General features: G+C 32.1%; 37 protein-coding genes, 8 tRNA genes, 2 rRNA genes and 5 pseudogenes (2 of these 52 running past the window's edge). 47 read left to right on the forward strand and 5 right to left on the reverse strand.

Going from position 1 to position 57,671, the window contains the following annotated elements:
* The 30 genes and pseudogenes from MPTP_RS01285 to MPTP_RS01430 all read left to right on the forward strand — a co-directional run.
* Window positions 1–2,057, forward strand: a 23S ribosomal RNA gene (locus MPTP_RS01285) (it extends 848 nt beyond the left edge of the window).
* 76 nt (window positions 2,058–2,133) lie between these two features.
* A 5S ribosomal RNA gene (gene rrf, locus MPTP_RS01290) occupies window positions 2,134–2,249 on the forward strand.
* Between the two features lie 8 nt (window positions 2,250–2,257).
* Window positions 2,258–2,330, forward strand: a tRNA-Val gene (locus MPTP_RS01295).
* Window positions 2,331–2,342: 12 nt separating this feature from the next.
* Window positions 2,343–2,415: transfer RNA gene (locus tag MPTP_RS01300), tRNA-Lys, on the forward strand.
* Between the two features lie 12 nt (window positions 2,416–2,427).
* A tRNA-Leu gene (locus tag MPTP_RS01305) sits at window positions 2,428–2,509 on the forward strand.
* Window positions 2,510–2,518: 9 nt separating this feature from the next.
* Window positions 2,519–2,591, forward strand: a tRNA-Thr gene (locus MPTP_RS01310).
* A 9-nt stretch (window positions 2,592–2,600) separates the two neighbouring features.
* A tRNA-Gly gene (locus tag MPTP_RS01315) sits at window positions 2,601–2,672 on the forward strand.
* A gap of 20 nt (window positions 2,673–2,692) precedes the next feature.
* Window positions 2,693–2,778 (forward strand) — tRNA-Leu (locus tag MPTP_RS01320).
* Window positions 2,779–2,783: 5 nt separating this feature from the next.
* Window positions 2,784–2,857, forward strand: a tRNA-Arg gene (locus MPTP_RS01325).
* Window positions 2,858–2,896: 39 nt separating this feature from the next.
* Window positions 2,897–2,970, forward strand: a tRNA-Pro gene (locus MPTP_RS01330).
* A 120-nt stretch (window positions 2,971–3,090) separates the two neighbouring features.
* A complete protein-coding gene (locus MPTP_RS01335; RefSeq protein ID WP_013773211.1) occupies window positions 3,091–3,558 on the forward strand; it encodes a CtsR family transcriptional regulator in 468 nt (155 codons plus the stop codon).
* A gap of 4 nt (window positions 3,559–3,562) precedes the next feature.
* Complete coding sequence (locus MPTP_RS01340) at window positions 3,563–6,052, forward strand: ATP-dependent Clp protease ATP-binding subunit (RefSeq protein ID WP_013773212.1); 2,490 nt, start codon at window positions 3,563–3,565, stop codon at window positions 6,050–6,052.
* A gap of 247 nt (window positions 6,053–6,299) precedes the next feature.
* Window positions 6,300–7,220, forward strand: coding sequence for a peptidase U32 family protein (locus MPTP_RS01345; RefSeq protein WP_013773213.1), 921 nt, complete (start codon window positions 6,300–6,302; stop codon window positions 7,218–7,220).
* A 15-nt stretch (window positions 7,221–7,235) separates the two neighbouring features.
* Entirely contained in the window at window positions 7,236–8,477 is a 1,242-nt protein-coding gene (locus tag MPTP_RS01350) for a peptidase U32 family protein (protein ID WP_013773214.1), read from the forward strand.
* 200 nt (window positions 8,478–8,677) lie between these two features.
* Window positions 8,678–9,922, forward strand: coding sequence for a competence/damage-inducible protein A (locus MPTP_RS01355; protein WP_013773215.1), 1,245 nt, complete (start codon window positions 8,678–8,680; stop codon window positions 9,920–9,922).
* Window positions 9,923–10,036: 114 nt separating this feature from the next.
* Complete coding sequence (gene recA, locus MPTP_RS01360; RefSeq protein WP_013773216.1) at window positions 10,037–11,125, forward strand: recombinase RecA; 1,089 nt, start codon at window positions 10,037–10,039, stop codon at window positions 11,123–11,125.
* Between the two features lie 367 nt (window positions 11,126–11,492).
* Window positions 11,493–13,049 (forward strand): ribonuclease Y, encoded by a 1,557-nt coding sequence (gene rny, locus MPTP_RS01365; RefSeq protein ID WP_013773217.1) that lies wholly within the window; start codon window positions 11,493–11,495, stop codon window positions 13,047–13,049.
* Between the two features lie 484 nt (window positions 13,050–13,533).
* A complete protein-coding gene (locus tag MPTP_RS01370; protein WP_013773218.1) occupies window positions 13,534–14,313 on the forward strand; it encodes a TIGR00282 family metallophosphoesterase in 780 nt (259 codons plus the stop codon).
* 148 nt (window positions 14,314–14,461) lie between these two features.
* Complete coding sequence (locus tag MPTP_RS01375; RefSeq protein WP_013773219.1) at window positions 14,462–14,833, forward strand: YlbF/YmcA family competence regulator; 372 nt, start codon at window positions 14,462–14,464, stop codon at window positions 14,831–14,833.
* Window positions 14,833–17,421 carry a DNA mismatch repair protein MutS gene (gene mutS, locus MPTP_RS01380; RefSeq protein ID WP_013773220.1) on the forward strand — a complete coding sequence of 863 codons (2,589 nt, stop codon included), beginning with the start codon at window positions 14,833–14,835 and terminating at the stop codon, window positions 17,419–17,421. Before MPTP_RS01375 ends, mutS begins: the two co-directional genes overlap by 1 nt.
* Before the next feature lie 26 nt (window positions 17,422–17,447).
* The gene (gene mutL, locus MPTP_RS01385) at window positions 17,448–19,655 is read left to right on the forward strand and encodes a DNA mismatch repair endonuclease MutL (RefSeq protein ID WP_013773221.1); all 2,208 of its coding nucleotides are present in this window, start codon (window positions 17,448–17,450) and stop codon (window positions 19,653–19,655) included.
* Window positions 19,656–19,867: 212 nt separating this feature from the next.
* Complete coding sequence (gene msrB / locus MPTP_RS01390) at window positions 19,868–20,308, forward strand: peptide-methionine (R)-S-oxide reductase MsrB (protein ID WP_013773222.1); 441 nt, start codon at window positions 19,868–19,870, stop codon at window positions 20,306–20,308.
* Between the two features lie 522 nt (window positions 20,309–20,830).
* Complete coding sequence (ruvA, locus tag MPTP_RS01395) at window positions 20,831–21,436, forward strand: Holliday junction branch migration protein RuvA (RefSeq protein WP_013773223.1); 606 nt, start codon at window positions 20,831–20,833, stop codon at window positions 21,434–21,436.
* A gap of 117 nt (window positions 21,437–21,553) precedes the next feature.
* The gene (gene ruvB / locus MPTP_RS01400; protein ID WP_013773224.1) at window positions 21,554–22,567 is read left to right on the forward strand and encodes a Holliday junction branch migration DNA helicase RuvB; all 1,014 of its coding nucleotides are present in this window, start codon (window positions 21,554–21,556) and stop codon (window positions 22,565–22,567) included.
* Window positions 22,568–22,883: 316 nt separating this feature from the next.
* Complete coding sequence (gene rnc / locus MPTP_RS01405; RefSeq protein WP_013773225.1) at window positions 22,884–23,576, forward strand: ribonuclease III; 693 nt, start codon at window positions 22,884–22,886, stop codon at window positions 23,574–23,576.
* A gap of 22 nt (window positions 23,577–23,598) precedes the next feature.
* On the forward strand, window positions 23,599–27,177 hold the full coding sequence (smc, locus tag MPTP_RS01410) for a chromosome segregation protein SMC (protein ID WP_013773226.1): 3,579 nt from the start codon (window positions 23,599–23,601) through the stop codon (window positions 27,175–27,177).
* A gap of 17 nt (window positions 27,178–27,194) precedes the next feature.
* On the forward strand, window positions 27,195–28,031 hold the full coding sequence (locus tag MPTP_RS01415) for a Cof-type HAD-IIB family hydrolase (RefSeq protein WP_013773227.1): 837 nt from the start codon (window positions 27,195–27,197) through the stop codon (window positions 28,029–28,031).
* Window positions 28,032–29,414, forward strand: a complete 1,383-nt coding sequence (gene ftsY / locus MPTP_RS01420; protein ID WP_013773228.1) for a signal recognition particle-docking protein FtsY — start codon at window positions 28,032–28,034, stop codon at window positions 29,412–29,414.
* An 861-nt stretch (window positions 29,415–30,275) separates the two neighbouring features.
* Entirely contained in the window at window positions 30,276–32,549 is a 2,274-nt protein-coding gene (gene gshAB, locus MPTP_RS01425) for a bifunctional glutamate--cysteine ligase GshA/glutathione synthetase GshB (protein WP_013773229.1), read from the forward strand.
* Between the two features lie 263 nt (window positions 32,550–32,812).
* A pseudogene (locus tag MPTP_RS01430) lies at window positions 32,813–34,050 on the forward strand (peptidoglycan bridge formation glycyltransferase FemA/FemB family protein).
* A gap of 142 nt (window positions 34,051–34,192) precedes the next feature.
* Here the strand turns inward: MPTP_RS01430 and MPTP_RS01435 are convergent.
* Window positions 34,193–34,636, reverse strand: a complete 444-nt coding sequence (locus MPTP_RS01435) for a YueI family protein (RefSeq protein ID WP_013773232.1) — start codon at window positions 34,634–34,636, stop codon at window positions 34,193–34,195.
* A 164-nt stretch (window positions 34,637–34,800) separates the two neighbouring features.
* On the opposite strand from MPTP_RS01435, the pseudogene MPTP_RS01440 reads away from it, so the two are divergent.
* The 4 genes and pseudogenes from MPTP_RS01440 (at window position 34,801) to MPTP_RS01455 (ending at window position 38,488) form a co-directional block, all read left to right on the forward strand.
* Window positions 34,801–35,748, forward strand: a pseudogene (locus MPTP_RS01440) (ABC transporter permease).
* A pseudogene (locus MPTP_RS01445) lies at window positions 35,745–36,709 on the forward strand (iron chelate uptake ABC transporter family permease subunit). The pseudogenes MPTP_RS01440 and MPTP_RS01445 overlap by 4 nt, the downstream one beginning before the upstream one ends.
* Window positions 36,706–37,463, forward strand: a pseudogene (locus tag MPTP_RS01450) (iron ABC transporter ATP-binding protein). Before MPTP_RS01445 ends, MPTP_RS01450 begins: the two co-directional pseudogenes overlap by 4 nt.
* Before the next feature lie 41 nt (window positions 37,464–37,504).
* Window positions 37,505–38,488: a siderophore ABC transporter substrate-binding protein gene (locus tag MPTP_RS01455; protein WP_013773236.1), complete on the forward strand. Its 984-nt coding sequence runs from the start codon at window positions 37,505–37,507 to the stop codon at window positions 38,486–38,488.
* 120 nt (window positions 38,489–38,608) lie between these two features.
* Here MPTP_RS01455 and MPTP_RS01460 read toward each other — a convergent pair whose 3' ends face one another.
* Together MPTP_RS01460 and rpsD are read right to left on the reverse strand one after the other, a co-directional pair.
* Window positions 38,609–39,154, reverse strand: a complete 546-nt coding sequence (locus tag MPTP_RS01460; RefSeq protein ID WP_041363463.1) for a biotin transporter BioY — start codon at window positions 39,152–39,154, stop codon at window positions 38,609–38,611.
* A gap of 190 nt (window positions 39,155–39,344) precedes the next feature.
* The gene (gene rpsD, locus MPTP_RS01465) at window positions 39,345–39,950 is read right to left on the reverse strand and encodes a 30S ribosomal protein S4 (protein WP_013773238.1); all 606 of its coding nucleotides are present in this window, start codon (window positions 39,948–39,950) and stop codon (window positions 39,345–39,347) included.
* Window positions 39,951–40,285: 335 nt separating this feature from the next.
* On the opposite strand from rpsD, the gene MPTP_RS01470 reads away from it, so the two are divergent.
* Entirely contained in the window at window positions 40,286–41,083 is a 798-nt protein-coding gene (locus MPTP_RS01470; RefSeq protein ID WP_013773239.1) for a formate/nitrite transporter family protein, read from the forward strand.
* 236 nt (window positions 41,084–41,319) lie between these two features.
* Complete coding sequence (locus tag MPTP_RS01475) at window positions 41,320–42,093, forward strand: Cof-type HAD-IIB family hydrolase (RefSeq protein ID WP_013773240.1); 774 nt, start codon at window positions 41,320–41,322, stop codon at window positions 42,091–42,093.
* 451 nt (window positions 42,094–42,544) lie between these two features.
* Here MPTP_RS01475 and def read toward each other — a convergent pair whose 3' ends face one another.
* Window positions 42,545–43,108, reverse strand: coding sequence for a peptide deformylase (def, locus tag MPTP_RS01480; protein ID WP_013773241.1), 564 nt, complete (start codon window positions 43,106–43,108; stop codon window positions 42,545–42,547).
* Window positions 43,109–43,382: 274 nt separating this feature from the next.
* Here def and rpsO point away from each other — a divergent pair, with 274 nt between their 5' ends.
* The 6 genes from rpsO to MPTP_RS01510 all read left to right on the forward strand — a co-directional run bounded on the left by rpsO (window position 43,383) and on the right by MPTP_RS01510 (window position 50,484).
* Entirely contained in the window at window positions 43,383–43,652 is a 270-nt protein-coding gene (gene rpsO, locus MPTP_RS01485; RefSeq protein ID WP_013773242.1) for a 30S ribosomal protein S15, read from the forward strand.
* A gap of 411 nt (window positions 43,653–44,063) precedes the next feature.
* The gene (gene pnp, locus MPTP_RS01490) at window positions 44,064–46,205 is read left to right on the forward strand and encodes a polyribonucleotide nucleotidyltransferase (protein WP_013773243.1); all 2,142 of its coding nucleotides are present in this window, start codon (window positions 44,064–44,066) and stop codon (window positions 46,203–46,205) included.
* 153 nt (window positions 46,206–46,358) lie between these two features.
* Entirely contained in the window at window positions 46,359–47,216 is an 858-nt protein-coding gene (gene mreC / locus MPTP_RS01495) for a rod shape-determining protein MreC (protein ID WP_013773244.1), read from the forward strand.
* 2 nt (window positions 47,217–47,218) lie between these two features.
* On the forward strand, window positions 47,219–47,728 hold the full coding sequence (gene mreD / locus MPTP_RS01500) for a rod shape-determining protein MreD (protein ID WP_013773245.1): 510 nt from the start codon (window positions 47,219–47,221) through the stop codon (window positions 47,726–47,728).
* A gap of 303 nt (window positions 47,729–48,031) precedes the next feature.
* The gene (locus MPTP_RS01505; RefSeq protein ID WP_013773246.1) at window positions 48,032–49,666 is read left to right on the forward strand and encodes a CHAP domain-containing protein; all 1,635 of its coding nucleotides are present in this window, start codon (window positions 48,032–48,034) and stop codon (window positions 49,664–49,666) included.
* A gap of 248 nt (window positions 49,667–49,914) precedes the next feature.
* Window positions 49,915–50,484, forward strand: coding sequence for a TetR/AcrR family transcriptional regulator (locus MPTP_RS01510; protein ID WP_013773247.1), 570 nt, complete (start codon window positions 49,915–49,917; stop codon window positions 50,482–50,484).
* Window positions 50,485–50,863: 379 nt separating this feature from the next.
* Here the strand turns inward: MPTP_RS01510 and MPTP_RS01515 are convergent.
* A pseudogene (locus MPTP_RS01515) lies at window positions 50,864–52,170 on the reverse strand (S1C family serine protease).
* Window positions 52,171–52,568: 398 nt separating this feature from the next.
* Here MPTP_RS01515 and rlmH point away from each other — a divergent pair.
* From rlmH to MPTP_RS09835, 5 genes are all read left to right on the forward strand, one after another.
* Entirely contained in the window at window positions 52,569–53,048 is a 480-nt protein-coding gene (rlmH, locus tag MPTP_RS01520; RefSeq protein WP_013773250.1) for a 23S rRNA (pseudouridine(1915)-N(3))-methyltransferase RlmH, read from the forward strand.
* 1,093 nt (window positions 53,049–54,141) lie between these two features.
* The gene (locus MPTP_RS01525) at window positions 54,142–54,582 is read left to right on the forward strand and encodes a hypothetical protein (protein WP_127468627.1); all 441 of its coding nucleotides are present in this window, start codon (window positions 54,142–54,144) and stop codon (window positions 54,580–54,582) included.
* 236 nt (window positions 54,583–54,818) lie between these two features.
* A complete protein-coding gene (locus MPTP_RS09760; protein ID WP_013773252.1) occupies window positions 54,819–54,992 on the forward strand; it encodes a hypothetical protein in 174 nt (57 codons plus the stop codon).
* Between the two features lie 646 nt (window positions 54,993–55,638).
* The gene (locus tag MPTP_RS09735) at window positions 55,639–57,402 is read left to right on the forward strand and encodes a BglG family transcription antiterminator (protein ID WP_013773253.1); all 1,764 of its coding nucleotides are present in this window, start codon (window positions 55,639–55,641) and stop codon (window positions 57,400–57,402) included.
* Between the two features lie 12 nt (window positions 57,403–57,414).
* Window positions 57,415–57,671 carry the 5' portion of a PTS sugar transporter subunit IIA gene (locus MPTP_RS09835; protein WP_268746625.1) on the forward strand. The gene runs 22 nt beyond the window's last position, so only the first 257 of its 279 coding nucleotides appear in the window; its start codon is at window positions 57,415–57,417; its stop codon lies off the right edge, out of view.

Genomic DNA, 57,671 nt, shown 5'->3' on the forward strand with positions numbered 1-57,671 from the left:
TTCTCTCCGAAATAGCTTTAGGGCTAGCCTCGGCAGAAGAATCATGGAGGTAGAGCACTGTTTGGACGAGGGGTCCTTCTCGGGTTACCGAATCCAGATAAACTCCGAATGCCATGATTTATAGCCGGGAGTCAGACTGCGAGTGATAAGATCCGTAGTCGAAAGGGAAACAGCCCAGACCACCAGCTAAGGTCCCAAAATGTATGTTAAGTGGAAAAGGAGGTGGGGGTGCACAGACAACTAGGATGTTGGCTCAGAAGCAGCCATCATTTAAAGAGTGCGTAATAGCTCACTAGTCGAGTGACCCTGCGCCGAAAATGTACCGGGGCTAAACATACTACCGAAGCTGTGGATCACGAAAGTGATGGTAGGAGAGCGTTCTAAGGGCGAAGAAGGTAGATCGTGAGGACTACTGGAGCGCTTAGAAGTGAGAATGCCGGTATGAGTAGCGAAAGACAGGTGAGAATCCTGTCCACCGAAAGACTAAGGTTTCCTGGGGAAGGCTCGTCCGCCCAGGGTTAGTCGGGACCTAAGCTGAGGCCGACAGGCGTAGGCGATGGACAACAGGTTGATATTCCTGTACCCGTTGGAATTGTTTGAGCAATGGAGGGACACAGGAGGCTAAGGAAAGCATACGATTGGATGGTATGTCCAAGCAATGAGTCTTGAGTAGAGTAAAATGCTTTACTCTGTAAGGATGAGTTGTGATGGGGAGGGAAATATAAGTACCGAAGTTCCTGACGTCACACTGTCAAGAAAAGCTTCTAGTGAGAGACCAACGGCCCGTACCGCAAACCGACACAGGTAGTCGAGGAGAGCATCCTAAGGTGAGCGAGTGAACTTTCGTTAAGGAACTCGGCAAAATGACCCCGTAACTTCGGGAGAAGGGGTGCTGATATTAGTCAGCCGCAGTGAATAGGCCCAAGCGACTGTTTATCAAAAACACAGGTCTCTGCAAAATCGAAAGATGACGTATAGGGGCTGACGCCTGCCCGGTGCTGGAAGGTTAAGAGGAAGGGTTAGCTTCGGCGAAGCTCCGAATTGAAGCCCCAGTAAACGGCGGCCGTAACTATAACGGTCCTAAGGTAGCGAAATTCCTTGTCGGGTAAGTTCCGACCCGCACGAAAGGCGTAACGATTTGGGCACTGTCTCAACGAGAGACTCGGTGAAATTTTAGTACCTGTGAAGATGCAGGTTACCCGCGACAGGACGGAAAGACCCCATGGAGCTTTACTGTAGTTTGATATTGCGTGTTTGTACCACATGTACAGGATAGGTAGGAGCCGAAGAGACCGGGACGCTAGTTTCGGTGGAGGCGCTGGTGGGATACTACCCTTGTGTTATGAACACTCTAACCCGTAGCCTTGAAACAGGCTAGGAGACAGTGTCAGATGGGCAGTTTGACTGGGGCGGTCGCCTCCTAAAAGGTAACGGAGGCGCCCAAAGGTTCCCTCAGAATGGTTGGAAATCATTCGAAGAGTGCAAAGGCAGAAGGGAGCTTGACTGCGAGACAGACAAGTCGAGCAGGGACGAAAGTCGGGCTTAGTGATCCGGTGGTTCCGCATGGAAGGGCCATCGCTCAACGGATAAAAGCTACCCTGGGGATAACAGGCTTATCTCCCCCAAGAGTCCACATCGACGGGGAGGTTTGGCACCTCGATGTCGGCTCGTCGCATCCTGGGGCTGTAGTCGGTCCCAAGGGTTGGGCTGTTCGCCCATTAAAGCGGCACGCGAGCTGGGTTCAGAACGTCGTGAGACAGTTCGGTCCCTATCCGTCGCGGGCGTAGGAAATTTGAGAGGAGCTGTCCTTAGTACGAGAGGACCGGGATGGACTTACCGCTGGTGTACCAGTTGTTCTGCCAAGGGCACAGCTGGGTAGCTATGTAGGGAAGGGATAAACGCTGAAAGCATCTAAGTGTGAAGCCCACCTCAAGATGAGATTTCCCATTTCTTTAAGAAAGTAAGACCCCTGAGAGATGATCAGGTAGATAGGTCAGGAGTGGAAGGCCAGTGATGGTTGGAGCGGACTGATACTAATCGGTCGAGGACTTAACCAAAAAAGGTAGACGGTAGTGATTGACTTCAAATCCAGTTTTGAGTGAGCAACATGTTCATTCAAAGAAGAAAGACCCGTGTGGTGACGATAGCGAGAAGGATACACCTGTTCCCATGTCGAACACAGAAGTTAAGCTTTTTAGCGCCGATTGTAGTGAAGGGATTCCCTTTGTGAGAGTAGGACGTTGCCACGCAAGTCATTGGAGGTTTAGCTCAGCTGGGAGAGCACCTGCCTTACAAGCAGGGGGTCAGCGGTTCGAACCCGTTAACCTCCATTAAGAAGAAGCGAGCCGTTAGCTCAGTTGGTAGAGCATCTGACTTTTAATCAGAGGGTCACAGGTTCGAGCCCTGTACGGCTCATCAGGAAGACATGCGGGTGTGGCGGAATTGGCAGACGCACTAGATTTAGGATCTAGCGCCGCAAGGCGTGGGGGTTCAAGTCCCTTCACCCGTATATAAAGAGGCCGGCTTAGCTCAGTTGGTAGAGCATCTGATTTGTAATCAGAGGGTCGAGGGTTCAAGTCCTTTAGCCGGCATCGAAGGATGCGGAAATAGCTCAGTGGTAGAGCACCACCTTGCCAAGGTGGGGGTCGCGGGTTCGAACCCCGTTTTCCGCTTTAGGAAAGAGCAACAAAACGCCGGGGTGGCGGAACTGGCAGACGCACAGGACTTAAAATCCTGCGGTGAGTGATCACCGTACCGGTTCGATTCCGGTCCTCGGCATAGATGCGCCCATAGCTCAACTGGATAGAGTGTTTGACTACGGATCAAAAGGTTAGGGGTTCGACTCCTCTTGGGCGCGTAGTTTTTTTATATATATAAATAAAATCTTACATAATTCCGAGAAGTAGCTCAGCTTGGTAGAGCACTTGGTTTGGGACCAAGGGGTCGCAGGTTCGAATCCTGTCTTCCCGATCTTAGTTTAAAGAAGAAGTTTATTACTTCTTCTTTTTTATTTAGGCATACTTCTTTATTAAATAGGTAAAGTTCGGTATAATTATGGTCAGTATTAGTCAAGGAAAAAGGATGAATACGATGAGTAATCAAAATACTTCAGATTTAATTGAAGCATATCTAAAAAAGATATTAAAAGAAAGCAATAAAATTGAAATTAGGCGAGCAGAAATGGCCCATCTATTTAATTGTGTACCTTCTCAAATTAATTATGTAATTAACACTCGTTTTACAATTCAAAGAGGTTATGCTGTAGAAAGTAAACGGGGTGGAGGTGGATACATTCGGATTGCCAAAATACAAATTACGGATAATCATCAGTATTTAAAACAATTAAGGCAACTAGTTGGAGAGTATTTAACAGAAAAGGATGCTTTAATTGTTATACAGAAACTATATGAAGAAAATATAGTAACAAAACGAGAAGGGAACTTGATATTTTCCGTTTTAAGCAGATCTGTTTTAGAGAATTTCCAAAAAGATGAAGAGAAAATTAGAGCACAACTGATGTGTTCATTTTTAGAGAGATTGAGTTATGAGGAGGAATAGAGATATGGATGAATTATTTACAGAAAGTGCAAAAAATGTCCTTGCAATTACTCAAAATGAAGTTAAATACTTTAAACAAAAATTTGTTAGTTCTGAACATCTGTTATTAGCTCTAGTAACTGAAACAAATGGTATTGCTGGGAAGGTACTTCGTCAGTTAAATACAGATAAAATAGAATTAAAAGATGAAATTGAACATTTAACAGGATATGGCATAGTAGATAATTATTCTGATGAAACCTATCTGCCTTATTCTCCACGTGTAAAACAAATCTTTGCTTATGCTGGTGAAGAAGCTAAGCGTCTTGGATCCACCCACATTGGTACAGAACATATTTTATTAGGGCTCCTTAGAGATGAAGATATTCTTGCTGCTAGAATTTTATTAAATTTGGATTTAAGTTTATCAAAGATACGTCAATTACTATTAAAAAAAATGGGTGTTACAGATGAACAATTAAATAATGCTGCAAATCGTCGCAACACTCAATTAGGACAAAGAAAGGCAACAAAGGGAACGCCTATATTGGATTCTTTGGCCAGAGATTTAACTAAATTAGCAAATGAAAATAAACTGGATCCTGTAATAGGCAGATCAAAGGAAGTCAGACGATTAATTCAAATATTAAGTAGAAAAACAAAAAACAACCCTGTTTTGGTAGGTGAACCTGGAGTCGGGAAAACCGCTATTGCAGAAGGATTAGCACAGCAAATTGTTAATGGTGAAGTTCCTAGAGATATGCAGGATAAGCGATTAATGATGTTGGATATGGGGGCCTTAGTAGCGGGTACTAAATATCGTGGTGAATTTGAAGATCGGTTAAAGAAAGTCATTGATGAAATTTATCATGATGGACAAGTGATTTTATTTATTGACGAATTGCATACATTGATTGGTGCTGGGGGTGCTGAAGGAGCAATTGACGCTTCAAATATTTTAAAACCAGCTCTAGCTCGTGGTGAATTGCAAACTATTGGTGCAACTACTTTAGATGAATATCAAAAATATATTGAAAAAGATGCAGCATTGGAAAGACGATTTGCACGTATTCAGGTAGATGAACCAACTACAGAGGAAGCTGAACAAATTTTAAAGAGATTATGTCCTCGTTATGAAAATCATCATGGTGTACGAATTACAGATGCGGCTTTACATGCAGCTATTCAACTATCAGTACGTTACATTAATGATCGACAATTACCTGATAAAGCAATTGATTTAATGGACGAATCAGCAGCAAAAGTTCGTTTGGATAAGACAAATGAAACATCTAAAACACAAAAATTACAAGAAAAAATCGTACAAATCGTTGATGAAAAAGAGGCGGCAATTCAAGAGATTGATTTTGAAAAAGCGGCCCAATTGCATAAAAAAGAAAAGAACCTTCTAAAAGAACTTGATGATGCTTTTTTGATGGAAACAATGGACACAACAAGTTATAGCAATCAGGTAACAGAAGAGGATGTTACAATAGTTGTTTCCCAGTGGACAGGAATTCCTTTGCAGCAATTAGAGAAAAAAGAAAGTGAACGATTATTAGAATTAGAGTCTATTTTGCATAAGAGAGTTGTTGGACAAAATGAAGCAGTAAAAGCTGTTTCAAAAGCTATTCGCCGAGCTAGAAGTGGCTTAAAAGATCCTAAACGACCAATTGGTTCTTTTATGTTTTTAGGTCCGACTGGTGTAGGAAAAACAGAGTTAGCCAAAGCATTGGCTGAAGCAATGTTTGGTAGTGAAGATGCTCTTATTCGTGTCGATATGTCTGAATTTATGGAAAGATACAATACGAGTCGTTTAGTCGGATCACCTCCAGGTTATGTTGGTTATGAAGAAGGTGGCCAATTAACAGAAAAAATTAGACAAAAACCTTATTCAGTTGTTTTATTAGATGAAATTGAAAAAGCACATACCGATGTATTTAATATGCTTCTTCAAGTGTTAGATGATGGGCATCTAACAGATTCAAAAGGCAGAAAGATAGACTTTAGAAATACTATTGTAATTATGACTTCAAATATTGGTGCAACTGCTCTTCGGGATGAAAAAAATGTAGGATTTAATGTAAAAGATTTAAGTAGAGATCATCTTGCAATGCAAAAACGTATCTTAGATGAGCTAAAAAAGACCTGTAAACCAGAATTTTTAAATCGAATTGACGAAACAATTGTTTTCCATTCATTAAACAAAGAAGAAATACATGAAATTGTAAAAATCATGAGCTTATCCATTATTCAACGTATGAAAGAACAAGATATTCATATTAAAATAACCCCTTCAGCAATTGATGTAATTGGTAATGCTGGTTTTGATAAGGAATATGGTGCACGACCAATCCGAAGAGCTTTACAAAAAGAAATAGAAGATCGATTAAGTGAGGCACTTTTATCAGGACAAGTTCATTTAGGCGATAAAATCACAATTGGAGCTAGTAAAGGAAAAATTACAATGACTATTCATAAATCGACTTCTGAAAAGGTTTTTCAAACAACCTAATTTATAATATTTTTATTTAATTTTAGGAACAATTTAGTAAGATTACACTTGTTTATGAAGCATGGGAGTATATCCTATGCTTTTTATTTTGATAAATGATTATTTTAATCATTTCGTTTATTTCCTACTCATATATTAATAAAAACAACGAATTAAGACCTTATTAGCCTAATTTTTAAATGACTATCGCTACTTGGAAAGTTTGACAACCTATGATACTATAAAACAGTTATAAGGGAGGTAAACTATGATCGAATTAATTGCAACAGCTGAATCCGTTGAACAAGCAGAAAAATTATTAGAAGTTGGTATAGATACATTATACATAGGAGAAGAAACATATGGATTACGGTTACCTACTTCTTTTTCTCGTTTAGAACAAGAAAATATTGTGAAACAAGCTCATACTGCTGGAAAAAAAGTGACAGTTGCTATTAACGGAATTATGCATCCAGACAAAATGAAAAACATTTCTGAATATTTAGAATTTTTGCAAAATATTCAAGTTGATCAGCTTACAGTTGGTGATCCGGGTGTTATTTTTATCATGCAAAGAGATGAAATAAAAATTCCTTATATCTATGATGGTGCTACATTGGTGACTAATGCTAGACAAATAAATTTTTGGGGAAAACGTGGTGCCATTGGTGCCGTTTTAGCTAGGGAAGTCCCTTATAAAGAATTGGTAGCTATTTCTCCTAAATTAACTATTCCTGTAGAAATTTTGGTATATGGTGCTACTTGTATTCATCATTCTAAACGTCCACTTTTACAAAATTATTATAATTTTACTAAAATTAATGAGTTGAAAGATAAAGAGAGAGAGTTATTTATTTCTGAACCTAGAAAAGAAAATACACATTATTCTATTTATGAAGACAGTAATGGGACCCACATTTTTTCAAATAATGATATTAATTTAATGGGAAGGTTAGATCAACTAATTTCTTCTAATTATACACATTGGAAATTAGATGGTATCTATACACCAGGAGAAAATTTTGTGTCTATTGCAAGTCTTTTTGTGCAAGCTAGGGAAAAAATAATAAATAAAAATTGGACACAACTAGAAGCACAATTAGCAGTTGAACAGATAAATCAATTACATCCAAATAATCGAGGGTTAGATTTAGGTTTCTTTGATATAGATCCTGGTGAAATTAAATAATAAAGAGGTGAGAAGATGATTCATCAGCAAATTAAACGTCCAGAAGTATTAGCACCAGCTGGCACGTTAGAAAAATTAAAAACAGCTATTCATTATGGTGCTGATGCAGTGTATATTGGTGGCAATGCATATAGTTTACGAAGTCGTGCTGGCAATTTTTCATCAGAAGAAATGGCTGAGGGAGTAGCTTTTGCTAAGCAACATGATGCAAAAGTCTATGTAGCAGCAAACATGGTTACCCATGAAGGAAATCAATCAGGTGCAGAGGACTTTTTTCGTGAAGTACAAAACATTGGTGTTTCTGCAGTTATTATTTCAGATCCTGCACTGATTGAAGTATGTGCGAATAGCGCACCTGGATTACCTATTCATTTATCAACACAGGCATCAGCAACAAACTATGAAACATTAGAATTTTGGAAAAAAGAAGGATTAGAACGAGTTGTATTGGGCCGAGAAGTTTCCATGACAGAAATTAAAGAAATTCGTGAACATACAGATATAGAAATAGAAGCATTTATTCATGGTGCTATGTGCATTTCCTATTCGGGTCGGTGTATATTATCAAATCATATGTCAATGCGAGATGCTAATCGTGGTGGTTGTTCACAATCTTGTCGTTGGAAATATGATTTATTTGATATACCATTTGGAACGAATGAACGACATAGTTTAATTGAAAATAATGATACAAATGAAGAATTTTCAATGAGTGCAGTAGATATGTCAATGATTCAACATATTCCTGAGTTAATTGAGAATGGTATCGACAGTTTCAAAATTGAAGGTCGTATGAAATCGATTCACTATGTTTCAACTGCTTCTAATGTATATAAAACTGCCATAGACGCCTATATTTCAGATCCTAGCCATTATGAATGTAAACAAGAATGGATTGATGAACTCTGGAAGGTCGCTCAAAGAGAGCTATCCACCGGTTTTTATTATCATATACCTACAGAAGATGATCAACTTTTTGGTTCAAGAAGAAAAATTCCCGAATATAAATTTATTGGTGAAGTCATGGCTTATGATAAAACAACTAAAATAGCAACCATTCGCCAAAGAAATCATTTTTGTATAGGAGATAAAATTGAATTTTATGGACCTGGCTTCAGACATTTTAGTCAAACGGTAACTGTCATGTACAATGAAGATGGAGAATTAATTGATCGAGCACCTAATCCAATGATGATTTTAACAATGCCTGTTGAACACGAAGTTTTTATAGGTGATATGATTCGAAAGGAAAAATAAGTATTAATACTAATTAGTGAATTATTAATTTTTAATTTGTGAAAAAGCAAAGACTGGAAAGGTACCTTTCCAGTCTTATTTTTAATGAAATAATTTAAAATTATGAAAAATTCTTATAGCATAATATCTTTAATAAAGTTTTATTATGCTAAAATAAAACATAGGAATTATGCGTATATTATTTGGAAGGAGCTAGTAACATGAAAGCAGAAATTATAGCAGTAGGAACAGAAATTTTACTCGGCCAAATAGTGAATACAAATGCAACCTTTTTATCAGAGGAACTAGCTTCCTTAGGCATTGAGGTATATTACCAGACAGTTGTTGGTGACAATGCACAACGATTGACACAGCTTTTAAAGATTGCACAAAAACGTAGCGATTTGATTATTCTATGTGGTGGATTAGGACCAACAGAAGATGATTTAACAAAAGAAACAATTGCAAACTATCTTCATAAATCTTTAATTGAAGATCAAGATGGACTAAGAAATCTCCAGCATTTTTTTGAACTGTCTAAAAGAAAAATGACAAAGAATAATTTACGACAAATTTTGACAATTAAGGATGGTTATACATTACAAAATCAAACAGGGCTGGCTGTAGGTACATTAATAGAGAATGATAAAACGAACTATTTATTATTGCCAGGACCACCAAATGAATTACAGCCAATGTTTCAACAATTTGCTAGACCTCTATTGGAAAAGCTTTTTCCTCAAAGAGAACAACTATTTTCCAAAGTTTTACGTTTTTATGGTATCGGGGAATCACAATTAGTTACAGAATTGAAGGAACTGATTGATCAGCAAACAAATCCGACCATTGCACCTTATGCAAAAACAAATGAAGTAACCTTACGCTTGACTGCAAAGGCAACAGATGAAAAGACAAGTAATAAAATGCTGCTTTCATTAGAAAAACAAATTATGGAAAAAGTTGGGAGTTACTTTTACGGTTATGGAGAAAATAATAGTTTAGCAAAGGTAGTTGCTCATTTATTAAAAGAAAAACAAAAAACAATAACAGCGGCTGAAAGTTTAACGTCAGGATTATTTCAAAGTACATTAGGTGAAATTAGTGGTATATCTCAAATTTTTAAGGGTGGATTTGTTGTTTATACAGAAGAAACCAAAGAAAATTTTTTAAATATTCCCAAAGAACTCTTGGAAAATGATGGAACAGTTAGTGAAATTTGTGCCATAAAAATGGCAGAACACGCACGTCAATTAGCAAATACTGATTATGCAATTTCATTTACAGGTGTAGCTGAGAAAACATTGGAAGGAAAACCTGCTGGAACAGTTTGGATTGGATTTTCACAGAAAAACCAAACAGCATTTGCTAGGTCATTTCAGTTTAACGGTGATCGTAATAGTGTTCGTCAACATGCTGTTATGCAAGGCTTAGCGCTTATTCGCCAGATAGTTTTAAATAAAGAATAAGAAAGCGAATATTTGTTCGTATTTACCTTGATTTTTCAAGTTAGAAAAGTTATGATATAGCTAATAGTTAATAAATTATTATTGATTTTATATAGATCAAAGGAGGATTATCGATTGGCAGATGATCGCAAAACAGCTTTAGATGCTGCATTAAAAAAAATTGAAAAGAACTTTGGTAAGGGTTCTATTATGAAATTAGGAGAGAAGGCTGATCAGCAAGTTGCTACTGTTCCTAGTGGCTCTTTAGCTTTGGATGTAGCTTTAGGTGTTGGTGGCTATCCTAGAGGAAGAATCGTTGAAATCTACGGACCTGAAAGTTCTGGTAAGACAACCGTCTCTCTTAATGCTATCGCTGAAATACAAAAACAAGGTGGAACTGCTGCCTTTATTGATGCTGAACATGCTCTTGATCCACAATATGCCCAAAAATTAGGTGTTAATATTGATGAATTATTACTATCACAGCCAGATACTGGAGAGCAAGGCTTAGAAATTGCGGATGCTTTGGTATCTAGTGGTGCAATTGACATAGTTGTCGTTGACTCTGTGGCTGCACTTGTCCCACGTGCTGAAATTGATGGAGAAATGGGCGCCAGTCATGTAGGATTGCAAGCTAGATTAATGTCACAAGCACTACGTAAACTCTCCGGTTCAATTAGTAAAACAAAAACAATTGCTATTTTTATTAACCAAATTCGCGAGAAGGTAGGCGTAATGTTTGGGAATCCAGAAACAACACCTGGCGGTCGTGCGTTAAAATTTTATGCAACAGTTCGTTTGGAAGTACGTCGTGCTGAACAATTAAAACAAGGAACTGATATTGTCGGTAATCGTACAAAGATTAAAGTGGTTAAAAACAAGGTAGCTCCACCATTTAAAGTAGCTGAAGTAGATATTATGTATGGCCAAGGAATTTCACAAGAAGGTGAACTTTTAGATATGGCTGTCGAACAAGATATTATTGATAAAAGTGGCGCATGGTATAGTTACAATGAAGAACGAATTGGTCAAGGAAGAGAAAATGTTAAGAATTATATGATAGAACATCCTGAGATGGTGGAAGAAATTTCTAAAAAGGTGCGTAAGGCCTTTGGTATTGAGACAGATGCAGATACAGATGCTTCAACCAAAACAAATAAAGAAGAAACAGGCAATATTACGGATAAAACAGATGCACAAGAAGCTCTCCCATTGGATGAATAATATTAAAAAATACTAAAAACAATTTATTTATAAATTGATTAATCGTTGTATATTTCAATTAAGTCATAATAAAAGCTATGAAAAATCTGACAAATTTTTTTTAGCTTGTTATGGCTTTTTATTTTACTATATATTTGAAAAAACTGAAATATTGCTATTTAATTTGTTTATTTTGTGATTTTTTAAAACGTTTCTCATAGTTGGAAAGGGCTTTTTTAAGTTGACACACTACCCTACAAACATTAGAATAAAGTTGTGTGCAAATACACATATGCAAGTAGGCATATTGATAATTAAATTCAGTTTATCAAAAAACTACATAAATACAATAAATTAAAACAGTAATAGATAGTACGGAGGTGGAATAATGACTTCAATAATTCTCCTCGCTATCGTCGGTTTGATTGTCGGTCTTGGTTTGGGGTTTATCATCGCAAAATCTCGTCATGAAAAGGCAATAGATAATGCAGAAAACTCGGCAGCTGGAATTCTTAAACATGCCAGAAAAGAAGCGGAAACTTTAAAGAAAGAAGCGTTGCTAGAAGCTAAGGAAGAAAACCAGAAATATCGTTCAGAAATCGAAAGTGAGTTAAAAGAAAACAAAATAGAACTAAAATTTCAAGAAAATCGTTTACTACAAAGAGAACAGACAATGAATAGAAAAGACGATTCTTTAGAAAAACGTGAATACTCACTGGAAGAAAAAGAAAAGAACATTGGTGTTAGACAGAAATTGATTGAGGAGCGAGAATATGAGGTAGAAAGTTTACTTGATGAACAACAGAAAAAATTAGAGCATATTGCTTCATTATCAAAAGATGAAGCAAGAAATACGATTTTAAAAACAACAGAAGAAGAATTACATCATGAACTAGCAGTTATGATAAAGGAATCAGAGCAACGTGCAAAAGAAGAAGCGGATCGAAAAGCTAAGAATATACTCTCTTTAGCAATCCAACGTTGTGGTGCAGATACGGTATCAGAGGCAACTGTTTCAGTTGTAGCTTTGCCAAATGATGAAATGAAAGGTCGAATTATTGGCCGTGAAGGTCGAAATATTCGAACATTAGAAACACTAACAGGTATCGATTTGATCATTGATGATACACCTGAGGCTGTTGTATTATCTGGCTTTGACCCAATTAGAAGAGAAATTGCTCGCATGACCTTGGAAAAATTAATCCAAGATGGTCGTATCCATCCAGCTCGTATTGAAGAAATAGTCGAAAAATCCAGAAAAGAAATGGATGAAAGGATTAGAGAGTATGGTGAGCAAGCTGTTTTTGAATTAGGCGCGCATACCATGCATCCAGATTTAATTAAGATTATAGGCCGTTTGCATTTTAGAACAAGTTATGGACAGAATGTTTTAGATCATTCTATTGAAGTAGCAAATTTAGCTGGACTTTTAGCTGCTGAGTTAGGCGAAGATATTCAACTAGCAAAACGAGCGGGTTTAATGCATGACATAGGAAAAGCATTAGATCATGAAATTGAAGGTTCTCATGTTGAAATTGGTGTAGAACTAGCTGAAAAATACAAAGAAAATCCAGTGGTCATTAATGCCATTGCTTCACATCATGGTGATGTTGAAGCCACTTCTGTTATTTCTGTTCTTGTCGCTGCGGCAGATGCCTTATCTGCAGCAAGACCTGGAGCGAGAAGTGAATCTTTAGAAAACTATATTAAACGTTTAGAGAATTTAGAAAATATTTCTAATAGCTTTGCTGGTGTTGAGTCTAGTTTTGCTGTTCAGGCAGGTAGAGAAGTACGTGTAATGGTAAAACCAGATGAAATTTCTGATCTTGAATCGATTCGTTTAGTGAGAAATATTCGTAAAAAAATTGAGGATGATTTAGATTATCCTGGAAATATTAAAGTAGTCGTTATCCGAGAAATACGTGCAGTCGATTACGCAAAATAAGCAAAAAGGTGTGAAGTAAAATGCACACCTTTTTGCTTATTTAAAATTAAGTAAAATTTTTTCAAAAAGATCAATTCTTAATTGTATAGTATTTTGGTAAAAATAAGTATTGATTAAATTTATCTACTTTTTATCTTTTTCTTATTGTCTTCTATGTGTAACTAATTAGCAACAGCAAAAAATATATTTATGAGTATATCATAAGTATGGTTTTTCTATATTCTTTTGTAATTATGTATTTATGTTAAAAAATAGAAAAATTATCTCTTTCCAATTAATACAAACTATGAAATAAAAAAGACATCTATAAATGAATGATTTATGAATAAACTAATATTTCAGTATATAAACAATGAATTAGTTAAATAGACGAATGAGTATAAAGAAGTAATATAGTTTGCATCCTTTTATTTGATGGAAAACTTTCTTTTATTAGAAAAAAACACTATAATAATAGCAGATGAAAAAGAGAAGAGGAAGTTGTTTGCGTATATTATTTATAGGAGATGTTGTTGGTTCACTTGGAAGAAATTTTTTAGCTAGTAATTTGCCAAAATTAAAGAAAAAGTTTCATCCACAGGTAACAATCGTAAACGGTGAAAATGCTGCTGCAGGCAGAGGTATTACAAGTAAAATTTATAAAAAATTTTTGCAAGATGGTGTAGATGTTGTTACATTAGGAAACCATACTTGGGACAATAGAGACGTTTTTGAATTTATTAATGATGCGAAAAAGATGGTTCGACCAGCAAATTTCCCAACAGGAACACCTGGAAAAGGCATGGTTTTTGTTCAGGTGAATCAATATGAATTGGCAGTTATTAATTTACAGGCAAGAACATTTATGACAGCAGATCTTATTGATCCATTTTCTACAGCAAAAGAACTTATTGAAGAAGCAAAGAAAAGAACACCGCTTATTTTTATTGATTTTCATGGGGAAACAACGAGTGAAAAACAAGCAATGGGATGGTTTCTAGATGGACAGGTTGCTGCAGTTATTGGAACACATACGCATGTGCAAACAAATGATAAACGAATTCTGCCTGGGGGTACTGCTTATTTAAGTGATGTAGGAATGACTGGTCCCTATGATGGAATATTGGGGATGAAAAAAGAACCCGTTCTTGAAAAGTTTCTAACTGCTTTACCTCAACGCTTTGAGGTAATTGAGACAGGGCGTGGTATTTTATCTGGTTGTATCATTGATGTAGATGATCATACAGGCAAGGCACTCAATATAGAAACTATTTTAATTACGTAGGATAATCCTTTTCGTGAATAAATTTAAAAGTTGATCTCTTGCAATGTTTGAGATTAACTTTTTTCATCTTTGACTTAGAATATATTTTTCTTAGTTTTTAGTCGTTTCATAAGACAGTTGGCTTAATTAAAATAGATAGGTGAAGTAAATGGAAAATTTTGAAATAGATGAATCAATTCAAATAGAATTAAATCAACTTCTTTCTCTTATTGAAGAGCATGATATCATCCAGCGATATAAAATGCTTGAAAAAAAAGTACAAGCAAATAAAAAATTAGCTGAATTGACAGGAAAAATCAAAACAGCTCAAAAGGAAGCTGTTCAATTTGCCCATTATGATAAACCGAATGCTGAGCAAGAAGCAATCTGTCAAGCAGATCGGTTAACAAAAGAATTTAATGAACAACCATTAGTTATTGCGTATCGTCAAGCTTTAAGTGAGGCAAATGAACTATTGCAATATATAACTGAAATGATACAATCTCAAATAAATGAAGAAATTGAGAAAGAAGGTCTATGATGCCGCAAAAAACAAAAAATACACCAATGATGGAACAATACCTAACGATTAAGGAACAATATTCAGATGCTTTCCTTTTTTATCGCCTAGGAGATTTTTATGAAATGTTCTATGATGATGCGACTCAAGCGGCACAACTATTGGAGTTGACCTTAACAAGTCGTAATAAAAATGCTGATGAACCTATTCCAATGTGTGGAATTCCTTACCATGCTGCACAAAATTACATTGATATACTTATTGAAAAAGGATATAAAGTAGCAATTTGTGAACAAGTTGAAGATCCAAAAGCTGTTAAGGGCATGGTAAAAAGAGAGGTAGTTCAATTGATTACCCCAGGTACAGCAATGAATACTAAAACAATAGATGCCAAGTCTAATAATTATCTAACAGCTCTTATTTCTAAAGGCACTAATTTTGGTCTTGCCTATGTAGATTTAAGTACTGGTGAGTTGAAAACAACAATTCTTATGGATGAAGAGAGCGTAATTAACGAGGCTTCTGCCTTACAAACGAAAGAGATGGTTATAGGCAATACACTCTCAGACTCTTTGTATACCATTCTAAAGAATCGATTAAACATTGTTTTTTCCAAACAAGAAAATGCAGAAGAAAATGCTGAATTCAGCTTTCTAACAAGTGAATTAACAAATGAAATAGAAATAGAGGTCACTGGTAAATTACTAACCTACCTAGCCATAACACAAAAACGTAGTTTGGCACATATACAAAGAGCTGTAGAATACCAGCCAGATCATTATTTAAAATTAGATTCTTATTCTAAATTTAACTTAGAATTAACACAATCTATACGAACGGGTCAAAAAAAAGGAACACTACTCTGGTTGTTAGATGAAACCAAAACAGCTATGGGTGGACGTCTATTAAAACAATGGCTAGATCGGCCATTAATCCAAGAAGAGCAGATTAAAAAGAGACAGGAAATGGTCCAATCCTTATTGGATGCTTATTTTGAACGAATGGATTTACAAACAGCATTAACAAGCGTTTATGACCTAGAACGCTTAGCAGGACGAGTAGCTTTTGGAAATGTAAATGGTCGAGATTTAATTCAATTAAAGACATCTTTAGAACAAGTTCCTGCTATCCAACAATTGATTATTGGTATCGATCATGGAGAATGGAAGGACCTGTTAGTCGATTTAACACCAATGGATGAATTGGTTGAGTTAATCTGTATGGCGATTAATGAAGAGTCGCCTCTTCAAATTACTGAAGGAAACGTAATAAAAGATGGCTATGATGAACAATTGGATGAATATCGTGATGCTATGCGTCATGGAAAGCAATGGTTAGCAGAGCTTGAAGCAAAAGAACGTATGGGGACGGGTATTAAAAACTTAAAAGTCGGGTTTAATCGAGTTTTTGGTTATTACATTGAAATTACTAAAGCAAATCTAGGAAACTTAAATATAGATAGGTATGAAAGAAAACAAACGTTAGCGAATGCTGAACGCTTTGTTACACCACAATTAAAACAAATTGAGCATTTGATTTTGGAGGCTGAAGAAAAATCTGTTGATTTAGAATATCAATTGTTCTTAAAAGTACGCGAACAAATAAAAGAGAATATTGAGTATTTACAGTATTTAGCTAAAACAATTAGTAATTTAGATGTCTTACAGGCTTTCGCAACGGTCAGTGAAAAATATCATTATGTTTGTCCAGAATTAAAAAATTATGGAAAATCGCTAAGTATTGTTGAAGGACGACACCCTGTTGTTGAAAAAGTATTAGGATACCAAGAATATATTCCAAACAATATTGAGATGGATTCAGCAACAACAACCTTATTAATCACAGGTCCTAATATGTCAGGTAAAAGCACCTATATGCGTCAATTGGCTTTAACAGTAATTATGGCTCAAATTGGTTGTTTTGTACCAGCAGAATCAGCAATTTTACCAATTTTTGATCAAATATTTACTCGAATTGGTGCATCCGATGATTTAATTGCTGGTCAAAGTACATTTATGGTGGAAATGATGGAAGCAAACCAAGCACTTCGTCATGCTACGCCAAATAGTTTAATTTTGTTTGATGAATTAGGTAGAGGAACAGCTACTTATGATGGAATGGCGTTAGCCCAAGCCATTATTGAATATATACATCAAAATGTTCGAGCAAAAACCTTATTTTCAACGCATTATCATGAATTGACTATACTAGATCAGTCGCTTCCTGATTTAAAGAATGTTCATGTGGGTGCTATTGAAAAGAATAATGAAGTCATTTTTTTGCATAAAATAATGGAAGGTCCAGCAGATAAAAGTTATGGTATTCATGTTGCAAAAATTGCTGGTCTACCCAATGGATTGCTTGAAAGAGCTACGGTTGTTCTGTCTTCATTGGAATCTGAAAACAATCTTACTAAGCTGGATACTAGTATTCCTATAGTTGAAACATCGAAACATATTATTCAAGAAGAAAATGGACAGGTATCTTTATTTGAAGAACTATCTCCAAATGTTTCAAGTATTATAGATACATTAAAAAGGATAAATTTATTAGAAATGACACCAATGGATGCCTTAAATACATTGCATGATTTACAAAAGAAAGTTTAAAAATTATCCCTAAAAGGAGGATAAAAATGGGAAAAATTCAGGAATTATCTGAACAATTGGCAAATCAAATTGCTGCTGGTGAGGTAGTTGAACGCCCTGCCTCCGTGGTGAAAGAGTTAATGGAAAATGCTATTGATGCTGGCGGTACACAAATTGATATTTTGATTGAAGAAGCTGGATTAAAAAAGATTCAAGTCGTTGATAATGGCGAGGGAATTGCTAAGGACGATGTACCTAATGCATTTAAGCGTCATGCTACTAGTAAGATTCATACAAGAGATGATTTATTTCGAATTCGCAGTCTTGGATTTCGAGGAGAAGCTTTGCCAAGTATTTCTTCGGTTTCTGAAGTTACTCTTGAGACGGCTGTATCCAATGAGACAGAGGGAAGTTTTATTTATTTAAAAGGTGGTAAGATAATGGAACATCGTTCCTCAACTTTAAGAAAAGGAACAAAAATTGTTGTTTCAAATCTATTTTTCAATACTCCTGCACGTTTGAAATACGTAAAAACAATACAAACAGAACTAGCAAGCATTGGAGATATTGTAAATCGTTTAGCATTGAGCCATCCAAGTATTGCTTTTAGCCTCACTCATGATGGAAATAAGATGATGCACACCACTGGTAAAGGTGAGTTGAAACAAACCATTGCAGGTATTTATGGGGTAAGCATAGCGAAAAAGATGATTACTATTCAAGCAAAAGACTTAGATTTTTCGTTAACAGGTTATATTTCTTTGCCAGAAGTTACTAGGGCAAGTCGTAATTATCTATCGATTATAGTTAATGGTCGTTATATTAAAAATTTTATTCTAAGTAAAGCAATTCTTGAAGGATACGGTTCTAAGCTAATGGTTGGTAGATATCCAATTGCTATTTTGGAAATTAGCATAGATCCCTTATTGATTGATGTCAATGTGCATCCAACCAAGCAAGAAGTGCGATTAAGTAAAGAAAAAGAATTGGTACAACTGGTTCATCAAGCAATTCATGAAGCTTTAAGTCAAGAACAACTTATTCCAAATGCAGTTGAAAATCTTACATTTAAAAAGAAAATTGAAAAACCAGATAAAGTTGAACAACTAAATTTGTCATCTTTTGAAAAAGAACAAGCAAAAAATTCCTCACTTCCTAGCTCCAAAAAATCAGACATAATTCATTACAACAAAGAAACTGGCAATTTCTATGTAGGTGAAAAACCAGGTACCTATCCAACAGGAACGTTTAAAGAAAAGATTGAACAAGCAAAAAAAATAACAGCCAAACCATCTGGTGAAAATAATGAAGGCAAAAATATAGCAAATTTATTAAAGAATGAAATTCCTTTAACGAATAAAATTAAATCTAGCCACTTAACATTATCAGGGAATAATGAGGATAAAAAAGAAGAACTACAATCAAATGAGACAAAGAATGAATTTGCCCTATTATCAAAAAATCAAGATTTACAAAAGACTGAAACCATTTCAACAAATGAATTATTTGCAGATGAGACAATGACAATTACTGTTGACGAATCAATGGATGAAAATTATTTTTCTGAGAAACATGCCACCCATTTAGGAAATATAAATAATAAAAACTCGATAAAGACCATACATACTGAACAAGAAACAACAGAAACATTGAATCAAAAGAATCGGTTTCCAGATTTAGAATATTTTGGTCAAATGCATGGAACCTATCTTTTTGCTCAAGGTTCCGATGGGTTGTACATTCTTGATCAACATGCGGCTCAGGAACGAATTAACTATGAATATTTTCGCGAAAAAATCGGTGAAGTAACAGATGATTTACAAGAACTATTAGTTCCATTAATTATTGACTATCCAAATACGGATGTCTTAAAAATTAAAGAAAAGAAAGACAAATTAAAGGATGTCGGCATTTATCTAGAAGATTTTGATCAGAATAGCTTTATTGTTCGTTCCCATCCAACTTGGTATCCATCTGGAGAAGAAGAAAGTATTATTCGTGAGATGATTGATATTCTTTTGACGACCGGTAACATCAGTGTAAAAAAATTTCGTGAAGAAACAGCTATCATGATGAGTTGCAAGCAAGCAATAAAGGCAAATCATTTTTTAAATGAAAAACAAGCACGTAGTTTATTAGAAAAACTTGCTACCTGTGAAAATCCATTTAATTGTCCACATGGACGTCCTGTTTTAGTCCATTTTACAAATTCAGATATGGAAAAGATGTTCAAACGAATTCAAGATCCACATTAATTTAGCTAACTAATAATGAATAGACGAACAAATCATAAATTTAATTTAAGAATAATGAATATTCAAAGTTTTGTTAATCTACAGATTTTTGTGTGTCACTCTAGCTTTAATGAGTTAGCTATTTAGTAATAATGCATCTATAAAGGAAATAAAGGCGAATCACTCGAATTATCTCGTTATACTCGTTATGATATGGATAAGGAGGGATAACTATGAAAAATGATAAAAATAGGGATGATTTAAAGAATAAACTTGATCCAATGAGTTACTCAGTCACACAAGAAAATGGTACTGAACCACCATTTACTGGTCAATATGATAATTTTTATGATGATGGTATTTATGTAGATATTGTAAATGGTGAACCACTTTTTAGTTCATTAGATAAATATGATGCTGGTTGTGGTTGGCCATCATTTACAAAACCGATTGAAAGAAAAGATATTACAGAAAAGACAGACCGCTCATTAGGCATACATCGTGTAGAAGTGCGTAGTAAGGAAGCTGATTCTCATTTAGGTCATGTATTTACAGATGGTCCAGTTGATCAGGGCGGCTTACGCTATTGCATAAATTCAGCGGCATTACGATTTGTACCTGTAAAAGACCTAGAAAAAGAAGGCTATGGTGAATATCTCTCATTATTTAAGTAAAGGCACAAAACATTTAATTTTTTACTCGTTAATCCATTGAATGATAAAATAATTAGCCAAAGTAATTTTTAATTAAAAATTATTTTGGTTTTTTGATTAAACAGTGATATTTGTTTTAGTTTTATGCTATTTAGTATAAAAATGCTAGGAATATTTATTGTCTAATTAAGAAATATAAATTCAAATTCTTGTTAGACTAGCAAACAAAAATCTATTTAATATGACTAGCTTAATATAAAGAAAATAAAATTAGAAAATACTAAGACAAATAAAGCTCCAATCTTGCGCATATTAATTCATTCTGTTTATATCAATAAGGCATGGCAGTCATCAGTGATATAATAAGTTTTATAAGATATCGATTAGTGTTCAATAGAATACATAATAAGAAGAATTAACTAAAATTATTGTTTTCTTCTTTATTTGTTTGTTTTATCAAAAAATGCAACTATTGACTACGATGAATGTATGCTAAAATAGAAACATATGTACGTATATTATTAGAAGGGTGAAAATAAATTTATGTTTGAATATATTATTGGTACCATTACTTTTATCAATCCTTATTATCTTGTTATAGAAACCAATGGCATTGGGTACCAAATCCTAGTGAGCAATCCTTATCATTATTCTGGAAAATTAGAAAAAAAGGTAAAAATTTATTTGCATCAGGTAATTCGAGAAGATGCACAATTGCTCTATGGATTTAGGGAAATGGAAGAGAAACAACTTTTTTTAAAGCTAATTGGCGTATCAGGTATTGGGCCCAAAAGTGCTTTAGCAATTTTGGCTTTGGAAGATCACGGGGGGTTAATCAATGCTATTGCAGATGAAAATGCAAGTTATTTAACAAAATTTCCTGGTGTGGGTAAAAAAACAGCACAACAAATGGTTTTAGATTTAAAAGGAAAATTAGATGAATTAGAAATGACACCAACAGCTGTAAAGGCAATGACAAATCAGCCAAAAGTTAAAACAAACCAAGCATTAAATGAAGCATTAGAAGCTTTGTGTGCCTTAGGATATAATGATAGAGAAATCAAACGAATTACGCCTGACTTGAAAAGTATGGATTCACAATCAACGGATCAATATTTAAGTCAAGCATTAAAGTTAATTATGAAATAATTTATGAAATTACTTTTTTAACAGATGAAGAAAGAATAGAAATTTATAATAAAAGTAAATTTTTTAAAAATAACTAGGTGAAAAGTCTGTATTTAATAGAGAAAGGGGGAATAATAAATGTCAGAAGAAGAACGATTAATGACAGCTAAAAGTAACCAACAAGATGAAATACTCGAAAAATCCCTTAGGCCTAAATTTCTAACTCAATATATTGGACAGGAAAAAGTCAAACAAGAATTAACAATTTATATTAAAGCAGCTTGTAATCGAAAAGAAGTATTAGATCATACTTTACTTTATGGACCACCTGGGTTAGGCAAAACTACTCTAGCAATGGTAACTGCCAATGAAATGGATGTAGGAATGCGAACCACAAGTGGTCCAGCGATTGAACGTCCTGGCGACCTTGTTGCTATTTTAAATGAATTGACTCCTGGTGATGTCTTGTTTATTGATGAAATTCATCGATTACCAAGAACGGTAGAAGAGATGCTTTACTCTGCGATGGAAGATTTTTATGTGGATATTATGGTTGGTCAAGGTACTACAGCTCATCCAGTACATTTTTCTTTACCACCATTTACACTTATTGGTGCAACGACACGAGCGGGCATGCTTTCTGCACCTTTACGTGATCGTTTTGGCATTATTTCTCACATGGAGTATTATACTGTGGAAGACTTGAAAGAAATTGTTATACGATCTTCAGATATTTTTCAAACAGAAATCATGGATGAAGGTGCTTGTGAAATTGCTCGTCGTTCTAGAGGAACACCTAGAATTGCGAATCGGTTATTAAAAAGAGTTAGAGATTTTGCACAAGTTCAATCAAATGGAGTAGTGACAAAAGATATCGCCGATAAAGCTCTCACTCTTTTACAGGTAGATCATCAAGGATTAGATTATATAGATCAAAAACTTTTAAAAACAATGATTGAATTATATGGAGGAGGACCAGTTGGACTAAGCACGATTTCCGTAAATATTGGTGAGGAAACTGAGACAGTTGAAGATATGTATGAACCTTTTTTAATTCAAAAAGGATTTATTAAGCGAACGCCAAGAGGAAGGATTGCTACGACACTTGCTTATGAACACCTTGGTTACCATACATACAATCAAAAAGAGTAAAATTCATTATTAGAAAACTCGAGGATGTAGAAAGTAATAAAATTTAATCAGTAAAACGAAATGAATTAAAATCTTTATTTCCTATTTAGTTTGTTTTATAAAATCTACTTCACGATTTTTTAAGAAATAAGGATGTTCTATTCAGTCGAGTATAGAATATTTTCAAGTTGTTTGACAAAAGAATTTTTAATAGTTATTCATCGTTAATTGATAGACTTCTTAAGTTTACTGTTAATTTTAGACTAGCCATTTAAAAAGAAAGTAAAAAAAAGTATAATAAAAGAGATTGTAAATAAATTAAAAGGGAATGTGAACCATGGACGATCGGTTAACTAAAGAATTAAAAGAACGTTACGGCATTGTTTTCCATGATGTCAATTTATTAGAACAGGCATTTACCCATTCTTCCTATGTCAATGAACACCGTTATTTAAAATTATCAGATAATGAACGCATAGAATTTTTAGGTGATGCTGTATTAGAATTAATTATTTCTCAGTATCTTTATCAAAAATATCAAAATTTACCAGAAGGTAAATTAACAAAAATGCGAGCAGCAATTGTTCGGGAAGATAGTTTAGCCAAATTTGCAAAGGAATGTCAATTTGATCAATATATTCTATTGGGCAATGGTGAAGAAAATTCTGGTGGACGTGAGCGTTCTGCATTGCTTTGTGATTTGTTTGAAGCTTTTTTAGGAGCTTTATATTTAGATCAGGGAATCGAAACTGTAAAATATTTTATTTCAGAGATTATTTTTCCAAAAATTGAAGAAGGAAATTTTTCTCATGAAGTTGATCATAAGACACACTTACAAGAAGTTCTTCAGCATAAGGGAGATGTCAATATTGATTATAGATTGGTAGATGAAAAAGGGCCTGCCCATGACCGTATTTTTTATACAGAGATTTATGCAGATGAAAAATTGATTGGTAGAGGCCATGGAAGATCTAAAAAATTGGCAGAGCAAGATGCAGCAGAGCGTGCATTAAAAGAAATTCTTCAATGAGCTGGAAGGAGCAAAGGTATTCGTGTATTTAAAACGAATTGAAATTGCAGGGTTTAAATCCTTTGCAGATCGAACGATTATTGATTTTGAAAATGGTGTTACTGCTGTTGTTGGACCAAATGGGAGTGGAAAAAGTAATATAACTGAAGCCATTCGTTGGGTGCTTGGCGAACAATCAGCTAAGAGTTTACGTGGTGGTAAGATGCCAGATATTATTTTTGCAGGTACACAGGAAAGAAAGCCATTAAATATTGCTGAGGTAATGATTGTTTTAGATAACACGGATTATTACTTACCTCTTGATTTTAGTGAAATTAGCATTATGCGTCGCTATCGTCGAACAGGTGAGAGCGAATTTTTCATTAATAAACAGGCTTGTCGGCTTAAAGATATTCAAGACCTATTTATGGATTCTGGTTTAGGTAAGGAATCTTTCTCTATTATTTCACAAGGTAAAGTTGAAGCTATTTTTAATAGTAAGCCAGAAGATCGACGTGGAATTTTTGAAGAAGCTGCCGGAGTATTAAAATATAAGCAGCGTAAGAAAAAAGCTGAACAAAAACTGTTTGAGACAGAAGATAATTTGGATCGAATCAAAGATATTATTCACGAATTGGCAGAACAGTTAGTGCCATTAGAAACTCAAAGTAAAACAGCAGAAAAATTTTTAATAATCAAAAAAGAGCTGACTACCGTTGATGTGGGTTTAACTGTGGTAGAAATCGAGGATACAAAAAACTTATGGGAAACGAAAAAAGAAGAATTTCATCAGTTAGAAGAACAACTAAAAATTGTTGATCAACAAATTCATAAATTAGAGGACTATCTACAACATACTCGTACCAAACGTACAGCTTTGGATAAACAAATTGAAATACAACAGCAACAACTCCTTCAAATTATCGAGTCATTAAAGCAAACTGAAGGACAAAAAAATGTTTTGAGCGAACGTTCAAAGCATACATTGCAAACAGCAAGTGAATATGAGCAATCATTAAATGAGCTGACAAAAGAAATAGCAAATTATCAAGAAGAATTAACACATATACAATCAAAAATTTCTTTAAATGAGCAGCAGCAAAAAGAATTAAAAAAAGAAAATCAAACAGCTCAAGCTAATGTAGCAAAGTATAGCAAATCTTCTAAAGAGTTAATGGAAGAATTAAGAAGTCAATATGTAGAAATGATGCAAGATCAAGCTAATGTTTCAAATGATTTAAAATATTTGGAACGTCAATATCAACAAGAGACGACCAAAAACAAACAATCGATTCAAAAACACGAATCGTTGGTGAATGAGTTATCGCAAGCTTTGATTAAAAAAGAAGAATTAGCAGCAAATAATCAAGCAATTGAAAAAGTATTAAAAGAGCAGATAACAAGGTATGAAGAAACTAAGCAACAACTTGAACTAAAACAACAAGCATTAACAGACAAGCAAAAAAAAATGTACCAAATGATGAATCAAACCCAACAAGTTAAAGCAAGACAGAAAAGTTTACAGGAAATTCAAGAAAATTATACAGGCTTTTATCAAGGGATACGAATTATATTAAAGAATAGGCAGCAATTATCAGGAATTATTGGTGTAGTTGCTGAATTAATAAAAGTACCTGAAAAATATACAATAGCCATTGAAACAGCACTTGGCAGTGCTGCTCAGCATATTGTTGTGGAATCTGAAAAAGATGGACGAACAGCAATCAATTTTTTAAAACAACAACATGGTGGACGGGCAACATTTCTACCAATAACAACAATTAAAGCACGTCAGTTATCTACATCTGTCTATACTAAAATACAAAAACAAACAGGTTTCATCGGTATTGCAAGTGAATTAGTTCAGTATGAAGAAAAAGTTGCAGCTATCATAAAAAATTTATTAGGAACAACATTATTTGCGGATTCTTTGGAAAATGCCAATCAATTAGCAAAATTAATTAGTTATCAATACCGTATTGTTTCATTAGAAGGGGATATAATGAATCCAGGTGGTTCAATGACAGGTGGAGCAAACAAACGTGGTAGCCAGGGAAGCCTTTTCAACCAATCACATGAATTACAGTTACTCAATGAACAAGTCATTGAATTAGAAACCAAGCAAAGACAGACAGAAAAAGAAGTTCAGCAATTGATAAATGAAGAACAACAATTAAGGGAAAATTTAGAACAGTTGCGATTAAAAATGGAAGAAGATCGACTCAAACAACAAGAATCAATGAGTCAGCTGTCTAATGTTCAATTGTTAATTGAGCGTTTGACAAAAGAAAAGCGATTATTTGAATTTGAATCTCATGAAATTCATCAATTTTTATCGGACTATCAATTACAAAAAGAAGAATTGCTTAAAAAACAGGTATTTTTATTAGAAGAAAAAGAACGTCTTGATTTAGAGATGAATCAAATAGAACAAGAAGCAAGCCAGATGGAAGTATATAAAAACAAAGCACAAGAAATATTCAATCAAATTCAATCAAAACAGGCAGTGATGAATGAACAATTTGCTTATTTACTTCAGCAAAAAAATGAAAAACAAAGTCAATTGACCGGTATTGTTGAAAAGAAAGCTAGTTTGACACATCAATTGCAACAATTGAACGATCATTCGGTGGATCACCAAACTACAGAGAAAGACCTAGCTATGCAGTTAGATCAATTATCTGATGAAAGAGAAAAAATACAAACTTTAATTTATGAAGAAAAACAAACACAGCAACAATTACAAAAAGAAATAAATCAAACAGAAGCTAATTTGGCAGATAAAAATAAACAGCAACAACAATTACTTTCTAGACAGACACAAATAGAAATACAAAAGGACCGTACGGAAGTCAGATTGGATCACTCACTTCAATATTTACAAGAAGAATATAATTTAACATTTGATTATGCCCAAAGTAATTATGAGCCAATCAAAGAAAAGGATACAGCAAGGAACCAAGTCGAAGAATTAAAGCAAGCCATTAAACGATTAGGTCCTATCAATTTAGAATCTATTGATCAATATCATCAGGTCAATGAAAGATATCAATTTCTAATTACACAACGAGATGATTTATTGAGTGCTAAGGATCAATTATTTGGAACAATGGATGAGATGGATCAGGAAGTCAAAGAACGATTTAGCGAAACTTTTAAGGCAATTCGTATGCAATTTCAATCTGTTTTTCCTAATATGTTTGGTGGTGGACAAGCTGAACTTATTCTAACGGATCCCAATGATTTGTTAAATACAGGAATTGAGATTGAAGCACAACCGCCAGGTAAAAAATTACAGGGATTGAGCTTATTATCTGGTGGAGAACGCGCATTAACAGCAATTGCTTTGTTATTCTCCATTATTCACGTTCGGCCGGTACCTTTTTGTGTGCTTGATGAAGTTGAAGCTGCTCTTGATGAAGCAAATGTAGCTCGTTTTGGTAGATATTTATCGACATTCGAAGATGAAATGCAATTTATTGTTGTCACACATAGAAAAGGTACCATGGAAGCTGCAGATGTTTTGTATGGTGTTACTATGCAAGAATCAGGCGTTTCCAATCTTGTTTCTGTTCGCTTGGAAACTATAAAAGAAGATGAAAAAATTGTAAAAAATGTATAGTAATAGGAGGAAGATAGTTGATCAAATTAATAGCTATCGATCTAGATGGTACTTTGTTAAATGACAAAAAAAAGATTTCAATAAAGAATAAAGAAACCATTGCTAGGGCCAAAGCTTTAGGCATTAAAATCGTTATTTGTACTGGACGTCCTTTAAAAGCAATGGAACATTATTTAGAGGAATTAAATTTATTAGAAGAAACAGATTATTGCATAACATTTAATGGAGGATTAGTACAAAAAACGAGTAATGGAGAAATCATTAAGAAGGCTTTGTTACCACTTAAGGCGATTAACGAAGTCTATCTACTAGCTATTTCTTTAAATCTACCTTTCGATGTTCTGTCTGATCATGAAGTATTACAATTGCCATCTTCACCAGAGCACCCATCTATTTATAATAAACTAAACAATACATTAACATTTACTCCAGCTGTTTTAAACGAGCTGACAAATGATCGGATTTACAATAAAATAGTCATGGCAACAGCTGCTGATTATTTAGATAGGCAAATAAAGCAAATTCCACATGAGTATTATGATCACTTTGAAATTATTAAGACAAGAAAGAATTTATTGGAATTTATGCCTAAGGGAATTACAAAGGCTTATGGACTGTCTCTTTTAGCAGATGAGTTAATGATTAAATCAGAAGAAATTATGGCAATTGGTGATGAAGAAAACGATCTACCAATGATTCATTATGCAGGAATTGGTGTTGCAATGGAGAATGCTGTTTCTAAAGTTAGAAGTGCAGCCGATATTATTACCACTACCAATGAAAAAGACGGAGTAGCCTCTGCAATTGAAAACTATGCATTTTCAACATTACAAGGCGTGAAGGGAGGAATTTAAATGGGATTTTTTGATAAAATAAAAAAAGCATTTACTGCTGAAAAAAGAGAAGAAAAAGAAAAATCAAAAGAATTAAATGAAACATCAAAAAATGAAAAAACAAATGAAGCTACTGAAAAACAAGAAATAGAACAAGCAAGAGAACATAATCTTTCCGAGTTAACATCTGAACAAAAAGAAATTCAAGAAAAGGCAAAAACAGAGCAACAAGAAAAAATAACTATTCAATCGGTGGATCAATCAACTAAAATTGAGAATGAACAAATTACTAGAAATACTCCAAATTTAAATGTACGGCCTGAAGTAAAAAATACAAGTTCATTAGAACAAACAAGTAAATCAGAGGAACAAACTGAAGAAAAGATAGAACAAAATCAGGAAGATAAAGAAGAAATACTTACAACAATTGCACAACCAGAGACTGAGGCAAGTATTGAAACAAAGACACAAAAAAAGTATGAAAAAGGTCTAACTAAAACACGAAAAACTTTTTCTCAAAGATTAAATGAGTTATTTGCTAATTTTAGAAGTGTTGATGAAGATTTTTTTGAAGAGTTAGAAGAAACATTAATTGGTGCTGATGTTGGGTTTGAAACTTCTTTAAAAATCACAGATTCTTTAAGACAAGAAGTAAAACTAAGAAATGTGAAAAAGCCAGCTGAGGTTCAGAATACAATTATTGAAAAAATGGTCGATTTGTATGAAGAAGAGGGAATTAACGAGGATAATTCCTTAAATATACAAACAGATCAATTGACAGTAATGTTGTTTGTTGGCGTAAATGGTGTAGGTAAAACAACAAGTATTGGCAAGCTAGCTTATAGTTATAAACAACAAGGGAAAAAGGTAGTAATGGCTGCAGCAGATACATTTAGAGCAGGTGCAATTGATCAGCTGATTGTCTGGGGAGAAAGGGCAAATGTTAAAGTGATTCATGGAAAGGCTGGTGGTGATCCTGCCGCTGTTGTTTATGATTCAATTAAATATGCTAAAGAAGAACAAGCAGACATTTTATTGATAGATACAGCTGGACGTTTACAAAATAAGGTAAATTTAATGAATGAGTTAGAGAAAATTAAAAGAGTAATTCAGCGTGAAATACCTGAAGCACCACATGAAGTATTGCTGGTCATCGATGCAACGACTGGACAAAATGCAATGTCACAAGTAAAACAATTTAAAGAAACAACAGATGTTACAGGGTTAATCTTAACGAAGCTAGATGGCACTGCTAAGGGTGGTATTATTATAGCTATTCGAAATGAACTTCATCTCCCAGTTAAATTGGTTGGTCTTGGTGAGGGAATTAATGATCTAGAGCCATTTAGTACCAACGACTTTGCTATTGGTTTGTTTAAAGGATTACTAAAAGAGGAAGATTAAATTTTGTAATTAGTTAATAAATGAGCGAGAATTCTTTCATCCTTCATTATCGATGACTAGATGAATCGCTTTTTTCATATGATATAATTGATTGATAAAGTTTTAAATTTAAATATAATTTGTTAGTCAAGGAATAAATAAGGCAGATCGTTTGGTTATGAACCTTAGGGGAAGTTAGATGGAATAAAAACAGCAACAAAAAAGTATTTTTTGTTTTTGGTATTTATTGATTTTAATATCCTATAATGTCTGCTGCACAGCCGAAATTAAACGACTATCCTATATCTATCAGGTTTAACAAATAAAAATTCTTTATTATAGTTTAGATGGTTGATTTTAATTATTATTTATTGCTATATTCTTAGTTTGTATATTTACTATTTTTATTAACTAAATAGTTTAACAATGAAGAATAATTGGCAATTCATTCAGTAAAAATAAGAATTAATAAATATAAATTGCGATCCTAAGTTATAATGGATAATATAGATCATTATGAAAAAATATAAAAAAATAAAATTGTTAAAATATATATCTTATTTAATGATATGATAAAAGAATAAATCTAACGTTCTCATAAAAATTACTTGTTAATAATAAACAGGTTTAAAAATTTTTCTTGTTTTATTTAAAATATGAGTACATAGAAATAAAAATTCTTAAATAGAAAGATAATCATAGAAAAACAGTCAACGATAAAATTAAGAAGTTTGTTTAAAAGAATAATTTTACTTGTATTTTTTCGTTGTTTAGACAAAATTGAAATAAAGAAAGTCATAAACTTTCTTCAGCTAGTTAAACTTTCTTCTAGTTAAATGAAATGTTTATAGGAAATTTCTTTTGGAAAGAAGGATGACAAGTATGAATTTTAAAAGTTTATTACAACAAAAGAAGGTAAAACCTTATATTCTATCCGCACGTTTTGGTTTGGAAAAAGAAAGCCAACGTAGTAAAATAGATGGTAGACTTGCAACGACAGAACATCCTAAAGTGCTAGGAAACCGTTCGTACCATCCTTATATCCAAACAGATTTTAGTGAAACACAAATTGAGTTAATTACACCTGTAGCAGATTCTATCGATGAAGTATCTCGTTATTTATCAGCGATTCAGGAAGTTGCCTATCGTTCATTGGAAAAGGAAGAAATACTTTGGCCACTTAGTATGCCACCAAAACTGCCAGAAAAAGATGAAGAGATTAAAATTGCAAAATTAGATGATTTTGAGGAAACTTTGTATCGACAATATTTAGCTAAAAAGTATGGCAAACGAAAACAGATGATTAGTGGTATTCACTTTAATTTTGAATATTCAATTGATCTTATCCAGCATATGTTTAATGAACAATCAGAATTTGAAAAAATTGAGGAATTTAAAAATACATTGTACATGAAAATAGCTCGTAACTATTTACGTTATCGTTGGTTAATTACCTATTTATTTGGTGCTTCTCCGGTTTGTGAAAAAGGTTACTTTACTGAACAGGATAAATCATTAAATGAACCGGTAAGAAGTATTAGAAATAGTTCATTTGGTTATACAAATGAAGAAGTTGCAGCTGTTTCTTATGCTTCACTTAAAAATTATTTAGAAGATATTCATCGTTTGGTTGAAAATGGTATCTTGGCAAAAGAAAAAGAATTTTATTCACCTGTTCGTTTGCGTGGTGGCAAACAAATATCCGATTTATGTCATACGGGGATTCGATATATTGAGCTACGAAATTTAGATTTAAATCCGTTTACGTCTTTGGGAATTGATGAAGATACTTTAAGATTTTTGCATATTTTTCTTTTGTATATGCTATGGACAGAAGAACTAGAAACACCTGATGAATGGATAATGACTGGCAATCTTGTTAACAACCAGATTGCTTTAATGCATCCTTTTCAATCAATTAACTTACTTTCTGAAGGTGATCGAATATTTAGAGAGATGTTTGAAATGCTTGATGAATTGGAATTGGTTGAGGAGAAAAAATTGGTTGATATGTACTATCAACAATTAAGAGCGCCAGAGACGACTATTGCTGGTAAAATGTGGACAATTATTCAGGAAAATTCTAATAAAGAGTTAGGAATCATTTTTGGCAGTGAATATCAAGCAGCTATTCTCAATGAACCTTACCAACTAACTGGTTTCCAACAAATGGAATTATCTACCCAAAGCTTTTTGTTTGATACCATTCAAAAGGGAATTGCCTTTGAAATTTTGGATGAACAAGAACAATTTTTGAAGTTAACGCATAAAAATCATGTTGAATACGTGAAAAATGCCAATATGACCAGTAAAGATAGTTATATTGCACCGTTAATAATGCAGAATAAGACTGTTACAAAAAAAATCTTGGCAGATGCAGGATTTCAAGTACCAGTTGGTGAAGAATTTATCTCTCTAGAACAAGCACAACAAGCCTATTTAGATTATGAAAATAAAGCTTTTGTAATTAAACCTAAAACAACAAATTATGGAATTGGAATTACAATTTTTAAACATGGCGCTTCGTTAGCAGATTTTACATTAGCATTGGAATTAGCTTTTAAAGAAGATCAAGTGGTAATCATTGAAGAATTTTTAGAAGGAACTGAATATCGCTTCTTTGTATTAGATGGAGAAGTAAAAGCTATTTTATTACGGATACCTGCCAATGTTATCGGAGATGGCTTGCATACAGTAGAAGAATTGATTATTGAAAAAAATCTTGACCCATTAAGAGGAATAGGACATCGAAAACCTTTAGAAGCGATTCAATTAGGGAAATTAGAACAATTAATGTTAAAAGAACAAGCATTAATCTCTGTCTCTATTCCTAAAAAAGATCAGTTTGTTTATTTAAGAAAAAATTCAAATATTAGTACTGGTGGAGATTCCATCGATGTTACAGATGAATTTAATGAAAGCTATAAAAAATTGGCAGTTGAAGCCGTTCAGGCTTTGGGGGCTAAAATTTGTGGCATTGATTTTATTCTTTCAGATGAGAAAAAACCTATAAATAAAAATAGCAAAAGCTATGGTATTATTGAGGCAAATTTCAATCCAGCAATGTATATGCATATCTATCCATATAAAGGAAAAGGTAGGCCGCTTACAATGGAAGTATTAAAATTTCTCTATCCGGAGTTAAATGAACAATAAAAATTGATGATCGATAATGGTGCAATGATTTTTGATACTGATAATTTATTAGGTCTAAATTTAGAAAGCATCTACCTAGTAATTGATGCTTAAAAAACTAACTATGCTAAAATTAATATTCAGGTAATGTACAGACAATGAAATAAAAATGGGTTGTTATTTTATTTTTTAATGATTTTTGTCTATTTATGTTGTTGTTTCTAATATATATTTATTAAATCTAGCAAAAAATTTAAAATCTATTAAGAAAGTTGTGTTTATATATGTTAACCTTTACTTCATTGACACAATCAGAATTCACTGATTTTTCACAACAATTTTCAGGCAATAATTATTTACAGACAAAAGAAATGGCCGAACTTAAAAAAAATAGAAATCAAATGGTTGATTATATAGGAGTAAAAGACAATCAGAAAATTATTGGGGCAACACTTATTACAAAGCTTAAAATTAAAATGGGTTATTACTTCGATATAGATGGAGGCATGTTAATGGATTATTCTTCTGCTGAAGTTTTTCACTGTTTCATTGAAGGAATAGAAGAGTATGTCCGTAAAAATGATGGACTATATGTGACAATAAGCCCAGATATACCGGTTTGTGTTCGTTATGATGAAGAGATAACGAACCTAAATGAATCTGTTGTTGAAAAATTTTTGTCAGCTGGATTTATTAAAAAACAAGCACAACAGCAATTGGATAATCAAGGAAATCCACTTTGGGTTTATAAAAAAAATGTTCAAGGACTTACTGAACAAACGTTAGTAGATTCTTATCAAAAGAGTGCACAATATAGTATAAAACGTGCGCATGAATTCGGCATTCAAACAAGAAAACTTGCCTATGAAGAGTTACAAGAATTTAAAAAAATAACAGAAGAAACCAGTCAAAGAAGACAATTTGAAGATAAATCATTAGAATACTATCAATCCGTTTACAAAAGTTATCAAGAACAAGCAAGGTTTATGATAGCTGAAATTAATATAAAAACATATTTAGAAAATTTAAAGAACAAGCAAGTAGAAATTCAGAAAAAATTAGAAACTATAGAAGAAGTTCTTTCAAAAAATCCAGATAGCAGAAAAAAAACAATCAAAAAAAAGAACTACTTTCTGAATTGGCAACTTATAACAAACGAAGACAGGAAGCAGAAAAAATTGCTCGAGAAGAAAAAAAAGAATTAATTCCATTAGCTTGTGCCTTATTTATGATTTGTTCGCAAGAAGTTGTTTATCTATTTTCAGGAACATTAGAAAAATATAAACAATTTTATGCTCCTTACTTAATTCAAGATGAAATGCTTCATTATACAGTTAACCGACAAATACCTCAATATAATTTTTATGGTATTTCTGGTAATTTTGATGGTTCAGATGGTGTATTGAAATTTAAAGAATCATTTAATGGTTATGCGGAAAAGAAAATTGGTACTTTTCAGTTAATTACAAAACCAACAAAATATAGGTTATATCAATTGTTGAAAAAAATAAAAGGAACATAAAGATTCTAAAAAGACGAATTGTTGAATGATCTCATTCTGCAATTCGTCTTTTTAGGATTATTCGTTACTCTGTTAATAAAATTATATATAAAGTAATAATTAATTTATAAATTTTTGCCCAATTATTCGTTTAATTTGGCCTTTAACCAAATAACTTATGCCAAAATCCTTTAGGCTTGTTGCCTGATTTTTTTTGTGAATTTAGTGGATATTTTTTCTCAATATCTATTATTGGTTCATTCACTGCCTCATTTGCTGTAACGATTAAACCGAAAGCATCTGGCTTATTCTCTACAAAATCATTAATGATAGTAAAATGGTTATTGTTTTTATTAATTAATTTTATATAGGTATTTTGTAAATCAGGAGACATTTTACCATTTAACAAACTAGTCACATTTGGATGTTTTTGTAATTCTTTAAGTAAATTCAGCTGATTTTCTGGTTTTTCCATTTGAGTTAGAGTCATTGTTAGATAGCAGCGTTCTCTAAAAGTTCCCATATAACGATGTTGTTCATCTGGTTTAATTAAAGGTATACCATGCATTCCCTCATCTAGATGTTGTTGTAAATTACCTTTTGGCATAACCAAATTCACCTTCTGTTTTTAGTATATTTTATTTATCGTTACTTAGTTATTATATCATAATTTGAAAATTTTGATTTAAATATGTCTTGCTTTTTTATTCTCTGTGAAATAAACTATTAAATGATAATGAAAACCATTCTCATTTAAAAAAGGATGATTAGATGAAAAAATTAATCTTATTTGTTTTTTTACTTCTTTTATCTATCATATCTGTTTGTATCGGTGTTAAAGATTTTTCTATTCTGCAATTGTTCCATTTGGATATTAAGCAACAATTCCTATTAGTTGCAACGCGCATTCCTAGAACGATTAGTCTAATTATTGCTGGTAGTACAATCAGTGTTTCTGGTCTAATTATGCAGCATCTTACACAAAATAAATTTGTTTCACCAAGTACTGTTGGCACAATGGATAGTGCACGTTTAGGTATTTTGATTGTGATGGTTTTCTTTCCAAATGCACCTCTGCTATTTCGCTCATTTGTGGCATTTTTATTCGCTTTAGTTGGTACTATGTTATTTATTTATTTAACAAAATTTTTGTCAATAAAAAATCAATTAATGCTCCCACTTATAGGAGTTATGTTTGGTAATATTGTTGGCTCCATTGCGACTTTTTTTGCTTATCAACTGCAATTGGTACAAAACATGTCTTCTTGGTTGCAGGGAAATTTTTCAACTATTGTTCGATGAAACTATGAATTACTTTACTTAACGGTTCCCTTGTTAATTATTACTTATGCATATGCTTATCGTTTTACAATTATTGGTTTGGGTGAAGAGGTTTAAACAAATTTGGGACTTAATTATCAACAACTTCAATTATTTGGTGTTGGAATTGTTGCTCTATCAGGTGCAGTTATTTTGGTTATGGTGGGAAATATTCCATTTTTAGGAGTAATTATTCCAAATCTAGTTGCTCTTTGTTATGGTGATCATATGAAAAATACCTTGTTCATAACAGCTATTATTGGAAGCATTTTCTTATTAGTTTGTGATATTCTTGCTAGGACACTTATTGCTCCGTATGAATTCTCCGTTAGTTTGATTGTTGGAATAATTGGTAGCTTTATTTTTATTGCATTGTTATTGAGGAGGAAAACAATATGAAAAGATTGTTTCAAGGATCCTCAACTCTGCTATTATTTTTAATTTCTTCTGTTTTTATTGTTTGTTCTATCTAACATATAACACTTATGGAAATTGGTTATTTGCCTTAAATTTACGTGGAAAACGACTAATTGCTTTTGTTTTAGTCGGTATAGCTACAGCTTTTTCAACGATTAGTTTTCAAACAATGACAAACAGTCAATTTTTAACACCTAACATTTTAGGCTTAGATTCTTTATATATTCTTATTCAAACGGGAATTTTCTTTTTTTTTCGTCGTATAGGTACTTTAGAAAATTTTTCTACAGGTCTATTTTTTTTAAATGTTTTGTTAATGGTTGGTATGAGTTTATTTTTAGCAAAGTTTTTATTGGGAAAACGTCAAAATGATTTATTTCTTTTATTAATGATTGGTATGATTCTGGGAACTTTTTTCAATAGTATTAGCACATTTTTACAAGTCATGATGGATCCTAATGAATATGAGCAGTTGCAAGGAAAATTATTTGCTAGTTTTGGCAATGTTAATAGTCAACATTTAATGATTGCTGGTATTTTGATTTTATGTTTGATTCTCTGTCTCTGGATTCAAAGTACTTCTTTAGATGTTTTGCATCTAGGGAAAGATCAAGCAATGAATCTAGGTATTTATGTACCAAAATTTCAGTTAGGATTGATTATAATTATTAGTACCTTAATTGGACTGTCTACCGCTTTAGTTGGATCAATAACCTTTCTAGGATTTATTGTAGCTAATACCACCTATCAACTGGTGAATACCTACAAGCATCAGCAATTATTTATTATTGGTAGTTTAGTAGCTATTTTATTTCTTGTACTTGGTCAATTTTTAATAGAACAAATTTTTCAGCTAAATGCTACGTTGAGTACGGTGATTGAATTTATTGGTGGTCTTTACTTTGTTTTTAGAATTATAGGTGAAAGGAAGCAACAAAAATGATTGAACTTAAGAATGTTTCAAAAAAGTATGGTGAAAAAATTGTTGTTTCAAAAGTACAAATGCCAATTACCGATCACACACTAACTGCTTTTATTGGACCAAATGGTGCTGGTAAAAGTACACTACTATCAATGATTCGCTGTCTGATTCCTAAAGATATAGGTGAAATATATGTAGACCATAACGAAATAAAAACTTGGAAACAGAGTGAACAGCAAAAAAATTATCTATTTTAAAACAAACAAATGGAATTAACTTAAAATTAACTGTTTGTGAATTGGTCAATTTTGGACGTTTTCCTTATACAAAAGGAAATATGCAAAACAGAGATGATGAAAAAGTGACACAAGCTTTAGAAAATTTAGGATTAATAGCTCTAGAAAATGAAATGATTGATACACTTTCCGGTGGTCAATTGCAACGTGCTTATATTGCAATGGTTTTAGCGCAAGATACAGACTATATTTTATTAGATGAACCATTAAATAACTTAGATATGAATTACGCTGTCCAGATAATGAAAATTCTACGTCAATTGGTAGATGAAGCAAACAAAACAATTGTCATTGTTATACATGATATTAACTTTGCTGCTAGCTATGCAGATGAGATTGTTGCTATGAAAGATGGAAGACTCTTTGCAAAAGGTAAGGTAGATGAAATCATTCAATCTGATATATTAAGTGAATTATATGAAATGAATGTTGATATTTGTCATATTAAAGGAAAACGTTTTTGTATGTATTTTACTTGATTTGTATAAATTTTAATAAGAAGCAATGAGGAGGAAATAATTTGAAAAAGAAATTATTAGTTGGAATAGTTTTATCAATGGTTGGAGTGTTTGTTCTTGGTGCGTGTTCTAATGGAGGAAAGAAACTAGATAACGTTAATGAAACAAAGAAAGCAAGTACGGCAGTCGATAAGAAAAAAGAGAATCAAACAATTGAAGTGATAGACGGTGAGGGAAAAAAGGTAGAAGTACCAAGTAAGCCAAAGAGAGTAGTTGTGTTCGATAATGGTTCTTTAGATACAATAGATGCATTAAGTGTTGGTGATCGTGTAGTTGGTGTACCTGCTAAAAGTATTCCTAATTACTTAAGCAACTATCGAAAGGTATCTTCTGCTGGTAGGATTAAAGAACCAGATCTTGAAAAAGTGAATCAATTAAAACCAGACTTGATTATCATTTCTGGACGTCAAGAAGATTACAAAGAAAAAATGGAACAAATCGCTCCAACTCTTTATATGTCAGTAGATGATACGGATACATGGCGTTCTACAAAACATAATATTGAAACCGTTGGGAAAATTTTTGATAAAGAAAAAGAAGCAAGAACTAAAGTCAAAGATTTAGAAAAAGAAGTAACAGATTTAAAGACAAAAGCAAGTCAACTTGATCAAAAAGCTTTAACTGTAATTGTAAATGAAGGCCAACTTTCAACCTTTGGTAAAAAATCACGTTTTGATGTTATTTATGATACTTTTGGCTTTAAAGAGGCAGATGAAAAAATTAAACCTTCGATTCATGGCCAAAGTGTTTCATATGAATACGTTTTAGAAAAGAATCCAGACTTTTTATTTGTGGTAGACAGGACAAAAGCAATTGGAGGAGATGACTCACATAATAATGTAGCCGAAAATGAACTAGTAAAGAAAACAGAGGCTGGAAAGCATAACAAAGTTATCTCACTGAGACCAGACGTTTGGTATCTAAGTGGTGGTGGTCTAGAATCTCTGCATTTAATGGTTGAAGATGCAAAAAAAGCTTTAGATTAATAGTCTGAGTCAATTATAGGATAAGTAAATAATTCTTAAAAGCCAAATCAGTCTTTGTTAAGGAATGATTTGGCTTTTAAGAATTATTCCCTCGTAATATTGAATAGAAAATATCGTAAATTAATTAGGAATTTTAAAGAAATAAGCGGATAAACGTTTACGTAAAAAAATTCCTAGATAGGCCGAAGCAATTGCTTTAATAATCCATGGAATAATAAAAGGAAGAAAACCAGTCATCCAGGCAGTTTCCCATGAAGAATTAGAGAATAATTTTAACCACAAAGTACCTGTAATCATTGGAACCATACTACCTATCAAATTAGCAATTATGCCATATTTATAATTAAAAGTAGTTTTTTCCAGTATCATTCCAGTAAGCCAACCATTAAGAATAAAACCAATCAGATAACCACCAGTAACACCAAATAAAACACCGAAACCAGCAGTCATTCCTGCAAAAACAGGTAATCCAATTAAACCTAATAAAAGGTAAATTAGAATAGAAATAGTGCCAATTTTTTTACCAAGAAGTGTTGCAGCAAGTCCAATGGCAAATGTTTGACCTGTTAGAGGGATTATACCAATCGGAAAAGAAAGTTGAGATAATAGAGCTATGATAATTGAAAATTCAGCGGATAAAATCAATGAATGAATAGAAGATTTCATAAATAAAATAATTCCTTTCAATTGTTGTTAACCATTTATAAAAATCGGTTAACGATAATTGTAGAGGAATTTTACTCATTTGTAAATAAATTTATTTTATTTTAATGATGTTCATAACTTAAAAAGACTTTGTTCAAATATTTGAACAAAGTCTTTTTAATGGTGAGCTGAATAAATTTTTGATTAACGATTAACGGTTATAGAATTCAACGATTAATGCTTCATCAATGTCTTGAGATAATTCGTCACGTTCTGGTAAACGTGTTAAGCTACCTTCAAGTTTATCAGCATCAAAATTAACAAAAGCTGGACGACTAAGTGTAGCTTCAATAGCACTCTTAATTGTTACCATATTTTGTGATTTTTCACGTACAGATATAACTTGTCCTACTTCAACATGATAAGAAGGAATATCTACGCGTTTATTGTCTACTAAAATATGTCCATGATTTACCAATTGACGTGCCTGACGGCGTGTGGTTGCTAAACCTAAACGATAAACAATATTGTCTAAACGTTGTTCAAGTAAAATCATGAAGTTAACACCATGTTTTCCTTCTTTGATTTTGCTTGCTTTAACGAATAAGTTATAAAATTGACGTTCGTTCATACCATACATATGACGTAGTTTTTGTTTTTCAGTTAATTGCAAACCATATTCAGACAATTTTCCACGGCTGTTTGGGCCATGTTGACCTGGTTTGTAAGGACGACGTGCTAATTCCTTTCCTGTTCCAGATAATGATATGCCTAATCGACGAGATAATTTCCAAGATGGTCCAGTATAACGTGACATTTTATATTCCTCCAATAAATAAGTTTTGGAGTAAAATAACCAAATGAAAAATTCATAATTCGTTCAGTTTGATCTTCAATCTTCACTCTATGCAGCCGTAGTTACGCAATTGAACCTAAAATGGCATCAAACTGTTGACGAGATTATTATTCTTCTGCTGCATTATTTTACACAAACTTAAGTATAGCTCGTAAAATCTAATCATGTCAAGCAATTTTTTATCTTTGTTCTATTTATTATTAAAATGAAAAATCACTAGACAAAAAGAAATTTTGTCTTTAGAATAAGAAAGGATAATTTGAAAATAAAGATAAAAAAATGGAGGAGAAGAAAAAATGCAACCTGTATCACCATTATTTGAACAAATTGATAAGTCAATAGATAAAAAAATTGATTTATTTCAAAATAGCTTTTTACGTTATGCTATTCGAGCTATGCTGGCTGCAATGTTTTTATCGTTAGGTACAGCAGTTGCTTTTGTAATTGCAATGAAGGGGGAAGAAATTGCCCCAGGATTGGAAAAAATATTATATGCATTTATGTTCAGCTGGTCACTTGTCATGATTCTTTATTTAAATGCCGAATTAGGCACATCAAATATGTTATACATGACTGTAGGTGTTTATAGAAAAAAATTAGGTATACCATTAGCTTTAAAAATTTTGTTAACTTGTATTTTTTTTAATATGATAGGTGGTTTATTATTTGGATACCTTGTTTCCTTAACAGCACCTTTCCAACATTTAAAATTAGACAATTATTTATTTACAGCTGTTGGTAGTAAATTAACAAAGACGACCATTCAAATTATAGTAGAAGGTATATTTGCAAATGTTGTGGTTAATACTGCTGTATTGGCAAGCATGAGAATGAAAGATGATGCTGGAAAAATCGCTGCAATCATTTTCATTATTTTCATTTTTGCACTTTTAGGCTATGAACACGTTATTGCAAACTTCACTGCTTTCCCACTTGCTTTCTTTTCTTCACATGGCCATATGGCAGAAATGACGGCCGGAAATGTTGCACATAACTTGATCCTTGCTCTAATTGGAAACTATATTGGTGGTGGCTTAGTCATGGGATTAACTTATAGCTGGTTAAATGGTACAGATACTAAATATGTAGATTAAATTACATACAAATAGGCTGAGAGTATTTTCTCAGTCTATTTGATTTTTTACTTTATTTTTAGTTTTAAACTATTGATAACATTTTACATATTAAGACCAGAAAGAATCTACAATTAAAACTATTTTATTTGGTAGAAAAGAATTGTAGTTGAATGATTGAAACGAGTAAATAAAAGATTGAAGATTGATAGATAAAAAGCAGACAATGGAATGAATAGAGAGGATATCTAGTAATCATGGCAAGAAAGCTTTATGCATTTGATATTGATGGTACATTATTAACAAATGATAAAAAAGCATTAGAAAGTACACGAGAATCTTTGTATAAATTAAGACAACAAGGACATTTGGTTACTATTGCTACAGGTCGTAGCCGTATTATGGCTCAAGAGGTTCTTTTTGATTTAGAATTTACAAATTATATCTTATGTAATGGAGCTGCAGGTTTTTTGGATCATGAACAATATTATCAAAATTTATTAGACCAGGCAGCCTTAACAGCATTTTTAGAAATGACAGAAAAACAACAAATTGGATTTACATGTGTCGGTTTAGATGATCTGAAACAAATGAATCATTATAATGAAAGTGAGGTATTTGAAGCCTTACATTCTCTCCAACAACAGATACCTTCTTTCGATCAGACATTTTATCAATCAAATGATATCTATCAAGCATTAGCATTTTATGATCAAACCAATCCAATCAATGAACAGTTGTTTCCAGATTTTAAATTTGTTCGTTGGCATCCATATGGTGTAGATGTATTACCAAAAACTGGTTCGAAGGCAGCAACGTTATTAAATTTAGCAGAACGAGTAGGTATTGCACATGAGGATATTATCGCTTTTGGAGATGGAGACAACGATATAGAAATGCTTAAAGAAGCAGGTATCGGAGTGGCAATGGGAAATGCTACAAAATATGCTAAACAGGCAGCTAATTTTATAACAGCTACAAATGAAGAAGATGGCATTTTTAAGGCATTGAAAAAATTAGGCGCCTTTTAAATTATTCATTAACCAATAATATAGAAATAGAAAGAGCTATTGATTAATGAATATAAGGCATAAACAACAATATAAGTTATGCTTCATATCCTTTAAGGAAGATGTCCATTCCAATATATTTATTTAGGATATACTGATATTACCTAATAATAAAATAGCTAAATTGAAAGAGAACTTCTTTTGCTAAGCTGAATGTTTGATTTGATATTAATCTTATAAATGATAAATAATTAAACAATTTAAAAAAGTAGAGCATGTATAAAGAGATTAGAAAAATTTTCACTATACATGCCCCATTTTTATTTTTATGACCTTAATTTGTTTCAAAATAATCTAATTAAACAATATTGGATTTAACATTGATTGCATAAAATGCTAAAAGATTGAATATAATTTTAAATTCAATAAGCTTTTTCAATTCATAAGATGAATCAAGTCTTATCATCATGTTTTACTCAATTACAATAACCCCATCTTTTAAGGCAAATGGACTTTCTTGATTGATATGATCATAGAATAAAACACCATTTATATGATCAATTTCATGCTGAACAACAATAGCTGCATAACCTTTTAAGCGCAACTTATGTTTTTCGTTTGTTTCATCAAAATATGTAATTGTAATTTTATGGTGCCGTACGACATACCCAGAGACTTCACGATCAACAGATAAACAGCCTTCTCCCTCTGAAAGACATGCATCTTGAACAGAATGACTCACAATTTTTGGATTGTACATTACAGTACTTAAAAGCATTTCAGATTGATCTGGATCAAGATCTGGAATATGAACAGCAATAATTCGTTTAGAGATATCTAATTGTGGAGCTGCCAACCCAACACCGCCACGTAGATGCATTTCTTCAGCTTTTATTGGATCCTGACTATTTTTTAAAAAAGTCAGCATTTCTCTACCTAGATTAATATCATCCTCTGTTAAGGGGACTGGGACTTCCTTGGCAATTTGTCGTAACGTTGGATTTCCTTCTCTAATGATATCATCCATCGTAAGCATAGCGATATTCTCCTTTCTATATTTTCTGTAATGAAAAATAAAATTAAACTAATCCATTTAAATATGAACAGTGATTTATTTTTTAGTTTACCATAAAATAGAAGAAATTGAAGTATAAACTGATTAAATTAAAGAAAACTAGGTTTTGATCTTGCTTTTTATTAGAATTTCAGGTAAAGTTGATCTGTATGTAAACATACTATCGGTCATTTAGTTTAACGAATCACCAACGTTTTACTCAGTGATTAGATTATTAAAAAAAGAGGTGAAACGCATGGCAATGTCAAAAGAAAGAAAAAATGAAATCATCAATGAATATGCACGTCATGAAGGAGATACTGGTTCACCAGAAGTTCAAATTGCCTTATTGACAGCAGATATTAATCATTTAAATGAACACGCTCGGGTGCATAAAAAGGATCACCATTCTTACCGTGGACTTATGAAAAAAGTTGGTCATCGTCGTAATTTGTTAGCATACTTACGTAAAACAGATGTACAACGTTATCGTGAATTAATCCAGCGCTTAGGATTACGTCGATAAAAGTTGTTTTTGTTAAAGTAATGCGTTTTTTAAAATAGCAAATTTTTTATTTTAAAAGCAGATTCTATTGGGTAAATAAGTATAGAATTTTATGTAAAGCATTTTTGACTAGATTTTTTAACACATCATTTATTTGAGATTGGTAAATTTTTGCGTGGGATTGTCTTTTATCCCACGTCTTTTTTATAATAAAGTAAACGAATTACCTTGAGAGTATTTTCTATATTAGATATTCTGAATATAAATAGAATAAAGATAGAAAATAGCTTTTCACTAAATAATATTAAATTCTTTGGAAGGTCAGTTAATCGTCTACTAATCAAATGAAAGAAGGCCATTATGTTTGATGACCTGTTTTCATTTGTTTAGTAGTGGCTGATCTTTCCAAAGTAAAATAGAAGGAGATAGATTATGTCAGAAAAGCAAGTATTTAAAACAAGTTGGGGTGGACGTCCTCTTCAGGTTGAAGTAGGGCAACTCGCTAAACAAGCAAACGGTGCTGTGTTGATTCGATATGGAGATACCGTCGTATTAAGCGCTGCTGTTGCTTCAAAAGAAGCAAAAGACGTTGATTTTTTTCCATTGACTGTTAATTATGAAGAGAAAATGTACGCTGTTGGGAAAGTTCCTGGTGGCTTCATTAAACGTGAAGGACGACCAAGTGAAAGTGCAACATTAACTGCTCGTTTAATTGATCGCCCAATTCGTCCAATGTTTACAGAAGGGTTTAGAAATGAAGTTCAAATTACAAATATTGTAATGAGTGTAGAACAAGATTGTTCACCTGCTATGGCAGCTATGTTAGGTTCTTCCTTGGCATTAACAATTTCTGATATTCCATTCAACGGACCGATTGCTGGTGTTGAAGTTGGCCGTATTGATGGTGAGTATGTGTTAAATCCAACTGTTGAACAAAGCAATCAATCAGACATTGATTTGAGTGTTGCTGGAACAAAAGAAGCGATTAATATGGTAGAAAGTGGTGCTGAAGAGGTGTCTGAAAGTGACATGTTAGGCGCACTATTATTTGGTCATGCAGCAATTAAAGAATTGGTTGCCTTTCAGGAAGAGATTCGTCAAGCAGTTGGGAAAGAAAAAATGACCATACAGTTATTACAAGTTGATCCTGACTTGAAAAAAGGAATTTATACGGACTATTATGAAACAATGAAGAGAGCTGTAATGACAGAAGAAAAATTAGCAAGAGAAGAAAATATTCAATCTGTCAAAGAAGAAGTACGAAACAATTATAGTGAAAAATTTTCAGAACAAGAATATGAAGCTCAATTAAGTACCGAAGAACAATTGAATAATGAAGTCAAACAAATTGTTGAAGACTTGGAAAAAGATGTTGTACGTGAATTAATCACAATTGACAAAATTCGACCAGATGGACGAAAACTAGATGAAATTAGACCACTTTCTTCAGAAGTAAGTTTATTACCAAGAGTACATGGATCCGGTTTGTTTACGCGTGGTCAAACGCAAGCCTTATCTGCTTGTACATTAGCTCCTTTAGGTGAACATCAAATAATTGATGGATTAGGTATTGAGGAATCAAAACGATTTATTCATCATTATAATTTTCCACAATTTTCAGTTGGTTCTACCGGGCGGGCTGGTTCTCCCGGCCGTCGTGAAATTGGTCATGGAGCATTAGGTGAAAGAGCTCTATCTCAAATTATTCCAAGTCCAGAAGCTTTTCCTTATACCATTCGTTTGGTTGCTGAAGTTTTAGAATCAAATGGATCATCTTCTCAAGCAAGTATTTGTGCAGGAACTCTGGCTTTAATGGATGCAGGTGTACCAATTAAAGCACCTGTAGCAGGAATTGCTATGGGACTTGTTAGTGATGGAGAAAATTATACAATTCTGACAGATATTCAAGGGCTTGAAGATCACTTAGGTGATATGGACTTCAAAGTTGCCGGCACAAAGCAAGGAATCACTGCTTTACAAATGGATATTAAAATAGAAGGGATCACTGAACAAATACTTAAGGAAGCTTTAGAACAAGCGAAGAAAGCTCGTATGGAAATTTTAAATGAATTAACTTCAACACTTGCTGAACCTAGAAATGAATTGAGTCAATATGCACCAAAAATTGAAATGGTCAAAATTGATCCATCAAAAATTAAAGATGTTATTGGTAAGGGCGGGGAAACAATTAATGGTATCATTGAAGAAACTGGCGTGAAAATTGACATCGATCAAGAAGGAAATGTAAGTATTGCTTCCTCGGATGATATTATGATTAAACGAGCAATCAAGATTATTGAAGATTTGACAAAAGATGTCAAGGTTGGACAGGTTTATCTTGGTAAAGTTGTTCGTATAGAAAAATTTGGTGCATTTGTAAACTTAATTAAAGGCAAAGATGCGTTGGTTCATATTTCTCAATTGGCAAATGAACGAGTAAAAAATGTTGAAGATGTTGTTAAGGTTGGAGATGAAATCTTGGTGAAAGTTACTGAGATAGATAAACAAGGTAGAATAAATGCTTCTAGAAAAGCTCTATTAAATGAAGAAAAAAACCAAACAAACGAACAATAAGTAGCTAAATTTGTTTTAATTATAAATTTTGGAAACCAATGAACTTTTATTTAATAAAAAAAACTAAAGAGATAAGAGCCGACTCTTTTGTTTGATTAAAATTAGTGGTAAAATCAAAATTATCAGTCCGAAGAACAATAAGAGGTGCCTATTGTGAAAAAATTTAATCCAAACAAGAATATCATTATTGCTTTATTATTGGTTATCATAATCGTTGTATTCATTAGTTTGACTGCTGCACAACGTACAAATAAAGGAAAAGCAAATATTGTTCAATCAACGATCAGTGATGGCATTGGTTTAATTGACAAAGCTATTTCATTCCCAGCACGCACTATTGAAAATGGGACAACTTCAATTAGTAATTTAATGAATACTTACAAAGAAAACGAACGATTGAAAGAAAAAATTGATGATTATAATGAACTTAGAATTCAAAATCATAATTATCAAAAAGAAATTGGTACATTAAAAGAAGAACTAGGCTTAAATGAAACCTTAACAAATTATGAAACAATCACTGCCAATGTCATTACTCGTTCACCAGATACATGGCAAGATATCTTAATCATTGATCGAGGAACAAAGGATGGCCTAAAAGCAAATATGGCAGTTATGGCACAGAAAGGATTAGTGGGACGTATTATTGAAGTCAATCGAGCATCGGCAAAAGTAGAATTGATTACTTCTAAAAATATTACTTCTAATCATTTTCCAGTGCACATATCTTCTAAAAATGGGGAATCTTATGGTCTGTTAAAAAATTATAATGATAAGGCACAAACATTGACAGTTTCTCAGTTGACTGGAAATACTCAGGTTAAAGCAGGAGATGTTGTTCAAACCTCCGGGTTAGGCGGAAACTCACCAGCTGATTTACCAGTTGGTACGGTTCAAAAAGTAAAATCTGGTAGTTATGGTTTAGATCGAGAGGTAGCTGTAAAACCCTATGCAAACGTTTATGGAGTTTCCATAGTAACTGTAGTGAAAAGATCGGCGGGCGAAGAATAGAAATGATAAAAAAGGAAAATATTAAATATTATGCGCCTATTGTGTTCTTTTTGTTAATGCTTATCGATGCACATATAACTAAAATAATGGAAACATGGACAAATAACATTTATTTTGCAAATTCACATTTATTACTTCTAGCCTTTTTGTTAATTATTCAAAATGTATCAAAAAATTATTTGCTTGTTTCTGCCATTATTTTAGGTATACTATGTGATATATATTATATAGGCATTATAGGCATTTATACAGTTGCCTTGCCGGTTACTGTCATACTTATGTTTTATTTTAGAAAAATCGTTCAGACAAATTTGTTTACTACATTCTTTAGTATTGTTATTTTTATAACTATTTATGAATTGATTTCAGTTTTCTTACAAATTATTTTTCATCTATCAAGTGTTCGACCATTGTTATTTATCACAAGAGTGTTAAGCCCTACACTGTTACTTAATATGCTTTTCTTTGTTATTTTTTCCTACCCTATAAAAAAGTTATTTGCAGAGAAATAACGATTTATTTAGCGTATTAAATCTAGGTTAAAGAAAAGTAAGAGTAATTTTTATTGAGGATAATAACTTTTTATCAATCTGTAGAACTTTGACAGAATGTTGAAGATTTTGCAGATTGTTTGTTTTATTGTATTTATTGCAAGATAATTAAGAAAGGGAGGTGAACAAAGAGAATTTTAGCATAGTAAAAAATGAAATATTTTTGTAATCTTGATTTTATCTCTATGAAATACAGCTATGCTACAATCAATCTATACATTAAGGAAACTAAATAAAAATTAAGCAAATTTGGAGGAAAAAAGTGTGAAGAAAAGTGCATTGTCAGCATTAATGGTTTGTTCAATCGCTTTAACAGCCGTTTCTATTCATAAAGCAGCATCTGCTGAAACTATTGATTCAAAAATTCAACAGCAAAATCAGAAAATTGATTCGTTGAAGATGCAACAAACACAAGCAGAAAAGGAACTTGCTTCCATTGCTTCAGATATGTCAGCTACTACACAGCAAGCAAAGGAATTGACTGCTAAAAAGGATGGATTAACCAAAGAAATTAAGGACCTATATGATCAAATTTCTGATTTAAATGTACGTATCCAAAAAAGAGAAGTACAAATGCAAAAACAAGCACGTGACGTTCAGGTAAATGGCGGAAAAAGTTATTTAGATGTCGTGTTAAATTCGGAGTCTGTTTCAGATGCAGTAACTCGTATCCAAGGATTATCAACACTTATGAGTGCAAATAATGATCTGTTGAAACAACAAAATGCAGATAAAAAAGTTGTTGAAGAAAAAACAAAAACTGTCCAAAAGCAAATTTCTGATTTGGATAGTGCAACAAAAGAATTAAATGCGAAAAAAGCTTCATTGGATACACTAAAAATTCAACAAGAAGTAGCTAAAAATGAATTAGAAGCACAACGCACAACAGAAGAAAACAAAAAATCAAGTTTTATTGCTCAAAAAGAAGCTGCCCAAAAGAAACTTGAAGAAGAACAAGCAAGACAAAAAGCGGCAGAAGAAAAAGCACAACAAACAGCAATTGCTGAAGCAAAACAACGTGAAGTAGCAGCTAAACAGAATGAGCAAAAACGTACAACTAATCTGAATGCTACTGATAAGAAGATTGTTCAAGAAAGTGCTTCTGTTGAAACATCCAAAAATACAGAAAAGAATAAACCTGCTGAAAATAACCAGGCAAGTGGAACATCTGTAGAACAACCAAAAGAAACACCAAAACAACCTGACGCAGGTCAACAACCAGAACAACCAAAAGAAACACCAAAACAACCTGATGCAGGTCAACAACCGGAACAACCAAAAGAAACACCAAAACAACCTGACGCAGGTCAACAACCAGAACAACCAAAAGAAACACCAAAACAACCTGAGGTAGAACAAGTACAACCAGAACAACCAAAAGAAACACCAAAACCTGTTCAACCAGAACAGCCAGTACAACACCCTGTTGCCCACACTCCAACGCATAATAATTCAGGAAATGGATCAGCAGCAACTGGCGGCGTATCATCAGCAAAACGTGCAGCAGTTAATGCAGCATTGGCTGATGTAGGTAACTCTTATCAAACTGGTTGGAACCAACCGGGAGAATGTTTGGTATCTGTTAGACGTTGGCTAACAGCTGGCGGTATCAATTTTGGCTTCGGTGGCGTTCATAGTGGATATACAGGCTCAGGAGCTACAGAGGTTTCTTGGAGCAATGTTCAACCAGGAGATGTCGTTCAATATGAAAATACCTATTCACCTGATGGTTGGATCGGTGGCGTGCATACATTATTAGTTGTAGCAGTGAATGGCGGATCTGTCCAAATTGTTGAAGCAAATAATCCAGGCGGATCTGGTTATGTATCAACGACTTATGGTTGGAATCCAGCACCACCAGCTGGCTTTAGAGCAGTTGTTTGGCGCTTCCCAGGCTAGTTCAAATGTATGTTACTCAATACAAAATGTATTACAATGAATAATATTGAACTAATCATTTAGTTATTTTATTTAATTGTTTAAACCTTCATAAAAACTATGCTAGTTAGTTTTTATGAAGGTTTTTTTTATAAAAATGATAAAATAATTTACTACAATTCGTTATTTGATTAATTTTTTAATCTAATAATTATTTTTTTATCTTCCTTGTCATGATAAAATTATTATATAAAAGAAAGGATAAAAGAATGGGTGAATCAAAAATTACTAAACGAGCAATGGCTGGTGCATTAATTGATTTATGTAAAATAAAACCATTTAATAAAATCAGTGTACAAGATATCACAAAGAAAGTGGGATTAAATCGCCAAACATTTTATTATCATTTTAATGACAAAAATGATTTATTATGTTGGATTTATCAACATGATGCATTTATTTATTTAATTGAGTCAGATATTCGGATTGATAATTGGGAAGAGCAAGCTTTAAAAACATTAAAAAAAATTAAAGAAAAAGATACCTTTTACTTGAATACAGTTCAAGCAGATATCAATGTTTTATTAGAAACCTTTTATGAAGTCACTCATCGTTTATTTATCAATCTATTTAATAGCATAGATAGGGAAAAACAATTATCAGAGGAAGATAAAGAATTCTATTCACGTTTTTTTTCTTATGGTTGTGGTGGCGTACTAACAAATTGGATATTAAATGATTATCAAGAAATACCACTAGCAATTGCTGCCCAATTGTTTCGTTTAGCAAAAGATACAGAGTTGTTTTCTTATCGTTTATACTGCCAAAATAGTGAATAACTATTATTGTATGTTGATGGTTTATTGATTACATAATTAGATGGATAGAAAGAATTATGAATAAAGAAAAGACTAAGCAATAAAATAGTAGAAAAAAGCAAAACTATTTTTAATTTGTCAAAATTTATCTTGTATTCTATTTTTAATTATTTATTAATTGCTTAAAATTTACAACATACTTACTAATAAAATAGTTTTAAACTATATAATGAATTTGACTTACCTAATAAAACCATTTTATATTACGAATAATAAAAGTAAAACAGTCTATCTTTCTTGATAGACTGTTTGTTTATTTGTAGGTTGTTGGTTTAATTTCTAATAATTCTCATTTATTTTTGAGAGAAAGTTATAAAGTTACTATAAATAGACTTAAAAATTAACGATTTTCTTGTATAGAAGGTTGTTTTAATGCTGATTTGTCAATTGTTAAATCAACAGATGCAGTATGCTCTTTTGATTCACGATAATAGGTTACCTCCATTGAGTCACCAACATTTTTTTTATAAAGTGCACTTTGTAGATCTGTGATTGTATTGATATTTTCTCCATCAACCTTTGTAATGACATCATATTTTTTTAAACCTGATTTATCGGCTGGTGTTGCTGCCTGAACAGAAAGAACAACAATACCAGATTTTATAGAAGAAGGTAATTTCAATATTTCTTCTTGTTGTTGTGAAGAAATATTTGATAGGTCTTCCATTGTGATTCCTAATGCTGGGCGTGTTACTTTTCCTTTGGCTTCTAGTTGGTTGATAATAGATACAACATCATTACTAGGAATAGCGAATCCCATACCTTCAACATTAACTTGACTATTAGCTTGAAGGATTTTAATGGAGTTAATCCCAATAACTTGTCCTTCAATATTAATTAGTGGACCACCAGAATTTCCGGGATTAATTGCTGCATCTGTCTGTATTGCATTAATATTGACAGTTTCTCCCGATTCATTTGCATTTGTAATATTACGATTTACTGAAGAAATAATTCCTTGTGTAACCGAGTTGGCATACTCTGAACCTAATGGAGAACCAATTGCAATGGCGGGTTCGCCAACTTTTAGTTTACTAGAGTCTCCGAATGTAGCAATTTGATCTACTTTTTGGGCAGCAATTTTAATAACTGCTAAATCGGTATAAGCATCTTTTCCAACTAATTTCCCTTTAACTTTTGTTCCATCATGTAAAATAACTTCCAATCCGTTTGATTGATCAACTACATGATTATTGGTTACGACATAGGCAGTATTGCCATCTTTTTTATAAATAACGCCACTACCTTCACTAGCAGCTTCTAAGCCACCTGAACTATTATCCTTATTTTTTTATTGTTATTATCATCATTTCCAAAGAGACCATCTAAGCCATCTAAATCAGAAGAAGATTTTTTTTGTTGTAGATTGATCACAGAAACGACTGAATCTTGAGTTTTATTAACAGCTTTTGTTACATCACTATTTACATTATAATTAATATTACTTACTTTAGTGCTTTTAGCTGGCGTTAAAGAATTATTTGTATTTGTGGCAGATGGAGAGGGTAAAACATTCATACCAACTGCAGCATAAGTACCACCAATGATTAAAACACCGCCTACTACACCACCGAGTAAACCAATGCCAAATTTTTTAAAAAATGAATTTTTTTTATTAGAAATAGGTGTTACATTTTTTCTTTCCATAATTTTACCTCCTAATTGGAACTCTCTATGTGTTAGTATATCGCTTAGTGTTATTCTTAGTCTATAGAAGAGCCTTGAATTTTTTATGAACAACTTAGGGAGAAAAAAATAAAATATAAAGAAAAAATATAGCTGATAAGTTATCCACAATAAAGGTGGAAAAATCAAATAAATAACGCAAAAGTAATTTTAAAAAGTTATCCACAAGTTGTGGATAATGTGAATAAAGAACAAGCGAATAAACGTTCGAGAATAAAAATGATACAAAATAAGTAATTATCGATAAATTTTCTGTGGATAATTCTGTTAATATGTGTATAACTATGTGGAATTACTGTGGAATACTTAAAAAATAAATGATAAAATTGTTGAAAAATAAAAGTAATGGAAGAGATAAAATGAGAATAAAAATTATAACAGTCGGCAAATTAAAGGAAAAATATCTGGTTCAGGGAATAAACGAATATTCAAAACGCTTAATAAACTATGCAAGAATTGAAATAATAGAAGTTCCTGATGAAAAGGCTCCTGAGAAATTAAGTCATGCAGAAATGAAACAAGTCAAAGAAAAAGAAGGTAAAAAAATTTTAACTAAAATTAACGAACAAGACTATGTAATATCATTGACAATTGATGGACAACAGTTAACTAGTGAATTATTTGCTAAAAATATTGAACAATTGGGAATACATGGTCATAGTTCGATTGTTTTTGTAATTGGCGGTTCTCTTGGCTTAGACGAGGCAGTAATTAAATGTAGTGATCAACAACTTTCTTTTGGTAAATTAACCTATCCACACCAATTAATGCGATTAATACTTATTGAACAAATTTACCGAAGTTTTCGGATTATAAAGGGAGAACCTTATCATAAATGAAATGATTTTAGATTGATATAAAATATTGCATTTATTTTAATAAAATAGGTCATTTTATACAGAATTTTATTGTTTACAGTGATTATTATAGAATAGAATATGAGAAAATTTATTTATATAATTTTTATAAATATTGGTGTTTTTAATATTCAAAAAGTTAAAGAGCAAGGAATTATACTAGATATTTATTAAAAATTTATATTTTCTTTATTAAGTAAAGTTAACATTTGAATGATATACAGTTATAAATAACTATAATAGATAATAAGTTATATGAAGAAATCTTATTCGGTCAACCGAATAGGATTTTTTTGTAGGAGGAGCAATCATATTTCAATAAACTATTTAAATTGAATGGCTAGTAATGGTAAATTATCTAGCTTACTTAACGTTTTTATAGCTATTTATGACTTAAAGATCAATGCATTTATCTTTTTTATCCTTTTTTACTCAATTTAATGATAAAATAGAAAACGTAAAAATATATAATATGTAATTGTTAGAACAAAATTAAATTACTAATTATTAATATGACAGATAATTTAAACAGTAAGGTGGGTGTCTAAGTATAAAGATAGTTATGAGGATTGGTCTTTTATGAATTATTTATCTGATGAACTACTAGCATAAATAGTTTAATGGATCAATGGATTGGTAGTATGGTGATTCAATGTACCTATTAGCGAATGAAAGTATATTTACATAATTTAAATTATTTTTTGTATATTAGTTTTTATAAGAAAAGATATTTTTTAAAGAAAGTATGCTAAGGAGTGGATTATATGAATCGAGTTGAAAACAATCGTAAAAAGAAGAAGTATCTGTTCTGTTCATAATAGGTGGATTAGGCGGTATTATTTTAATACTGACCTGTTTTATTGTTGTGAATAGCTATTCGAGTGAACCCAATAATGAAGTTAGTGATGCAAGCTCAATGAATTCCTCTAATATGACTAATAATATTTCTTCAGTGTCTCAATCTTCCAGTGAGATAAGAACGTCCAATTCTACAAGGAATAGAAAAGATGACTATGAAGACATTTACAAAAATACCTATAAAAATAATTATGAAGATAGTGATGCAGCGGAAGCTGTGAAGAGACTATCCACAGAACAACGTGCAGCATTAATTATTTTGGGCGCACCATCTGACTGGTTTTTTAATGGATGTCCTTCACAGAGTACGATTGATCAACCTATAATACAAATTGCCGAATCGAATACAAATACTATAATACTGACAAAGGTTCCTATAAAATTCGCAAGAAATACAAGTGAAGAGGATCAACTATTTTCAGTTGCTGGAAAGGATGGTAAAATCAAAGCTAGAGGATATTCAAAAAACGTTTATGCTGTTGGACGAGATAACAACAAAATTTACTATTATATGATAAAGATAGATGACTCAAACCCAACTACAAAAATGGCTACGAGTCTTGGAGAAGCAAATATCGATGAAATTTGGAAATCCTATTACAATACCGGTAATATGTCTATTATAAATGAGATCGCAAATAATGTCCTTATAAAATAACTGTTGTTATTTTAAAACAGTATGATAAGATTATGTTTGCATATGAGTTATTAGATTCTACAACTATCATTTATTCTCAATACATAGTCTTTTATCATAAATTAGTTGATTTTAGATTAATAAAAAATGAAGAATATGTTTTAATAAAGATAGGTTATTTTAGTAGATGAACTTAATCTTGTTTATTAATTATGTAATAATAAAATTTTTGTCTTAAAAGATGGAGGATAAAATAAATGTATCAAATCAGAATTTATACAATGAAGGATAGAAAGAGTGCTGAAGAATATTTAAACATACATTGGAAAAGGCATTTAGTAAGTTTGCCTAAATATGGCATTACTGTTCATTTTGTTTCTAGTGAAGAAAACAAAGAACAGCCACGTGTGTTTGTTTTGGTTTCATCTTAGACTGGCAATATTGGTGAATTAAATGAGAAGTATATGCAAAGCAATGATTTTTTACAAGACATGGCTGGATTTGATATGAGTGCTATTTTATCTGTCGAAGAGATCGATGTAAAAGAATATTTTAATCAATCTAATAAATGAATAATGCTGAAAGTATAAATATGTTTTAATAGATGAATAAATTACTTAAAAAAACATATTGAATAATTATCTTCAATATAAAAAAGTTCGTTAACAAAAGAGATTAAATACAAAGAATAATTTAAAGAAAAATAGTCAATTTTAAATATAGTAATAAATTAAAATAACAAGAATTTAACTAATCAATGATATTAGAGTAGTAAATAATAATGTAGAAATTGCATTAACACCATATAAAAACACAATCAAAGTTGCATAATAAAAAATTAGAAATCAATATTTTTATAGAAAGAAGACCATATTAAGGTGATAGGGTCTTCTGTTTAATATGTAGTTTTAAATAGCTAAAAAATTTCTAAAATAGATAAGACAAAAAATCTATACTTATGCTGTTTTTAGGTACTTTGGTACAATCATTAACAAATAAAAAAAATAAATTGGACTCAATAAGTATAGCGATTTTAATATTCACATTATATAGTATACATATACATGGAGGTTAAAAATGATTGATTACCGGTTTAGTTTTATTGTTAACAATTTCACTCCAATTATCTCAATGAATAAAATTTTAGAAATGTTTAAAACAGATAGGAATGAATTTTTAGTAAAATTGTCTTCTTTTAATAATAGTGCTAGAGAAATTTGTCAGGAAGAATTAATCTTAAAAGACAATTATCTTTATATATCTAATAAAATAAAAGAAAGGTGGTTAGATATTCTTTTTGGAAAAACAGAGCATATAATTACTTATACAAAGAATCAAAGACAGGTAATGATCTATTTAATGTTGTTTATGCAATTAGAAGAACTTTCTGTATTCCATTTTCAAGATCTTTTATTTGTTAGCAAAAATACTATATTAAAAGATATAAAAAAGCTGAGGGATCATCTATCCCAATATAGTATTAAAATAATATATGCGAGAAAGAAAGGTTTTTACCTAACGGGGAAAGAATTACAAATAAGAGCTATTGCGTATTCATTTATCTTATCTTTTTTTAATGAAAATAAAAGTAAGCGTTTACTTTATAGTTATCTTTTAAAAAATAATTATAATATACATGATAAAGTAAGATATTATTTTTCAAAAATTATTGAAGAATATTCTTTAATTGTAGTACCAAGTAGGTTTGAAGAGATGATCTATTTTATTTCTATTCTATTATGTCGATTAAAACAAAATAGAGGAAAGCTAGGTATTGAAAATCAACTTTTATTGGAAAAGTTATTAATGTATGAGAAAGCTGAAAAATTTTTATCTCATTTTAAAGACCTAGAGAATAGCAAAGAAGAATTATGCTATATAACAGTTTTGTTTATGATATGTACACAGGGAGATGTTAAAGACCCATCATTAGATTTTTTAATGGATTGTTGTAGTGAAATTATTTATGAAATAGAACGATTAGCAGTCATTCATTTCGATAAATTCAAAAAAATTTTATTAGAACTATTTTATCACCTAGTATCTGCTTATTTTAGAATCAAATATGGGTTGAAGATTACCAATGTTTTAATTGATGAAATTAAAATTCAATATACAGAATTATTTGATTTAACTCAACTTTCTTTATATCCATTTGAATTATTAACAAAAAAAGCAATACCCCAAGAAGAAGTAGGTTACATTACCCTTTTATTTGGTGGTGAAATTTTAAATCAAAAAGAAAAAGGGGTAAAAAAATCATTAAAAGCTTTAGTTATGTGTCCAAGTGGAATAAGTTCGTCTGCTATTATGCAATCACAACTTAAAAAGCTATTTCCACAGCTAAATTTTATACATGCTGCCTCAATTAATGAATTTTATAGCAAAACGTTTAAAGAAAAAGAAGAAATAGCTATGATCTTTTCGAGTGTGCCAGTAAAAACACCAAAAACACTTTATATAATAAAGCCAATTATGAATCAATTAGAAAAAAATTTATTGATACGACAAGTTCAAGAAGATTTTTTATCTCAAGATATTTTGGTTCCCTCAGTTAATGAATTACTAGATAGTTTAGTTCCTTATATTGAATTGAAAAAAGGGGTTACAAGGGCTCAATTGTATAAATTATTACAAAAGAAAATAAATAAAAATTTGAAAGCAAAGGTAGATGATAGACCTATGTTATCTGAATTACTAACAAAGGATACGGTAAAAATTGTAAATTACCAAGAAAATTGGCAATCAGCTATCAAACTTGTAGCAGAACCACTAAGAGAAAAACATAAGATTGATAAGTGCTATGTGAATGCTATGATTCAAAAAGTGAACCATTATTGACCTTTTATTAATATTGGTAATGGTGTGGCTCTCCCTCATGCGCGACCAGAAGAGGGAGTGAATGAATTGGGAATGTCATTATTAAAAATAAATCAACCCGTTTTATTGTGTAATAATCAAAATCATCCAATAAATCTTTTTATTTGTTTAGCAGCAATAGATAATGAAAATCACCTTAGAGCATTAGCTAGTTTAACAAAAATACTATCGAATAAAGAAAAACTAAATGGACTATTGGATGCTAAAACAGAAAACGATATATTGAATAT

This window comes from Melissococcus plutonius ATCC 35311 (assembly GCF_000270185.1).
Classification (GTDB): Bacteria; Bacillota; Bacilli; order Lactobacillales; family Enterococcaceae; genus Melissococcus; species Melissococcus plutonius.

Excerpts from the sequence above, each read along its gene's own strand:
- MPTP_RS01335 (WP_013773211.1), top strand. The coding sequence starts at position 3,091 with ATGAGTAATCAAAATACTTCAGATTTAATTGAAGCATATCTAAAAAAG.
- MPTP_RS01340 (WP_013773212.1), top strand. The coding sequence starts at position 3,563 with ATGGATGAATTATTTACAGAAAGTGCAAAAAATGTCCTTGCAATTACT.
- MPTP_RS01345 (WP_013773213.1), top strand. The coding sequence starts at position 6,300 with ATGATCGAATTAATTGCAACAGCTGAATCCGTTGAACAAGCAGAAAAA.
- MPTP_RS01350 (WP_013773214.1), top strand. The coding sequence starts at position 7,236 with ATGATTCATCAGCAAATTAAACGTCCAGAAGTATTAGCACCAGCTGGC.
- MPTP_RS01355 (WP_013773215.1), top strand. The coding sequence starts at position 8,678 with ATGAAAGCAGAAATTATAGCAGTAGGAACAGAAATTTTACTCGGCCAA.
- rny (WP_013773217.1), top strand. The coding sequence starts at position 11,493 with ATGACTTCAATAATTCTCCTCGCTATCGTCGGTTTGATTGTCGGTCTT.
- MPTP_RS01375 (WP_013773219.1), top strand. The coding sequence starts at position 14,462 with ATGGAAAATTTTGAAATAGATGAATCAATTCAAATAGAATTAAATCAA.
- mutS (WP_013773220.1), top strand. The coding sequence starts at position 14,833 with ATGCCGCAAAAAACAAAAAATACACCAATGATGGAACAATACCTAACG.
- mutL (WP_013773221.1), top strand. The coding sequence starts at position 17,448 with ATGGGAAAAATTCAGGAATTATCTGAACAATTGGCAAATCAAATTGCT.
- msrB (WP_013773222.1), top strand. The coding sequence starts at position 19,868 with ATGAAAAATGATAAAAATAGGGATGATTTAAAGAATAAACTTGATCCA.
- ruvA (WP_013773223.1), top strand. The coding sequence starts at position 20,831 with ATGTTTGAATATATTATTGGTACCATTACTTTTATCAATCCTTATTAT.
- ruvB (WP_013773224.1), top strand. The coding sequence starts at position 21,554 with ATGTCAGAAGAAGAACGATTAATGACAGCTAAAAGTAACCAACAAGAT.
- rnc (WP_013773225.1), top strand. The coding sequence starts at position 22,884 with ATGGACGATCGGTTAACTAAAGAATTAAAAGAACGTTACGGCATTGTT.
- ftsY (WP_013773228.1), top strand. The coding sequence starts at position 28,032 with ATGGGATTTTTTGATAAAATAAAAAAAGCATTTACTGCTGAAAAAAGA.
- gshAB (WP_013773229.1), top strand. The coding sequence starts at position 30,276 with ATGAATTTTAAAAGTTTATTACAACAAAAGAAGGTAAAACCTTATATT.
- MPTP_RS01435 (WP_013773232.1), bottom strand. The coding sequence starts at position 34,636 with ATGCCAAAAGGTAATTTACAACAACATCTAGATGAGGGAATGCATGGT.
- MPTP_RS01460 (WP_041363463.1), bottom strand. The coding sequence starts at position 39,154 with ATGAAATCTTCTATTCATTCATTGATTTTATCCGCTGAATTTTCAATT.
- rpsD (WP_013773238.1), bottom strand. The coding sequence starts at position 39,950 with ATGTCACGTTATACTGGACCATCTTGGAAATTATCTCGTCGATTAGGC.
- MPTP_RS01470 (WP_013773239.1), top strand. The coding sequence starts at position 40,286 with ATGCAACCTGTATCACCATTATTTGAACAAATTGATAAGTCAATAGAT.
- MPTP_RS01475 (WP_013773240.1), top strand. The coding sequence starts at position 41,320 with ATGGCAAGAAAGCTTTATGCATTTGATATTGATGGTACATTATTAACA.
- def (WP_013773241.1), bottom strand. The coding sequence starts at position 43,108 with ATGCTTACGATGGATGATATCATTAGAGAAGGAAATCCAACGTTACGA.
- rpsO (WP_013773242.1), top strand. The coding sequence starts at position 43,383 with ATGGCAATGTCAAAAGAAAGAAAAAATGAAATCATCAATGAATATGCA.
- pnp (WP_013773243.1), top strand. The coding sequence starts at position 44,064 with ATGTCAGAAAAGCAAGTATTTAAAACAAGTTGGGGTGGACGTCCTCTT.
- mreD (WP_013773245.1), top strand. The coding sequence starts at position 47,219 with ATGATAAAAAAGGAAAATATTAAATATTATGCGCCTATTGTGTTCTTT.
- MPTP_RS01510 (WP_013773247.1), top strand. The coding sequence starts at position 49,915 with ATGGGTGAATCAAAAATTACTAAACGAGCAATGGCTGGTGCATTAATT.
- rlmH (WP_013773250.1), top strand. The coding sequence starts at position 52,569 with ATGAGAATAAAAATTATAACAGTCGGCAAATTAAAGGAAAAATATCTG.
- MPTP_RS09760 (WP_013773252.1), top strand. The coding sequence starts at position 54,819 with ATGTATCAAATCAGAATTTATACAATGAAGGATAGAAAGAGTGCTGAA.
- MPTP_RS09735 (WP_013773253.1), top strand. The coding sequence starts at position 55,639 with ATGATTGATTACCGGTTTAGTTTTATTGTTAACAATTTCACTCCAATT.